The following is a 54,165-nucleotide window of genomic DNA, read 5'->3' on the forward strand; positions in this document are numbered from 1 at the left end:
CGGGCGGCAGCGGCGCCAGCCGGATCAGGCGGGAATCCTCCACCGCCGCCTGGCGATGCTTGACCGCCTCGCGATAGACGGGATCGCGGATCATTTCGACGAAGGCGGCCACCGAGGGATATTCGGCGATGAAGCATTTGTCCCAGCGCTCGGCCTGCGGCCCGATCAGCATCAGTTCGAACCGGCCCTGCCAGACGATGCGTCCACCCAGGCGGGCGAAGACCGGGCCGCTTTCGCGTCCATAGGCGGCATAGGCCTCGGCGCCGCTGGCCTTGCGGCCATCCGGATAGGCGGCCTCGGCGCGCAGCCGCACCAGGTTGAGCATGTGGATCGGCCCGGGCCGGTCATCGGCGCGGAACTGGGCGAAGATCTCCTTGGTCGGGTCGATATGGCCGGTCATGGCACCGCCACCTCCTGGTCTTGTGCGAAGGCGCCATGATGGAAAGCCGCGGCGGCGCTGGCAAGTTGCCGCAACGCCAGCCGCCGCCGGAGCGCGGCTCAAATCACGTACTGGTCAAATCATGTCCCGGTCAAATCATGTACTGACCGCCATTGATGCTGAAGGTCGCGCCGGTGATGAAACCGGACTCGTCGGCGGCGAGGAACTGCACCAGGCGCGCAATCTCCCCGGCCTGGCCGAGCCGGCCGACCGGAATCTGCGCCTCGATCCGGGCCAGCGCCTCCCTGGGCACGGCGGCCACCATGTCGGTGGCGACATAGCCGGGCGCGACCGCATTGACCGTGATGCCTTTCGCCGCCGATTCCAGTGCCAGCGCCTTGGTGAAGCCGAGGACTCCGGCCTTGGCGGCGGAATAGTTGGTCTGGCCGAACTGGCCTTTCTGGCCGTTGATGGAGGCGATGTTGATGATGCGGCCGAAACCCCGCTCGCGCATCGCGCCGATGCTCAGCCGGCACATGTTGAAGCAGGAGGTCAGATCGGTGGCGATCACCTCGCTCCATTGCTGGGGCGTCATCTTGTGCAGCAGCGCGTCGCGGGTGATGCCGGCGTTGTTGACCAGTATCTCGACCGGGCCGCCGAGATACTGCTCGGCGCTTTTCAATCCCGCCGCGCAGGCGGCGAAATCGGCGACATCCCACTGGAAGACGGGAATGCCGGTTTCGCGCCGGAAGGCTTCGGCCTTCTCCGCGTTGCCGTGGTAGACCGCGGCGGCATTGCAGCCGCTCGCCTTGAGGCTTCGTGCGATCGCCGCGCCGATGCCGCGCGTGCCGCCGGTGATGAGTGCTATACGTGCCACGGGCGTCCTCCTTTCGGGTGCCTCGAACCCCGGCCGATCTTCCGGAAAAACCAGGGCAGGCTGCATTAATCTGGATCAAAAGATGGTCCGGATTGCGGCGCGTTCCGCGCGGCCGCAGGCGGAAAACGGCGGCTGGAACATTCCGTCCCGCCATCCGTTGCAGCACAATCGCCCGGCACGGCAGGGCCGGATGCCTGGCACGGCGCCCCTCCCCGCCGCGCCGCCTGGTTCGCGTGCCGGGCGACCTTCCCTCTCATCATGCCGGTGACGCATGGAGGTCCGCATGGCACGAGACATCGCCGATATCTCGCCCGCCGAGATCACGCGGCATCTGAAGGGCATCGATTTTCCTGTGACAAAGGACGGCCTGGTCGAGCAGGCGCGCGAGAACGGCGCCGACGAAATGGTGGCCGAGCTGCTCGATGCCCTGCCCGATCGCGAATACGACGACATGGCGGACGTGATGGAGGCTTACGACAGGCTGAACAGCGAAGAGGAAAGCTACAATGGCGAACAGATCGACGCCGACGATCTGTTCGGGGATGAGGAAGATTTCCTCTATGACGAGGACGAGGAATGATCCGCAGCCGGTGCCGGACGCCGCGCGCCGAAGCCGGGTGACCGCGCGAGGGCGGGGTCACGGGAATATCACTCTCGTCCAATTATCCACTTTTGTCTTACGTGCGGCAGCGGAACTTTCGCCGATGCCATCCGTTGCTCTCACCCGTCGGCCTCGGCTGACCACATCCAGGGACAAGCAAAGGGGAGAATGTCATGCCATTGGGCTTAAGTGGCAGCGAGCCGATCATCGTTCAGCATATCAAGAATGTTCATTATCCGGTGTCGCGCGACGAGCTGGTGGCGCATGTACGCCGCTCCGCCGCCGATGGCGTGATCGCCAGCCTGATGGAGATGCTGCCCCGGCGCTCCTATGACAGCCCCGGCGAGGTGATGCAGGCGCTGGTCACGCGCGCCGAGCAGAGTTATCGCGCCACCCACGACCTCGATCCCGAGCAGTTCCTGCTGGCCGACGACGAAGAAGACGACGACGATGGGGACGAGGACGAGGACAGGGACGACGACGACGAAGACGATGACGAGGAGGAAGACGACGACGAGGACGATGAAGACGACGAGGACGGCGACGAAGACGATTACGGAAGCGAGGACGCCGGGGCGGATGAGGAAGACTAGCCGGATACCCGGTGCGCTTTCGCGCGCGCTTGGCGCTGCGCTTAGCGGCTTTCCGTCGCGATCCGCAATCCCAACGCGATCAGCACCGCCCCGGTGAGAGCTTCGACCATCTGGCGCAGGCGGCTGCCGCGGTAGGCATCGCCGGCGCGGGCGATCAGTGTGGCGTAGGCCGTCAGCCATACGAAGGTCATCAGGCTGAAAATCACGCCGAGCAGCAGCAAGGCGGCGAAAAGGCTGCAGCCCAGGGATGTGAATGCCGAACTGAACTGCGGCAGGATCGAGGCGAAGAAGATGGCGATCTTCGGATTGCCCAGATCGCTGATCAGCCCCTGCAGAAAGGCGCGGCGCGGCCGCAGGCGCGGGCCCTTCGGCGCCGGAATGGCGGCGGCCGCAGCCTTGCGCATCCGCCAGGCGCCCCACAGTGCCTGCAACCCGAGCCAGATCAGATAGGCCGCGCCGGCATATTTCACCGCGAGGAACAGCGGCTCGGAGGCGAGCAGCAGCGCCACCAGCCCGACCGAGGTGAATACCGCCCAGGTGCTCAGGCCGCAGGCGACGCCCAGGCCGGTGGCGATGCCGGCGCGCCGTCCGCCCAGCAGCGTGGCGCGGGTGGTGACCGCCGTGTCCGGCCCTGGCGTGACGATGACGATGGCGGCAATGCTCAGATAGGCGATCAGGCCGGTCGGCATGGCGCGCCCCCTCTTCCTTCCTTTCCGTCCGCTAGCGGTTATCCGCCAGCAGCATCTCGGCGCCCTTCTCAGCGATCATCAGCGTCGGCGAGGCGGTATTGCCCGAGGTGATCAGCGGCATGGCCGAGGCGTCGATCACGCGCAGGCGCTCGATGCCGCGCACGCGCAGCCGCTCGTCCAGCACCGCCATCGGATCGCTGTCGATGCCCATCTTCGCGGTGCTGACCGGATGGAAGATGGTGGCGCCGATATCGCCGGCGGCACGCAGTATCTCGGTCTCGGACTGAATCGCCGCGCCGGGCAGGTATTCCTCCGGCTGGTATCGGGCGAGGGCCTTCGCCGCCGCCAGCCGGCGCGTCAGCTTCAGGCTGTCGATGGCGACGCGCTTGTCTTCCTCGGTGTCGAGGTAGTTCGGCTGGATCGCCGGCGCCTGGCGCGGATCGGCCGACTTGATCCGCACATGCCCGCGCGAGGTCGGGCGCAGGTTGCAGATGGATGCCGTGAAAGCCGGAAAACGGTGCAAAGGATCGCCGAACTTGTCCAGCGAAAGCGGCTGGATATGGAATTCGACATTCGGCGTTTCATGCTCCGGGCTGGAGCGGGTGAACATGCCGAATTGCGAGGGCGGCATGGTGAGCGCGCCGCGGCGGAACAGCGCGTAGTTGAAGGCGATCTGCGCCTTGGCGAACCAGGAGCGGTCGATCTCGTTGATCGTGCGCACGCCCTTGACCTTGTAGATCAGGCGCAGCTGCAGGTGATCCTGCAGGTTCTCGCCCACGCCGGGCAGGTCGTGTCGGACCTCTATCCCATGCTCCCTGAGCAGAGCCGCGGGCCCGATGCCGCTCAACTGCAGAAGCTGCGGCGAGTTGATCGCGCCGGCGGCGAGGATGACCTCGGCATTGGCGCGGACGAAGCAGCGCTCGCCATTCCGGGTGTAGACGATCCCGGCGGCCCGCCGGCCTTCCAGCTGCACGCGCTCGACCTGCACGTTGATGCGCAATTCCAGATTGGGCCGGTTCAGCACCGGCTTGAGGAAGGCGGTGGCGGCCGACCAGCGCACGCCGCGCCGCTGGTTGACCTGGAAATAGGCCGAGCCTTCGTTGTTGCCGGTGTTGAAATCCTTCACGCGCGGGATGCCGATCTCCTCGCCGGCCTCGGCCACGCGGTCGATGATGTCCCAGCGCACACGCGGCTCCTCGACGCGCCATTCGCCACCCGAGGCATGGATGCGCTTGCCGCTGGCATCGACATCGTCGCCGCCGAAATGATCCTCGTGCTTGAGGAAATAGGGCAGCACGTCGTCCCAGCCCCAGCCGGTCAGGCCCTGCTGGCGCCACATGTCGTAGTCGCGCGCCTGGCCGCGCATGTAGACCATGGCGTTGATCGCGGTGCAGCCGCCGATCACCTTGCCGCGCGCATAGCCGATGGAGCGGCCATTCAGGCCCGGCACCGACTCGGTCTTGTAGCACCAGTCGGAGCGCGGATTGCCGATGGCGAACAGATAGCCGATCGGAATGTGGAACCAGATCCAGTTATCCTTGCCGCCGGCCTCCAGGACCAGCACGCGCGTCTTGGGGTCGCGGCTCAAGCGGTTGGCCAGCAGCGAGCCCGCCGTTCCCCCGCCGACGATGATGTAATCGAATGTGCCGGTGTCTTTGAGATTCTCCGGCTGCCCCGTACCCGACATGCGCTTCCCCTGCATTCTATTGAGAAAATTTAGACGGGAACGGGATGCCTGGGTCAAGCCTGTCCACCGATAGATCGTCACTCCGGGGCTCGACCCGAGGGTCCAAGCGGACGCGCCGCACGATAAATGGCGACGGCTTGATGCGGCATCGGCGTTCATGGACCCTCGGGTCAGGCCCGAGGGCGGCGAGTTTTGGAATGGTTCAGAGTTTCCGTGCGGCCACGATCAGCGCGTCGATGCTGGCCTCACCCAGGCTGCGCATCGCTTCCAGCCGGTGCAGGCCGGCGATCAGCACATAACGCCTGCTCTTCTCGTCGCGGCGCAACTGGATCGGCGTCTTGAGCCCGTTCTGCAGGATGTCCTCGGCCAGAGCCGCGACCTTGGTCGCGTCCAGCGTGCCCCTGAACTTCATCGGCACCTGGATTTCGGCGAGCTTGACCGGCACCGGCTTGAGCATGGGGCTGCATCCTTTTGGGCGGACAGGCCTTGAGCTTCGCGGCGGGAGATGCCCGGGTCAAGCCCCGGCATGACGACTAAAAAGCAAAACCGCGGGCAAAGGCGCCGTTAGGCGTCCGGGTATTCGATCCTGACGACCTCGATCTGCTCGATGCCGTGCGGCGTGCGCAGGTCCACCACGTCGCCGACGCGCGCCTTCATCAGCGCGCGGGCGACGGGCGAAATCCAGCTCACCTCGCCCTGCTCCAGCCGCGCCTCGTCGATGCCGACGATGCGCACGGTGCGCTCGCGGTCGTTTTCGTCGGCGTAGGTCACGCGGGCGCCGAAGAAGACCTGCTCGCGGTTCTTCTGCAGTTGGGGATCGACCGGCTCGGCGATTTCCAGCCGTTTCAGCAGGAAGCGGATGCGGCGGTCGATCTCGCGCAGGCGCTTCTTGCCGTAGAGATAATCGCCGTTTTCGCTGCGGTCGCCATTGCCGGCGGCCCAGGAGACGATCTCGACCACCTTGGGGCGTTCGACGCTTTTCAGGTGGCGCAGTTCGTCCTGCAGCCGGCGCAGGCCGGCCGGGGTGATGTAGTTCTTCGCCCCTTTCGGGATCGACGGCTCGTCCTGGAGGTCATCCGGCAGGTCGCCGTCCGGTTCGGCGTCGGTTTCCTTGGTGAAGGCCTTGCTCATGGGGCTAATAAAGGAAATCGTAGCTGCCCGGGTCAAGCCCGGCATGACGATCCCTGCAAACGATGCCGGTCACGGGGCGATGCCCGGATTTCCCACTCTCTATATCGACGCCGATGCCTGCCCGGTGAAGGACGAGGCCTTCCGCGTTGCCGAGCGCCACGGCCTGCCCGTGGTGGTGGTCGCCAATGCCTGGCTGGCCGGCGTGCCGCGCGTTCCCTGGATCCGGCAGGTGACGGTGGGGAATGCGCCGGATGCCGCCGACGACTGGATCGCGGCCGAGGCCAAGTCCGGCGATATCGTGGTCACGGCGGATATTCCCCTGGCGGCGCGCTGCGTCAAAGCCGGGGCCGTGGCGCTGGCGCCGAACGGGCGGGCCTTCACGGCCGAGAGCATCGGCATGGACCTGGCCCTGCGCAACCTGATGACGGAGCTTCGTTCGGCCGATCCGCTGGCGCAGGCAACCGGCGGCGGGCCGAAGCCGTTTTCCGCGAAGGACCGCTCGGCCTTCCTGCAGGCGCTGCACGAGGCCGTGTTGCGGCTGAAGCGGCAGGCGTAACGCCGCTGCCGCGCGGATCGCTGCCGCTGCGCGGATCGATCCTGCGGAGGGGGAAGCCTAAAGCTGCTTTTCCGAGCGGGCGATGGTCTTGATCGGGCCGCGCGGGCGACCGGATTTCTCGGCGATTTCGCGGTCCTGCGCCTCGATATAGGCCTTCACGGCATCCTCGCCGCCATCCAGCCCGGACATCAGCTCGGCCGGCACGCGGCGGTTGGAGGTCTGCGCGCCGTCCTGGTAGACCACGTCGAACATGATCACCGTGGCGTTGGGGTTGACGCGTTTCGTCTTCGTCTTGGCCATGACATCATTCCATTCAGTGCTGCCGCGTCACGAGGGCTTGGTCGGGTCCGGCTCGGACGCGCCGGCTTCGCGCTCGGCCTTGCGGCGTTCGGATTCCTCCTGCCGGCGCTGCAGCTTTTCCTGCTTTTTCTGTTCCTTGGCCCGGTTGCGCGCGGCGCGTTCCTGGCCATAGTTCGGCTTGAAGGCCATGGCACCCTCCTGCTGTCCAGCTAGGGGATTCGGAAAAACCGAAAGGGGCGCCGGTTGCCCGACGCCCCCTCGATGAAACTGGTATGCAGGCCTTAGAGGGCCTTCAGGTTCACCGCCGAGGTCTTGCCGCGCTTCGGATCGCGCTGCTCCTCGAAGGACACCTTCTGGCCTTCGTTCAGGCCAGCCATGCCGGCGCGCTCAACGGCCGAGATGTGGACGAACACGTCCGAGCCGCCGCTTTCCGGCTGAATGAAACCATAACCCTTGGTGGCGTTGAACCATTTCACAGTACCGACAGCCATTGCTGTATCTCCGTCTAGTCTTAGTGCAGCGCCATACTCATGCATGACGCATCAGATCTTGGTAGGGAAGTGGCAGATCCGTGCACCTTGGGTCGGGACCCGACGGTGTGGCAGGCTGGCAGTCCATAGAAGATCGATGAGACGAACATAGGTGATGGCGTTGGCTTTGCAAGCCATGCCCTCAACAAAAAACGGCCCGGGAGGTTCCCGGGCCGTGACATTTTCAGGGCCGAACCGCTTCCTAGAGCGATTTGACGATATCCTCGACCATCTTCTTGGCGTCGGCCAGCAGCATCATCGTGTTGTCCTTGTAGAACAGTTCGTTATCGATGCCGGCATAGCCGGAGGCCATCGAGCGCTTGACGAACAGCACCGTCTTGGCCTTGTCGACCTCCAGGATCGGCATGCCGTAGATCGGGCTTTTCGGGTCGTCCCGGGCGGCCGGATTGGTCACGTCGTTGGCGCCGATGACGAAGGCGACGTCCGCGGTCTGGAATTCGGAGTTGATCTCCTCCAGCTCGAACACCTCGTCGTAGGGCACGTTGGCCTCGGCCAGCAGAACGTTCATATGGCCCGGCATGCGGCCCGCCACCGGGTGGATGGCGTATTTGACCTCGACGCCCTCCTCCTTCAGCTTGTCGGCCATCTCGCGCAAGGCATGCTGGGCCTGGCTGACCGCCATGCCGTAGCCCGGCACGATGATCACCTTGCCGGCGTTCTTCATGATGAAGGCCGCGTCGTCGGCCGAGCCCTTCTTGTAGGACCGGTCGACCTTCTGGCCGCCGCCGGCGGCGGCCGTCTCGCCGCCGAAGCCGCCGAGGATGACGTTGAACAGCGAGCGGTTCATGCCCTTGCACATGATGTAGGACAGGATCGCGCCCGAGGAGCCGACCAGGGCGCCGGTGACGATCAGCGCCGGGTTCTGCAGCGTGAAGCCGATGCCGGCCGCCGCCCAGCCCGAGTAGCTGTTCAGCATCGAGACGACCACGGGCATGTCGGCGCCGCCGATCGGGATGATGATGGTGAAGCCGACGATCAGGCCGAGCAGCGTGATCGCCCAGAAGATCTCGCGCGCCGGGTTGAAGCAGAAGGCGACGATCAGCGCGACGATGACGAGGCCGATTAGGGCGTTCAGCGCATGCTGGCCCCTGAAGACCACCGGCGCGCCGGACACCAGGCCCTGCAGCTTGGAGAAGGCGACCAGCGAGCCGGAGAAGGTGATGATGCCGATCACCACGCCGAGCGACATCTCGACGCGGCTGCCGACCTTGATCACGCCGTCATGCAGGATGCCGTAGGGCTCCGGGTTGTAGAAGGCGGCGGCGGCGACCAGGACGGCGGCCAGGCCGACCAGCGAGTGCATGGCGGCGACGAGCTGCGGCATCGCCGTCATCTGGATGCGACGCGCCAGCACCGAACCGATGCCGCCGCCGATCGCCAGGGCGATCACCACATAGACGATGGTGCCGGACAGGTCGCCGAGGTTGAAGAAGGTGGTCAGCACGGCGATCGCCATGCCTATCATGCCATAGGCGTTGCCCTTGCGGCTGGTCTCCGGCGACGACAGGCCGCGCAAGGCCAGGATGAAGAGAACGGAGCTGACCAGATAGAGCAGCGCGGTCAGTTGGATCGGCATGGTTCGGGTCCCCTCACTTCTTCTCTTTTTTCTTGTACATGGCGAGCATGCGCTGGGTGACCAGGAAACCGCCGAAGATGTTGACCGAGACCAGCACGATGGCGATCAGGCCGAAGACCTTGGACGCGTCGAAGACTTCCGAGGCGCCGGCGGCGATCAGCGCGCCGACCACGATCACCGAGGAAATCGCGTTGGTCACCGACATCAGCGGGGTATGCAGCGCCGGCGTGACGCTCCAGACGACGTAATAGCCGACGAAGCAGGCCAGCACGAAGATCGAGAGCAGCGAAAAGAAGGAATAAACCTCGGCCATGATCACGCACCCTCTTTCAGCATGGGATGGACGACGGCCCCGTCCCTGGCGACGCAGGTGCCGGTCACGGTCTCGTCCTCGAAGTTGAACTTGAAGCCCTTGCCGTCCTTGTCCCAATGCGGCGAGAGGAAGTTCCACAGGTTCTTGGCGAACAGGTTGGACGCATCCACCGGCACGCGGCTCGGATAGTTGGTGTAGGCGACGATCTTCACGCCATCGACATCGACCACCTGGTCGGGCCTGGACAGCGGGCAGTTGCCGCCGGCCTCGACGGCCAGATCGACGATCACCGAGCCCGGCCGCATCGAGCGCGCCATCTCCTCGGTGACCAGCACCGGAGCCGGACGGCCGGGGATCAGCGCCGTGGTGATCACGACATCCTGCTTCTTGATCGTCTCGGCGACCAGGGCGGCCTGCTTGGCCTTGTATTCCGCCGACATCTCCTTGGCATAGCCGCCGGCGGTCTGCGAGGCGCGCGCCTCCTCGTCGTCGACCCAGATGAACTTGCCGCCTAGGCTCTCCACCTGCTCCTTGGTGGCGGGACGCACATCGGTGGCCGAAACCACGGCGCCGAGGCGCTTGGCGGTGGCGATCGCCTGCAGGCCGGCGACGCCGACGCCCATCACGAAGACGCGCGCCGGCGCGATGGTGCCGGCCGAGGTCATCATCATCGGGAAGGCGCGGCCGAACACGCTCGCCGCGTCCAGCACCGACTTGTAGCCGGCGAGATTGGATTGCGAGGAGAGGATGTCCATCGACTGCGCGCGGGTGATGCGCGGCATCAATTCCATGGCGAAGGCGGTCACGCCGGCGGCGGCATAGGCCTTGACCTGCTCGCGCTGCTGCAGGGCCTGCAGATGGGCGACCAGCACGGCGCCCTTCTTCATCAGCGCCAGTTCGTCATTGCCCTCGGCGGCGGTCATCGGCCGCTGGATCTTCAGCACCAGATCGGCATCGCCGAGGGCGGCTTTGGCATCCGGCGCGATCGTCGCACCCATCGCGACGTATTGATCGTCCGGAATGTCGGATGCCAAGCCGGCGCCGGTTTCGATCACCACGCTGCAGCCAAGGCCGACGAATTTCTTGACCGTCTCCGGCGACGCGGCAACACGCTTTTCGCCCGCGCGCCGTTCCTTCGGAATTCCGATTTTCATGACAGAGGCTCCCCCCGAGGCAGATGACATGCAGTCGTCCCGCGCTTGGCGGGACGGCCGGTCGGCTCAGAGCAGGAAGAGCGCCATGAGGATGAGAATGACGGCGGTCGCGCCGGTTCCCCATTTCACGAGCGCCATGAAACCCTTCCAGGTTTCCCGATGCTCGCGGATATCCATCGTACCCATCTGATGCTCGCCGATATTCTGGCTGGCCATGTTACCCCCTCTATCACTGGAAACGGTTGCTAAGCGACTGAATTGCGGGGGGATATTACGCTGGCGGCCAAAGGGCGCACAACCCTCGCTGGGCGCCGTTTACGGCCGGACCGTCCGGCCCTCGACCATCAGGCCGACAGCCCGCTCGTACGCCCGGCGGGCCACAGGGCGGGATTATCGTTGGCATACGACTGATTCGCGTGGGCCTGCTCCGCATAAGCGCGGGCGGCCCTTGCGGCAGGACCCGCCAGGCGGGCTTCCGGCGGCGATTCGGCACGGTCGGCTCCCCGGTCCGCTCCCGGGCCCGTTCCCTGGACCCTTCCTTGGACCGTTCCCTGGACCGCTCCCTCGCCGCCCGCGGCGGCTTCCGCCTGGGCCCGCGCTTCCTCCCGGATCTGCGCCAATGCCTGCAGCCGGAGCTGGGCCGCAGCCGCGGCCACCGCCCGGTCCTGGCCGGAGGGATCGGCCGGCGCCAGGGCAGCCGCGGCCACCTGGGCGGCCTTCTGCAGGGTCGCATGCGGATCCTTCTCCGGGCCGATATCGATCGGCACCTCGCCGCTGGTGGCGTAACGCTGGCCGTCGGGGCCGAGGGTGTAGCCGTAGGAAGGCGCACCGGCATATTGGCCGCCCACGGCGGCATGGGCGCGTTCATGCGCGCGCACCTTGGCGTCGATCTGCTTCAGCTTTGCGACCTGCTGCTTCTCCTCTTCGCTCAGTTCGCCGGGAGCCTTCGGCTTGCCATTCGCTGTATCGGCGTCGCTACCTTGCTGCTGCGCGGCCAGCAGCGTATTGCCATCGGCCAGCGGCGCAGACGGCAACGCCCGCTGCTCGGCCTTCTTCTGCTGCTTGTCGAGCGGTGAAACAGGCTGGCCGGACCCGCCGAAGACCTTGAGGCCGGGAAAGCCGCTCTCCGGTGCCGCCCTGCGCGTGAAGGCAGCGTTGCCAAGGCCGGCGGACTGCCCGGCGGAGGAAAGCGTTAACCCATCGCTCATATGCATATTGTCCAAGGGAATTGTATGCTGCTCAAGCGGTTTTATAGGCACAGGAGTCTTTCTCGTTGAAATCGTCCTGGGATGATTTAGGCTGGTACAAAATAACAACCGGCAAGAAATGCTCGATCTCCTGCGCAATCTGATTGGCAAGGCCGGCGGCAAGGACCGACGCGAACTGAACTCAATCAGCGCCATCAATCAACGCATCTTCGACACCTCGCTCGACCTCATCCTGGTGGTCGACCGCAAGGGCACGTTCATCCGGGTCAGCCCCAGCTCTTTGGCCATTGTCGGCTATGCGCCGGAGGAGATGATCGGCCGCAGCGCAGCGGACTTCATTCACGCCGACGATCTCGATAAGACGCGCACCGAGATGCGCCTGGCGCGCCGCGGCCGGGTGATGCGCCATTTCGACTGCCGCTACATGCACCGCGATGGCCACGCTGTGCCGCTGGCCTGGACCGGCGTGTGGTCGGAGCCCGAGCAGCAGCATTTCTTCATCGGCCGCGACATGACCGAGCGCATCGCCCAGGAAGAGCGGCTGCACCGTTCGCAGCGGCTGGAAGCAATCGGCCAGTTGACCGGCGGCATCGCCCATGACTTCAACAACCTTCTGGCGGTGGTGATCGGCAATCTGGACATGATGGAAGGCCGCCTGGAGCACGATCCGGAATTGGCGGAATACGCAAACAGCGCTTTGCAGGCGGCGCTGCGCGGAGCGGAACTGACCCGGCAATTACTGGCCTTTGCCCGTCGCCAGTCGCTCAACGCCATGGTCTTCGACGTCAACGCCAGGGTGACCGGCACGATAGACCTGTTGCGCCGGACCTTGGGCGAGCGGATCACTGTCGCCACGGCGCTGGCGCCCGATCTCTGGCCGGCCCTGGCCGATCCCGGTCAATTCGAGGCTGCCCTGGTCAACCTTGCGATCAATGCGCGCGATGCCATGCGCGATGGCGGCCGGCTGACCATCGAGACCGAGAACAAGGTACTGGACGGAGACTATGCCAGGCTCAATGACGTCGCTCCCGGCTACTATGTCATGCTTGCCGTCTCCGATACCGGCACCGGCATGGCGCCCGAGACGCTGGCGCATGTGTTCGAGCCGTTTTTCACCACCAAGCCGACCGGTGAAGGCACCGGACTGGGCCTGAGCATGGTCTACGGCTTCATCCGGCAATCCAACGGCCACATCAAGATCTATAGCGAGCTTGCCCGCGGCACCACCGTGCGGCTTTATCTGCCGCGCGCCGAAAATGCCAACGCAACGGCGGAAGCCGCACCGTCCGCGCTGCCTGCCGCAAAAGGCGGCGAACGGATTCTGGTGGTGGAGGATAATCCGGAGGTGCGCAAGGTGGTCGTCTCGCAGCTCGACGAACTCGGCTACGACGTCGTCGAGATGGAGAATGGCGATACCGCGCTCGACTACCTGCGCCTGGGCGATGCCGTCGACCTCCTGTTCACCGACGTGGTGATGCCGGGCGCCTTGAACGGCGACGAACTCGCCCGCGCCGCGCGCAGCCTGCGGCCGGGGCTGAAGGTGCTGCTGACATCGGGCTTTGCCAAGGCTTCGATCCAGGAAGGCGCGCGCTCGGACGTCTTCGAGCATTTCCTCGCCAAGCCCTACCGCAAGGCCGACCTCGCGGCGGCTTTGCGTGCCGCGCTGGACGCGGAGTGACAAGGACTTCTCATCGCTTCCCGTCACTCCCGCTTTCGCCGGAGTGACGGGGGAGAGATTCGCTACCGCCCGGCGACGCGGAGCCGGTTGTCAATATCCTTCACACCGTAACAGTCGTCGACGATATCCTCGATCCGACGCTTCACGCGCCGGCTTTCGACCGTGCCCTCCAGCGTGACGATGCCTTCGTTGCATTGGATCTCGACATCGCTGGGATCGATGTCCGGCGCGTCGGTCAGGCGCTCGCAGATTTCCTCGCGCAGCCGCTCGTCGGAGCGCTGATAGCCTTTCGGCGCCCGGCCACGATAGCGCCCCGGATAGCGTTCCTGCGCGCCGTGAAGATCGCCGCCATGCTGGCCGCCCATGCTGTACTGGTGACCGCCCATGCCATAATGCCCGCCGCCGCCAAAGCGGCTGCGCGGTTCACCGCCATAGGGCGAGGACGGCCGCTCCCGATCGCGATCGACGAGCGCGCGGTTGACATCGTCGTGGTAGTAATTTTCGCCGCTGCCCTGCCAGCCGCTGCCGCCCATCTGGCGATAGGCCCGTCCGGTGCCCGCCTCACCCGATTGCGGCCAATCGCCGGCGGCATATTCGCGGCCATAGCCCAGGCCGGCGCCACTTTCACCACGGCCGTAGGAGCGGCCGAAACGGCCGGATTCCTCGGTTCCCGTGTCGCCCCGCTCGCCGTATCGCCGCGTAAGCTGATCCGGCGCACCGCTTTGCTCTTCGCGCGCCGTGGCCGGGCTGGTGCGAGCCTCGCGCGCCTGAGCCCCACGCGCCTGAGCCTCCCGCGCCTGGGCCTCGCGGGCCTGGGCCTCGCGGGCCTGGGCTTCGCGGGCCTGGGCTTCGCGGGCCTGGGCTTCGCGGGCTTCTTCCTCGGAAAGCCGCAACCGGCGGAACTCGGGCTCGCGCTCACCGCGCGGCCACGCGCCCTGCGGCTCTGGGGCGCCGCTTTGCTTGCGTTGATCCTTGGACAAAAACCTTGGCGCCATATCGCCCTCTCCTTGCTGACACTGCCGGATAAAACTCCCGGTGAGCGATATGGAACGTTGCGCGGCAGCGATGGTTCCCGCTGGAAATGTCAGCCTGCGTCAATGCACCGCAGCGACGGAGAAGGCGCGTCAATCCGGGCCGGCGATGCCGGCTGTTTTGAGCGCTGCCTTCTGTCGGCGCATCAGCGCCCTGATGTCGAAGCCCTCGATCAGATCGTGGAACAGGCGATGCCAGTTGATCTCCGCCTTCAGGTGCAAGAACACGCCGCCCAGTCCAATCGCAGCGCGATCCATGAAGACGAATTCGCGCGGCGGCGTCACCCCGCCATGCTGACGCAATTGCCGATGCACCTGTTCGGCGACCTCGCGGCCGTACAGCCCGGTCGCCTCCATCTCCTGGATACGGCGCGGGCGGTCTTCCAGAAGCGGCGCATAGACGAATTCGGCCCAGAGGTTGAGCGTGTCGATCACCTCGTTGCTCAGGCCCTTGAAGCCCCAGGTTTCATAGGCGTGCACGGCAAGATCGCGGTCCTGCGTCGAGATCGCGCGATAGAGATCGATCACGCCTCCGACGAATTTCGGCGCAAAGATGCGGATGCAGCCGAAATCCAGCAGGTTGATGTCGAAATCCTCGCGTACCGTGTAATTGCCGAGATGCGGGTCGCCGTGAATCACGCCGCATTGGTAGAACGGCACGTACCAGGCGCGGAACAGGTTGTAGGCTATCTTATTGCGCGTCTCCTGCGGCGCATCCCTGAATTCCAGAAGCGGCCGCCCCTCCAGCCAGGTCATAGTGAGCAGCCGCTTGGTCGTCAGCTCCGGCAGCACGTCCGGCACATGGACATGCTTCTCGTCCTTCAGCATCGCCGAATAGAGCCGCATATGGCGGCTCTCGCGTTCGTAATCGAGTTCCTCGCGCAGCCTTGCGGCAATCTCCGCATGGATGTGCCTGGTGTCGATCGCCGGATCGTAACGGCCGTAGATGGCGAAGATCAGCCTGAGCTGCTGCAGGTCCGCTTCCACGGCGGAGGACATGTTCGGATATTGCAGCTTCACGGCCAAGGCACGGCCGTCCTTCGCCACGGCGCGATGCACCTGGCCGAGGCTTGCCGCTGCGGCGGCGGCAAGCTCGAAGGACTTGTACTTGCCCTGCCAGCCCGCGCCGAGCTCGGCAGTCATGCGGCGCTTCACGAAGGCCTGCCCCATTGCCGGCGCGTTGGCCTGCAACTGCGCCAGTTCCTGCACATATTCCTTCGGCAGCGCATCCGGGATGGTGGTCATGATCTGCGCCACCTTCATCAGCGGGCCTTTCAGTCCGCCGAGGGCAGTGCGCAGTTCCGCCGCGTGCTGCGCGCGGTTTACCTTGACGCCGAAGACGCGTTCGGCGCCGAGCCGCGCCGCCAGGCCGCCGACGGAGGCGCCGACCTTGGCATAGCGCCGGGCACGGCCGATGACGCTGTCCTCTTCAGGCATGATCAGCCAAGCCGTTCCAGCTCATCGATGAACCCTTCGATCACGCCCAGACCCTTCGACCAGAAGGCCGGATCGGAGGCGTCGAGACCGAAGGGCGCCAGCAGTTCCTTATGCCGCAAGGTGCCGCCGGCCTTGAGCATGGCAAAATACTTCTCCTGAAATCCCTGCTCTGCATCCTGATAGCGCGCATAGAGCGCATTCACCAGGCAATCGCCGAAGGCATAGGCGTAGACGTAGAACGGCGAATGGATGAAATGCGGAATGTAGCACCAGAAGGTGCTGTAATCCTCGTCGAACTTCAGTGCCGGGCCGAGGCTTTCCTTCTGCACGCCGAGCCAGATCTCGCCCAGACGGTCCGGCGTCAGCTCGCCCTCGCGCCGCGCGGCATGCACCTGGCGCTCGAACTTGAAAAAGGCGATCTGGCGCACGACGGTGTTCAGCATGTCCTCGACCTTGGAGGCCAGCATGATCTTGCGGCGCTCCGGACCTGCCTGATCGAGCAGGGCGCGGAAGGTCAGCTGCTCGCCGAAGACCGAGGCGGTTTCCGCCAGGGTGAGCGGCGTATCCGCCATCAGCGGGCCCTGCTCGGCCGCCAGCAATTGATGCACGCCATGTCCCAGTTCATGCGCGAGCGTCATCACGTCGCGCGTGCGGCCCTGGTAGTTCAGCAAGAGATACGGATGCGCGCTCGGCACCGTCGGATGGGCGAAAGCGCCCGAGGCCTTGCCCGGCCGCGCCGGCGCGTCGATCCAGGCATTATCGAAGAACCGGCGACCGAGATCGGCCAATTGCGGCGAAAACCGGCCATAGGCTTGCAGCACGATGTCGCGCGCCTCGTCCCAGCCGATCAGGCGGTCATGGTCTTCCGGCAGCGGCGCATTGCGGTCCCACCAGGCCAGCTTCCCGGCGCCCATCCACTTTGCCTTCAGCTTGTAATAGCGGTGCGACAGTTGCGGGTAGGCGGCGGTGACCGCGTCGGTCAGCGCGTTGACCACTTCAGGCTCGACGCAATTGGACAGATGGCGATAGGCCTCCGGCGTCGGGTACTTGCGCCAGCGGTCTTCAACCTCCTTGTCCTTGGCCAGCGTATTCGTGATCAGCGCAAACAGGCGGATATTCTGGCGGAATACCTTGGCCAGCGACCTGGCCGCCATCTTGCGCGTTTTCGGATCCTTGTCGGACAGCTTGTGCAGCGCCTGCTCGGCGGTGAGCTGCTCCTTGCCGAAGGGGAAGCGCAGGCTCGCCATGGTCTCGTCGAACAGGCGGTTCCAGGCGGCGCGGCCGGCGACGGCCTTCTCGTGCAGCAGCCGCTCGATCTCGTCGCTGAGCTGATGCTCGCGGAACAGCCGCAGATCGCGCAGCCAGGGCCGGTAATGAGACAGCTTGGCCGACTCGGTGTATTTCCTTTCGAGGGCGGCCTCGTCGAGACGATTGAGTTCGAGCGTCAGGAACAGAAGCTTGGTGGTGACGTCGTTCAGCTTCTCCTGCATATCCTGGTAGAAGCCGGCAATTTCGGCATCGGCCATGTTGCCGGCGTAGGCCAGCGACGCATAGGACATCATCCGGCCGATCAGGTCGCTGATCTCTTCATATTCAACGATCGCCGCGCCGAGTTCGTCGCCCGAAAGATCGGCGATGCGGCCCTTGTATTGCAGCTCGAGCTTGCCGGCCCGCTCGTTCACGGCGGCGAGATCGCGCTTCAATTCGGCCGAGTCGAGGCCGGGATAAAGATCGTTCAGGTCCCAGACGGGCAGTCGGCCGAGATCGTTGGCGGCAGTCTCGGCGGCGGCGGGGGAAGCCATTCGTCACCTCTTCTTTGTAACGGCACCAATATATGGGAATTCGCCAGGCGTTTGACTACCCCGGGGCCCTGGTGGCCGGCAGGACGGCCGCGCAGTCAGCTGCACAGTCAGTCGAGCAGGAAATGGGCATGCGCCGCGGCGACCGGGCGCTCGGGATCGTCCTGCCAGGCTTCGGCACGCACGTTGGCGATGCGGCGGCCATGCTTGGTGACCACCGCACGGGCATAAGTCTCGACCGGCCGCGCCGAGCGCAGATAATCCACCGAGAGGTCGATGATCTTCGGGATGCTGTCGGTATCCGCCGCCCAGATCAGATGCACGATGGCAGCCGATTCCAGCAACGCGCCGACCACGCCGCCGTGCAAGGCAGGCAATTGCGCATTGCCGACCAGTTTGGGATCGGCAGGCAGCACGCAGACCGGGCCGCCTTCACCCTCGCGCACCGTCAGGCCCAGAAAGCGGAAATACGGCACCACCTGCATGAAGGCGCCGTAATCCCTGGCGGCACGCGCCTCGGCGATCAGCTTCTGCAGATCGATGCTCATGCGATATTGTCCGAAACCTTGCGGGGCAGCGGCGGCTTGGCGGAAGAGCCGATCATGAAGGCGCCGACGCAAGTGGCGACCAGATCGTCAGGCGCCTCCGGATGAAAGGCGCGCGCCCGGGCGAAGGCGATATGGCGGGTCAGCTTGTAGCATTCGGCGGTCGCATATAGCTCCTTCTGCGCCGATGCCGGCTTCAGGTAATCGATGCGCAAATCCAGCGTGGCGACCGCCTGCAGCCGCTGCAAGGCGGCAAACACCGCCATCCCGCAGACCGTATCGATCAGGCTGGTGACCGCGCCGCCGTGCAGAATGCCGGTCGTCGGGTCGCCGACAAGATCCGGGTTATACGGCAAGGCCAGCGTCGTCGCCTCGCGGCTGATCTTGACCACCTTGATGCCCAGCGCGCCGCAATGGGGGATGCCCTTCCGGACGATCGTCTCGACGAGTTTCGGGTCCACTCCTTCCGGATCGATGCGCGGCGACTCACTCACGGTTCAGACCTTGTGGTACTGACGATACCATTCCACGAAGCGCGGCACGCCGATATCGATCGGCGTCTTCGGTTCGAACCCGAGATCGTTCTTGATCGCATCGATATCGGCATAGGTGGCCCGCACGTCGCCCGGCTGCATCGGCAACATCTCCTTTTCGGCCTTCCTGCCGATGGCGTTCTCCAGCACCTCGATGAGACGCAGCAGCGGCTCGGGCTTGTTGTTGCCGATATTGTATAGGCGATAGGGCCGGCCCTGGGCATCCGGCCCCGGCGGATTGTCGAGCGTCTTGATCACGCCATCGACGATGTCGTCGATATAGGTGAAGTCGCGCTGCATATCGCCGTGATTGAAGACCTGGATCGGGCGGCCCTCGAAGATCGCCTTGGTGAAGATGTAGAGCGCCATGTCCGGCCGGCCCCAGGGGCCATAGACGGTGAAAAAGCGCAGGCCCGTCTGCGGGAAACGGAAAAGATGCGCATAGGCATGGCTGAGCAGCTCGTCCGACTTCTTGGTCGCGGCATAAAGCGACACCGGCGAATCGACGCGGTCCTCCACCGAAAACGGCAGCTTGGTGTTGCCGCCATAGACCGAGGAAGACGAGGCATAGACCAGATGCTCGCATTTCGGCAGATGCCGGGCGAGTTCCAGCATCACGGTATGGCCCAGCACATTGGCGCGGATATAGGCAAAAGGATTCACCAGCGAATAGCGCACGCCGGCCTGGGCGGCGAGATGGACGATGCGGCGGACATCCGCCCCGGCGGCGGCTTCCTTTACGGCATCCACATCGGCGATGTCGGCCTGGTACAATTTGAATCCCTTTCGACCCTGCAATTGTTCAAGTCGTGCGCGTTTGAGGGCAGGATCGTAATAATCGTTCAGATTATCGAGGCCGATCACCTCGTCGCCGCGCGCCAGCAGCACTTGCGCGACATGAAAGCCGATGAAGCCGGCAGCGCCGGTAAGTAAAATTGCCATCTGTTCCGGAGAATGTGCCGTTGACGTGGTCGGGTGACTAGCCTTTGCTATCTACCAGAACCAACTGAAACAGCAACCGGCGGCGAGGCCAGTGACCGTTCGGGAATTTCACTCGACTCTCGCATCCGGCGCTCTATAATTAGGTCAGTATTGCTTACCTATTTTCGGTAAGCGGGAGGAGAACCGGGATGCTGGCGAATGTAACGCTGGACGACAAATACACCCTAGAACGCGGCCGTGTTTTTCTGACCGGCACCCAGGCTCTGGTCCGGTTGCCGATGCTGCAGCGGAAACGCGATCTTGCCGCCGGCCTGAATACCGCCTGCTTCATATCCGGCTATCGCGGATCGCCGCTGGGCATGTTCGACCAGCAACTCTGGCGCGCCCGCAAATTTCTCAAAGAGAACCACATCCATTTTCAGCCTGGCGTGAATGAGGACCTCGCCGCCACCGCGGTCTGGGGCAGCCAGCAGCTCAATCTCTTCCCGCAGGCGAAATACGACGGCGTCTTTGCCATTTGGTATGGCAAGGGCCCGGGCGTCGACCGTTCCATGGACGTCTTCAAGCACGGCAATTCCGCCGGCAGTTCGAAGCATGGCGGCGTGCTGGTGCTGTGCGGCGACGATCACGGCGCCGCCTCCTCCACCGTGGCGCATCAGTCCGAGCACATGATGATGGCCGCGATGATGCCGATGCTCAATCCGGCCTCGGTCCAGGAATTTCTCGATTACGGCCTGCTCGGCTGGGCGATGTCGCGCTATGCCGGCGTCTGGGTCGGCTTCAAATGCCAGACCGAGACGGTGGAAAGCTCGGCCAGCGTCTCGATCGACCCGGACCGGCTGCAAATCGTGCTGCCGCAGGATTACCAGCTGCCCGAAGGCGGGCTCAATATCCGCTGGCCCGACGCCATCCTCGAGCAGGAGCTGCGCGTGCAGCGCGACAAGGGCTATGCCGCCTTGGCCTTTGCCCGCGCCAACAAGATCGACCGCGTCGTCATCGACAGCCCGAAGCCGAGGCTTGGCATCATCACCACGGGCAAGTCCTATCTGGATGTCCGCCAGGCGATGGACGATCTCGGCATCACCGAAGCGATGGCCGCCGATCTCGGCATCCGGCTCTACAAGGTCGGCATGGTCTGGCCGCTGGAGCGCGAGGGAGCGCGGCACTTTGCCGAAGGCCTCGAAGAGGTCCTGGTCGTAGAAGAGAAGCGCGCCGTCATCGAGAACCAGCTCAAGGAACAGCTTTACAACTGGCGCGAAGACGTGCGCCCGCGTGTCGTCGGCAAGTTCGACGAGAATGGCGAATGGCTGCTGCCGTCGGCCGGAGAACTCTCGCCGGGCATGGTCGCCAAGGCGATCTACAAACGCATCAGGAAGTTCCACACCAACCCGCGCATCGAAGAGCGCATCGCCTTCCTGGAACAGCAGGAGCGCGAACGCAACGCTGGCGCCGGCGGCACCAAGACCGCCCGCATCCCATATTTCTGCTCGGGCTGCCCGCACAACACGTCCACCCGGGTGCCGGAAGGCAGCCGCGCCGTGGCCGGCATCGGCTGCCATTTCATGGCCGTGTGGATGGACCGCTCGACCGCGACCTTCACCCAGATGGGCGGCGAGGGCGTGCCCTGGATCGGCCAGGCGCCGTTCACCGACGAGAAGCACATCTTCGCCAACCTCGGCGACGGCACCTATTTCCATTCCGGTCTGCTGGCGATCCGTGCCGCGGTCGCCGCCAAGGCCAACATCACCTACAAGATCCTTTACAACGACGCGGTCGCCATGACAGGCGGCCAGCCGCATGACGGCCAGTTGGCGCCGCCGCAGATCAGCCGTCAGGTTTACGGCGAGGGCGTGCAGAAGATCGTCGTCGTCACCGACGAGCCGGAGAAATACCCCTCCGACACCGAATGGGCGCCGGGGGTGACCATCCGCCACCGCGACGAACTCGATGCCGTGCAGAAGGAACTGCGCGAGATCGAGGGCGTCACGGTGCTGATCTACGATCAGACCTGTGCCGCCGAGAAGCGCCGCCGCCGCAAGCGCGGCACCTTCCCGGACCCGCAGAAGCGCGTCTTCATCAATGACGAGGTCTGCGAGGGCTGCGGCGATTGCTCGGTACAGTCGAACTGCGTCTCGGTCGAGCCGCTGGAGACCGAACTCGGCCGCAAGCGCAAGATCAACCAATCCTCGTGCAACAAGGACTTCTCCTGCGTCAAAGGCTTCTGCCCCAGCTTCGTGTCCGTCCATGGCGGCAAGGTCAGGCGCGCCAAGGTCAAGCTGCATCAGGGACCGAACGAGGACGACATCGCCGAGCTGTTCGCCGGCCTGAAGGCGCCGGAGACTCCGGCGCTGGATCAGCCCTACAACATTCTGATCACCGGCATCGGCGGCACCGGCGTCGTCACCATCGGGCAGATTCTCGGCATGGCCGCGCATGTGCAGGGCTACGGCACCAGCGTGCTGGACTTCACCGGCCTGGCGCAGAAGAACGGCGCGGTGCTGAGCCACGTGCGCATCGCCAGGAACCCCGACGATATCCACGCCGTGCGCATCGCCGCCGGCGGCGCTGATCTGGTGCTGGGCTGCGACATGGTGGTGGCGGCCGGCGATCAGGCGCTGGAGAAGATGCATCGCGGCGCAACCCGCGCCATCATCAACACGCATCTGACGCCCACCGCGGCCTTCACACTGAACCCGAACATCAAGTTCGACGACAACGAGATGGTACAGGCGATCCGCAAGGCGGCCGGCGAGAATCTCGCTGAATTCCTCGAGGGCACCAAGATCGCCACTGCGCTGATGGGCGACGCCATCGCCACCAACATGTTCATGCTCGGCTATGCGGTGCAGCGCGGTCTGATCCCGGTCTCGCTCGAGGCCCTGCTCAAGGCCATCGAGCTGAACGGAACCGCGATCGATGCCAATATCCGCGCGCTGAACTGGGGCCGGCTCTACGCTCAGGACGCGAAGGCCGTGGAAGAGATCGTGCGGCCGACCGTGGTGGCGATGGAGCCGAAGAGCTTCGCGCAGGGCGTCGATGAACTGCTCGCCGACCGCGCGGCGCGCCTGGTTGCCTACCAGAACCGCGCTTATGCCGAGCGCTACAAGACCCTGGTCGAAACAGCGCGCCAGGCCGAGGCCGCCAAGGCCAAGGGCATGACCGGCTTTGCCGAGGCCGTCGCGCGTTATGCCTACAAGCTGATGGCCTATAAGGACGAGTATGAAGTTGCGCGGCTGTATACCGACGGCAATTTCCTGAAGAAGCTGAATGCGCAGTTCGAGGGCGACTTCTCGCTGACCTTCCATCTGGCGCCGCCGATCATCGCCCATCCCGACCCGGAAACCGGCGTGGCCGAGAAGCGGGAATTCGGCCCCTGGGTCTTCCGCGCCTTCAAGCTGCTGGCGAAGATGAAAGGCCTGCGCGGCACGGTATTCGACATCTTCGGCCGCACCGAGGAGCGCCGGCTGGAGCGCAAGCTGATCGAGGAATATTTCTCTCTCATCGAGGAGCTCTCGGCCAAGCTCACGTCCGAGAACCATGCGCTGGCGGTGCAACTCGCCCGCATCCCGGACGAGATCCGCGGCTTCGGCCATATCAAGATGCGCAACATCAAGGCGGCGCAGGCCAAGCGCGACAAGCTGCTGGCCGCCTTTCGCGCCCCCTCGTCGCCGCTGGCGACGGCGGCGGAGTAGATACGGCTCGCGAACCGGCCACGCGCGGCCCTGGAAAACGGTTCTCGGCCGCGGATCAGATGACGAAAAGATGCCCCGGCCCAGCCCGGGCATCTTTTTTTTGAAGGGGACATGCGCCTCACCTCGCGGCATGCCGTTGCGGCATTACCAAGAAGGTCATTGCCAGATCGCCGCTCTCATGCCGAGATAGGCGCATGAATGCCGAAGCCCCTCCCGACCACATCGCGCCTGAGCGCATCCGCCTGCATCGCGCGGATGGCACCAGCTTCGCGCTGCTGCTGTTTCCGGCAGGCGATCCGCACGCGCCGGCGATCCTGGTCGAGCCGGCGATGGGCGTGAAAGCCGGCTATTACCGGCCGCTGGCGCAGGCCCTGCTCGAGGCCGGCTGCAACGTCGCCGTCGCCGAGTTGCGCGGCCATGAGGAAGGCGGCGGGCGCAAGCCGGGCTGGAGCTACGATTTCGGCTATCATCATATGCTCACCGAGGATTGGCCTTTGGCGGTGCAAGCCGTGCAGGCGCGCTTTCCAGAAGCGCCCTTCTATCTGCTCGGCCATAGCCTCGGCGGCCAGATCAGCAGCCTCTATGCCGCGCATCATCCGGAGCAGCTAGCCGGGCTGATGCTGATCGCGGTCAGCTCGGTGCATTGGCGGCTCTGGTCCTGGCCGTTTCTGCTCTACAGCCAGCTCACCGTGCCGGTCAGCCATCTGGTCGGCCATTTTCCGGGCCGCTACTTCCGTTTCGCCGGCCGCGAGGCGCGCAGCGTGATCCGCGACTGGGCGCGGCAGGCGCGCACCGGCCGTTTCTACTTCGGCAAGCCGCGCATCGATCACGATGCAAAGCTCAGGACACTGGCCATTCCGGTGCTGGCGATCTCGCTGGAAGGCGATTTCTTTGCGCCGCGCAAGGCGATGGATGGAATCCTGAATAAATTTCCCAAGGCGCAGCTGACGCGTCATCATCTCGGCCCCAAGGCGATGGGTTTCGAGGGCATCGACCATTTCCGCTGGGTCCGCAGGCCGCAGGTCGTATTGCCGGCAATAACGGAATGGCTGGCTCTACGGCGCCGCCATGCCCGCGCCTGACGCGGGCGATCCATGTTCATGTCAGCCTTTATTGTCGTCCCCGCGGGAGCGGGAGCCGAGGGCCTCACCCGCCCTCGTAGCATTTGACGATGGTGCGCTCGCCGCTGTCGCTGTTCTTGTCGGGCACGCGGCGGATTTCCATCGTGCCGCCGCTTTTCAGCCGGCATTCGCCCAGCGGCACCCAGGTGGAGCGCAAGGTGACGATGATACGGTCATTCGGCGCCAGCGGCGTCGGCGCGCAATAGCGCATCACCTCGCGCGGCTTCACGCCGACCGTGCTGCGCGTGCCATTGTCGTTGCGCTGGATCGTCACCGGCCAGTTGAAGGTAGTCAGGTTCGCCACCGAAATGCAGGCCGGCCGGTCGGCGGCGAAAATGCGGCTGCTCGCCTGCGCCGATGCTCCGCCCGACAGGGCGCAGAGCAGCGCGGCCACGATCGGGATGTGGCCGCGCATGGCTGGTTACTCGGCAGCCTCGGCGTCGGCGGCGCCGTGGCCGACGGTCATGCCGAGCGCTTCCATATAGACCTCGAGCAGGCTTTCCTGTTCGGCCAGTTCGGCGCGATCCAGTTTGCGCAGCTTGATCACCTGACGGAGAATCTTGGTATCGAAGCCATGCGCCTTGGCTTCGGCATAGACCTCGCGGATGTCGTCGGCGAGCGCCTTCTTCTCCTCTTCCAGCCGCTCGATGCGGGCGACGATCTGATTCAACTGGTCGGCGGAGAAATTGCCGGAGATCAACTTGGTGGCCATAGACGGGACCTCGAGGAAGTGAGAACTGACTGGCGCGGATTATACCGGGCCGGGCCGCCCCTCCAACCGCCAAGACCGCTCAGGAGCCAGTTATCCACAGGAATGCGCCGCCCTGTGGGTAATCAATGCTGATGGGCTTTATGCGCCTCGGCAAAGGCCTTCTGCTGCTCCGGGGTGGCTTCTTTCTGGTATTTCTTCTGCCATTCCGGATACGGCATGCCATAGATGATCTCGCGCGCCGCCATCTTGTCGAGCGCGATGCCCTTCTCCTTCGCCGCGTCCTGATACCAGTTGCTCAGGCAGTTGCGGCAGAACCCGGCCAGGTTCATCAGATCGATATTCTGCACGTCGGTGCGGCCGCGCAGATGCTCGACCAGCCGGCGGAAGGCAGCGGCTTCCAATTCAGTGCGGGTCTTGTCGTCGATTGTCGGCGTGTCGCTCATGCCATCCTCCATCGTCGCATTCTGCTATTGCGGTATTGCGAAATTGACCGTCTCGGCGATCAACCAATCCACCACGGCCTTCAGCGCCGCGGGCTTGTCCATGCCAGCATGTAGCGCGTCGCGGTAGACTTGCAACTGGCGCTGCGCCGAGGTGCCGCGCTTCAGAATCCCTCGCGCGCGCTCGACCTCGGCCTGGCAGCCGAGCGCCTTGGCCTCGTCATGCGTCAGTTCGAGCAGTTCCTCCAGCAGATCGGCATAGGGCACCGCCTTGCCCTTGCCGAAATCGACCAGCCGGCCGGCGGCGCCATAGCGCTGCGCCAGCCAGCGGTTCTCGTCGATCAGGGTGTTGGCATAGACCCGCCAGCGCTGGTTCTTCTGCTTCAGCCGCAGCAGCGCCGCCAAAAGGCAGAGATAAAGCGCGGCCACGCTGATGCCGTCGTCCAGCCGCGTGCAGACATCGGTGATGCGCATCTCCAAGGTCGGATAGCGCGCCGAGGGGCGGATATCCCACCACAGCTTGGTGGCGTCTTCGATCAGCCCGGCCTGCATCAGCCGGTTCACCATGCGCTGATACTCGCCCCAGGATTCGAAGCGTTCCGGCAGCCCGGTGCGCGGCAGACTGTCGAAGACGGAAAGCCGATACGATTGCAGCCCGCTTTCCTCGCCCTGCCAGAAGGGCGACGACGTCGACAGCGCCAGCAGATGCGGCAGGAAGTAGCTCACCTGATTCATCAGGTCGATGCGCAGGTCTTCGTCGGGGATGCCGACATGCACATGCATGCCGCAGATGATCAGCCGCCGCGCCACGCCGGCTAGGTCCTTGGCCAGCCTGTCGTAGCGCTCCTTTTCGGTATGCCGCTGCTCGCTCCAGCGCGCGAAGGGATGCGTGCTCGCCGCGATCGGCGCCAGGCCGTGGCGGCCGGCAACGTCGGCAACCGCCTGCCGCAGCCGCACCAGGTCGGCGCGGGCCTCGGTGAGGTTGCCGCAGACCTTGGTCGAAACCTCGATCTGGCATTTGAGGAATTCGGGATTGATCTGTCCGCCGGCGAGGGCCTCGCATTCACCGAGCATCGCGTCCGGCGGCTCGACCGCCAGCGCGCCGCTGCCGGCTTCGACCAGCAGATGCTCTTCCTCGATCCCGATGGTGAAATCGCTTGCGCCGATCATGCCTCTACCCGAGCGCACTCTACCACGCGGCCTGAACCCTTGCAGCCGGCTGCCACAGGCCGGCCTCGGCTAGCATGCGGCGGAAACAGCGCTCCAGCCGCACGGCCCATTGCGCCGCGCCGGCCGCGTCGCTCACCAGATCCTGACGCACTTCGATCATGGCATGCGGCAGGCCGCGATCCTGGCCATGCGCGAAGATCGAAAAGCCCGAATGGGTGCGGCCGCTATAGGGCTCGTTGTCGCCGACCACCAGATCGCCCTCGTCGCGCAAAGCGCGCAGCAGCGGCGCCGCCAGACGGTCGTCACGGTCCCAGACCACGCCGATATGCCAGGGGCGGTCTGCCGGATTGATCCGCAGGCGCGGCGTGAAGCTGTGGATCGACAGCAGGGCCGGCACGCAGCCGCGCTGGCGCACCGTCTCCAGCATATTGTCGATGGCCGCGTGATAGGGCCAGAAATAGGTTTGCCGGCGGCGTTCCCGTTCGGCCTCATCGAGATTGCGGTTGCCCGGCACCGCAGTACCGTCACTGACCTCGCAGATCGAGGTCAGGTCATCCGGCCGGCGGTTGCAGTCGATCACCAGCCGCGAGACGCCCGACAGCACGGCCGGAGCATCGAGCGCTTCCGACAATCGCTCGCAGATCGCCGCCGTGCCGGGATCCCAGCCGATATGGCGGGAAAGTTCGTCCTCGCTCAGGCCGAGTTGCTTCAGCCTCGGCGGCACGCGGCAACTCGCGTGATCGCAGATCAGCACGATCGGCGCATGGCCCTGGGGATTGAGGACGCGAAAACTCGGAGGGTCGTCTTCCGTGGTCATGTCTGGGAATTGGCTCTGATATCGCGCGGCTCCGGAAACGGCCTCTCGAAAACAGCAGTATCGGGGCGTTCGGTCAGCGGCCGGGGCAGGTTTGCATCCAAGGGGCAGGCTGCATTAAAGTTGCAACGTCCTGGCCATCATAACCGAAATCGTCCCGTGCTGCACCATATCGCCATCATCGGCAGCGGTCCTTCCGGATTGTTCTGCGCCGATGCCCTGCTCCGCCAGCGTCCCGATCTCAAGATCGACGTCTTCGACCGGCTGCCGACGCCCTACGGCCTGATCCGCTTCGGCGTCGCCCCCGATCACCAGGGCACCAAGGCGGTGACCCGCCAGTTCGACCGTTTGTTCGGCGGCGGTTCCTTGCGGTTCATCGGCAATGTGGCGGTTGGCGCGGACCTGCCGCTGGGGCGGCTGAGCGAACATTACGATGCCGTCGTGCTGGCCCTGGGCGCCCATGCCGACCGCGCGCTCGGCATCCCCGGCGAGGACCTGCCCGGCCGCTACGGCTCGATGGCCTTCGTCGGCTGGTATAACGGCCATCCCGATTTCCGCCATCTCGACCCGCTGCTGGATGCGCCGGGCATCGCCGTGATCGGCATGGGCAATGTCGCGGTCGACATCGTGCGCGTGCTGGGCAAGACACCGGCTGAGATGACCGCCAGCGATCTATGCGTCCATGCCGCCGAAGTCATCGCCGCCGCGCCGGTCACCGATCTGTACATCATCGGCCGGCGCGGCCCGGCGGAGGCGAGTTTCACCAGCGCCGAACTGGCCGAACTCGGCCGGCTGGAGCGGGTGCGCCCCATCGTCGAGAAGGCCGATCTGCCGGACGGGCTGCCTTCAGGGATCGATCCGGCCGAGGCGAAGATCAAAGAGAAGAACCTGCAAATCCTGCACGACTTTGCCGCGCGCACGGATGACAGGCCGGTAAAACTGCATTTCCTCTTTCACAGCATCCCCGAAGCCGTGCTGGGCCAGAGCCGCGTCGAAGGCCTGAAGCTGAAGGGCCGCGCCGCGCCGCTTTCCGCCGGTACCGTGATCAGCGCCATCGGCTACCGCACGGCGGCAACCGGCGACCTGCCGCAGCCGAACCAGAACGGCATCATTCCGAATGACAACGGTCGGGTGGCGCCTGGATTATACGTCGTCGGCTGGGCCAAGCGCGGTCCGTCGGGCACCATCCCGACCAACCGTTTGGAAGCCAAATCCGTCGCCGACCGCATGCTGGCCGATTTCGCCGATGATACGGCGCCGGCCAAGTCCGGCAGCGCCGCGCTCGACACCTGGCTGCGCCAGCAGGGCCTCACGGTGATCGACTGGCCGGGCTGGAAGCGGATCGAGGCGGCGGAAATCGCTGCCGCCCGGCAGGGCAGCCCGCGCGAGAAGCTGGCCGACTGGGCCGGGCTGCGTCAGGCGGCCCTCCCGTCCGAAACCCAGCCGGCAGCACCCCGGGCCGGACAGCAGTGAGCCAGCCTGCATCACCATCGGCGCAGTTGCCGGTCTGGACAGTGCTGGCGGCGACGCTCGGCACGCAATCGCTGACCACGCTCTGCGCGCTGGCCCTTTCCGCCGTGGCCCCCGAGGCCGCCGCCGATCTCGGCATCGGCCCGGCCCTGATCGGGTATCAGGTCAGCCTGGTCTATACCGGCGCCGTGGTCTCCTCGCTGGCCGGCGGCGGTTTCATGCACCGGCTCGGCGCCACGCGGACCAGCCAGATCGCGCTCTGGCTCGCCGCGGCCGGCTGCCTGCTGTCCAGCACCGGCAGTCTGCCCGGGCTCGCCGGCGGCGCCTTCATCCTGGGCCTGGGATATGGTGGCACCAATCCTTCCGCCTCGCATCTGCTGGCGCGGGTGCGAAGTGGCGGTCATATGAATCTCATTTTCTCGATCAAGCAATGCGGCGTGCCGGTCGGCGGCATTCTCGCCGGCCTGCTGATCCCGCCGATCACGCTCGCCTTCAACTGGCGGGCCGGCATGCTGGTCTGCGCCGCTCTGGCCATCCTGGTCAGCATTACCCTGATGCCGGTCCGCGCCGCCTGGGACGCCGATCGCAGCGCGGACGCAAAACTGTTCATCTCGCCCTTTGCCGGCCTGCGGCTGATCTGGCGCCACCACATCCTGCGCTGGCTGGCGCTGTGTTCGTTCGCCTTTTCGGCCGTGCAACTCAGCCTGGTCAGCCTGCTGGTGACCTATCTGGTCACCGAGGTGAAGCTCGACCTGGTCGCCGCGGGCGGCCTGCTGGCGATCGCGCAGGTTGCGGGTGCAGCCGGCCGCCTTGGCTGGGGCTGGCTGGCGGACCGGCTGCGCTCAGGCTCGAAGGCGCTGATCTTCAACGGCCTGCTGGCGGCGGTGGCGGCCTTGGTCACCGCCTTGATCACGACCGACTGGCCCTGGCTGTGGATCGCTGCCGTCGTCGCCGTCTTCGGCTTCTGCGCCATCGGCTGGAACGGGGTGTTCATCGCCGTCATCGCCCGCCAGGCGCCGCATCACAGCATCGGTCTTGCGACCGGCGCGACGCTCAGCATCACCTTCGCCGGCGTCATCGTCGGCCCGTCGGGCTTCGCCTTCCTGCATGACAAGCTGGGCCTGTCCTATGCGGATGGCTATCTGCTGATGGCGGCGACCACCGTGATCGGCGTGCTCTGCATGGTGCGGGCGCGCAAGGGTATTCCACCGCGCTGACACGCAAGGGCATTCCGCCGCGCTGACGCGCAAGGGTATTCCACCGCGCTGACGCGCAGGGGCATTCCGCCGCGCTGACGCGCAGGGGATGCCCGCCGCACGGGCTACAGGTCACTCGGGCTACAGGTCACCCAGGCGGAAATTCAGGCTCAGCACCTTGGGATAGCCATCGGCGTTGGGCGGCATCTTGAAGGGCTGCGCCAGCCGCATGGCGCGCAGGAAGGTTTCGATCGCGGTGCGGAATGCCGCGGCATTCGGCGTGTTCTCCACCTCGTCCCAATTGGTGACCATGGCATTCATGTCCCAGGGATCGTTCTTGCCGAAGGGCGGCGCCAGCATGCCGTTGGGCAGCACCTTGTAATTGCCGTAGATCTGGATGTTGCGGAATTGCGGCGCGCGAAAATCGATCACCCAGGCCTCGACGATCTGGCTGAGGAAGAAGTCGCTTTCCGACTGCGTCATCTCCGTGCCGGTCTTGCCGGCGCCGCCATTCGCCGTTCCCGCCGTGCGGTTGCCGGCCTGCGAAGGTGCCTTCGGTTGCGCCTTGCGGCCCTGCGGCGCGGCCTCGGCCTTGGCCTGCGGCTTCGCTGCCGGCGCGACCGGCGGCTTGGGTTCCGACGTCGCCTGCGATTGCGTCTGCGCCTTGTCACCCGCGCCGGGCGCGGAGCGCGATTCCTGATCAACCTTGGCGCCGCGCTGCAGTTGCGGAGTCTCCGGCGGCTTCGGCGCCGGCGGAAGGATCGGCTGCTCGGCTTGCGAGGGCGGCGGCTTTTGCGGCTGGGCCGCCGGCGTTGCGGTCGGCTTGGGCGCTTCGGGAACGACGAATTCGGCCAGGATCGGCGGCTGCGGCCGCGGCATATGCCAGGCCCAGGGTTCGCTGATCAGCACCACCACAATCAGGATATGCAACAGCAGCGAGAGCAGGATCGCCGTCCAGGATCTGCGATCCGGCCGCTCCCAGGGATCGTGGTCGAAAATGCTGGTCATGCTAGTCACTTAGGCTGCCGTTACGGCAGGCCAAGATTTTGCTCCTGCTGCCCCAGTCCGCTATAACCAGAACTGTCCGAGAAGATGCCAAAAGTTCCGGGAGAAAAGACGTGACCGACCCAGTCGTTTACGCCGTCCAAGACGGCGTCGCCATCCTTACCGTGGAAAACCCGCCGGTCAATGCGCTGAGCCAGGGCGTGCGCGCAGGGCTGATCGGCGGCCTGGACAAGGCCGATGCCGATGCGCGCGTGAACGCCGTCGTGATCATCGGCGGCGGGCGCACCTTCATTGCCGGCGCCGATATCCGCGAGTTCGGCAAGCCGCCGAGCCAGCCGTATCTGCCGCAGGTGCTTGAGCGCATCGAGGCGATGAAGAAGCCGGTCGTCGCCGCCCTGCACGGCACCGCCCTGGGCGGCGGTTTCGAGGTGGCGCTGACCTGCCATTGGCGGGTGGCGGTCGAGAGCGCCCAGGTCGGCCTGCCGGAGGTCAAGCTCGGCGTCATTCCCGGCTCCGGCGGCACCCAACGCCTGCCGCGCCTGATCGGCCCGAAACTGGCCCTCGACATGATCGTCCCCGGCAATCCGATCCCGGCCAGGAAAGCGCTCGAACTGGGCGTGCTGGACGAGATCGTCTCAGGCGACCTGCGCGCCGGCGCCGTCGGCTTCGCCAGGCGCGTCGTTGCCGAGAAACGCCCGCTGCGGCTGGTGCGCGACATGAACGAGAAGGTGTCGAACGTCGATCCGGCGCTGTTCGAGGAATACCGCAAGAGCATCGCGCGCAAGGCCAAGGGCTTCCTGGCGCCGTGGCACTGCATCGACGCGGTGGAGGCCGCCACCAAGCTGCCGATCGACGAAGGACTGAAGAAGGAGCGCGAGTATTTCTTCGAATGCATGGACAGCCCGCAGCGCAAGGCGCAGATCCATGCCTTCTTCGCCGAACGCGAGGCGCAGAAGATTCCCGATCTGCCGGCCGACGTGAAGCCGAAGCCGATCAAGTCGGCGGCCGTCGTCGGCGCCGGCACGATGGGCGGCGGCATCGCCATGAATTTCGCCAATGCCGGCATCCCGGTGAAGATCCTGGAGGTTTCGCAGGAAGCCCTGTCGCGCGGCCTTGGCGTGATCGAGAAGAACTACGCCACCTCGGTGCAGCGCGGTTCGATGAAACAGGAAGCGATGGACCGGGCGATGAAGCTGATCTCCGGCACCCAGCGCTACGAGGATATCGGCGAGGCCGATATCGTGGTGGAGGCCGTGTTTGAGGAGATGGCCGTCAAGAAGGAGGTCTTTGCCAAGCTCGACAAGACCATGAAGCCAGGCGCGGTGCTGGCCACCAACACCTCGACGCTCGATATCGACGAAATCGCCGCCAGCACGAAACGGCCGCAGGACGTGATCGGCACGCATTTCTTCAGCCCGGCGAACGTGATGAAGCTGCTGGAAAACGTGCGCGGCGCCAAATCCTCGCCCGAGACGATCGCCACCGTCATGGCTTTGGGCAAAACCCTCAAGAAGGTGCCCGTGCTGGCCGGCAACTGCGATGGATTCATCGGCAACCGCATGCTGCATGGCTATCTGCGGGAGGCGAATTTCCTGCTCGAGGAAGGCGCCACGCCGCAGCAGGTCGATCAGGCATTGGAGGAATTCGGCCTCGCCATGGGTCCGTTCCGGATGAGCGACCTGGCCGGACTGGATGTCGGCTGGCGCATCCGCAAGGGCAAGGCGCATCTGCGGCCCAAGGACGAGCGCTATTCCCCGGTGGCCGACCGGCTCTGCGAAATGGGCCGTTTCGGGCAGAAAACCGGCGCCGGCTTCTACAGGTACGAGGGCCGCACCCCCCATCCCGATCCGGCGGTGGAGGATGTCATCCGCCAGTCGGCCAAGGAGCAAGGCATTGAACGGCGGCAGATTTCCGCCGAAGAGATCGTCCAGCGCTGCATGTATCCGCTGGTCAACGAGGGTGCCAAGATTCTCGAGGAGGGCATCGCCATCCGGGCCAGCGATATCGACATCGTCTACCTTTTCGGCTATGGCTTCCCCGTTTATCGGGGCGGACCGATGTTCTGGGCCGAGCAGATCGGGCTCGACAAGGTGCTCGCCACGATCCGCGGCTTCCACAAGATCCACGGCAAGTTCTGGGAACCGGCCAAACTGCTGGTCGAACGCGCAGAGGCCGGCAAGGGGTGGAACGACCGCTGACAACGCCCATATGAGGGCCGAGCTTCAGAGGTAGTCCAAGAGTACGATGTCCGAACCCGCCCTCGCCGCCCAAGCCACGCCAGGCTCGGGCGCCTCAGGTCAAGCCGACCCCATTGGCGCCCGGCGCACTTTTGCGATCATCGCCCATCCCGACGCCGGCAAGACCACGCTGACCGAGAAGCTGCTGCTGTTCGGCGGCGCGATCCATCTTGCCGGCGCGGTGAAGGCGCGCGGCGAGAACCGCCGGGCGCGCTCGGACTGGCTGAAGATCGAGCAGCAGCGCGGCATCTCGGTCTCCACCTCGGTGATGAATTTCGAGTACGACGGCTGGACCTTCAACCTGCTGGACACGCCGGGCCACGAGGATTTCAGCGAGGATACCTATCGCACGCTGACCGCCGTGGACTCCGCCGTCATGGTGCTCGACGCCGCCAAGGGCATCGAGACGCAGACCCGAAAGCTGTTCGAGGTCTGCCGCCTGCGCGACATGCCGATCATCACCTTCATCAACAAGATGGACCGCGAAAGCCGCGATCCCTTCTCGCTGATGGACGAGATCGCCTCGACGCTGGCGCTCGATTGCGTGCCGGCCAACTGGCCGATCGGCATGGGCATGGATTTCAAGGGCTGCTACGACCTGTTCAACAAGCGGCTTTTGCTCACCGGCAAGGAAAACAGGAATCTCGAACCGGAAGTGATCATCCTGGAGAAGGGCCTGGACGATCCGCGCGCCGCAGAACTGCTGAGCGCCGAACAGCGCGCCAAGCTGCGGGAGGATATCGAGCTGATCGAGGCCGCCTGCCCGCCCTTCGATCTGGAGGCCTATCGCCAGGGCCATCTGACGCCGGTCTATTTCGGTACGGCTCTGAAGAATTTCGGCGTCGATGAACTGCTGAAGGGCCTCGGCCTGTTCGCGCCGCCGCCGCGCCCGCAGCCGAGCGAGAAGCGCATGGTCGAGCCGACCGAGAAGGCGGTCGCCGGCTTCGTGTTCAAGGTCCAGGCCAACATGGACAAGAACCACCGCGACCGCGTGGCGTTTCTCCGGCTCTGCTCGGGCCATTTCAAGCGCGGCATGAAGCTGAAGCAGGTGCGCAGCGGCAAGCCGATCACGGTGAGCAATCCGACGCTGTTCTTCGCCCGCGACCGTTCGCTGGCCGACGAGGCCTGGCCGGGCGACATCATCGGCATTCCCAATCACGGCACGCTGCGGGTCGGCGATACGCTGACCGAAGCCGAGGACCTGCGCTTCACCGGCATCCCCAATTTCGCGCCGGAAATCCTGCGCCGCGTGCGCCTGTCCGATCCGATGAAAGCCAAGCATCTGCAGCGCGCTCTGGAGGACCTGGCGGAAGAAGGCGTGACGCAGGTATTCCGGCCGCGCATCGGCGCCGACTGGATCGTCGGCCTGGTCGGGCCGCTGCAGCTCGACGTGCTGGCCGCGCGGCTGGGCGAGGAATACAACCTGCAGGTCGGTTTCGAAGCCGCCCCCTACGAGACGGCCCGGTGGATCGACGCCGAGGACAGGCACGACCTGGAGCAGTTCATCGAGCAGAACCGGGGCGCCATGGCCGATGACCGCGACGGCGCCCCCGTTTATCTTGCGCGCAATGCCTGGGAACTCTCCTATACCGAGAAGAAGTGGGATAAGATCCGCTTCCATGCGACGCGCGAACGCTCCTGACAGCCGCATCAGCCGGCGCCACCTGATCCTCGGCATTGCCGGCCTGGCGATGGCGGCCCGGCCGGCCTTGGCCGCCGAGGAACAGAAGAAAAAGAAAAAGAAATCGTCTTCCGAGGAGATGCCGGAGAAGCCTCCGGTCAACAGCCCCATCCTGATGGTCGAGGCCGTCACCGCGCCGGTCGCCGGCAATCCGCCCGGCACGGTGATCATGACGCTCAACATCGATTGCGGGACGGTGGAGAATGCCCGCGCCATCGATGCCCTGATGCCGCGCGTCTACAATGCCGTGATCTTCGAGCTCAACCGCGAACCCTGGGGCCGTGACGGGCGCATCTACGACCGCGATCTCGAACTGATCAAGCAGCGGCTGCTGTTCCAGATCAACCGCGCCCTGCAGGGCCCGAAGATCGAAGGCGTCTATATCCGCAGCCTGCAGGAAGTGCCCAGGCACTGATCGAGGCGCCCGGCTTTTCAAATGCCGGGCCGGGCGGCGGCCATGTTTAACTGATCGGACGCAGCACGATCCCGGCATAGATCCGGATCAGCGCCCGCACGATGGCCGGCGCGGCATTGACCAGGGCCTTGAACTGGGCGGCGCCGATCTGCTCGCAGGCCGTGGCTTCGCGGGCGATCGCCGTGGCGAGGCGCACGCCGTCGGTCAGCAGCGACAACTCGCCGAGCACCTCGCCGGCGCCGACGCTGCGCAGCTTCTCCTCCGAGCCGTCGTCCCGCTGCCGCACCAGATCGACCCGGCCGCTCTGGATCAGATAGGCGCTGTAGCTCGGCTGGCCGGCGCGGAAGATCACCTCGCCGGCGGCAAAGACCTTGCGGTCGAGCACCCGCATCGCGCTGCGTTCCGACTGCACCAGCGCCATCATCTCGCCGCTGCTCAGGACCGGTGACGGCATCGTCGTGGCGCTCCCGGAGGCGAAACGGATATGGCGGATCAGGGTCTGCAGCATGTAGCGCACCAGCGGCGGCGAGGCGGCCAGCGCCCGCTCCAAGGCCGCGCCATTGATGCGGCGGCATTGCGTCGGCTCGAGCGCGGCCACGCTGGCCGAACGCGGCGCCGGATCGATCAGCGCCATTTCGCCGACCACGCCGCCTTCGCCGAGCTCGGCGAGCCTGGCCCTGCCTTTCGCCGTGTTGCGGAAGACCTCGACCCTGCCGGACAGGATCAGATAGCAGAAATCGCCCTGATCGCCTTCGCGCAGCAGCAGGGCGCCGCGATCGAAGCTGAAGTCCTGGGCGGCGTCCTCGGTCATTCGTCGCGTTCGTCGTCGCGGCTGAACAGGATCGCCTTGGCGCGGATGTCGTCGATGCTGCCCATCAGATCGTCGATCTTGGCTTCGAGCTGCTGCGCCGCCTGACGGGCAAGCGACAATTCTTCCTCGACGGCCTGCAGCATGGCCTGGCGCGCAGCGCCGATGATCGCGCCGTTGGGCTGGGCCGGGAAACCCGCGCTCTTGGCAACGAAGCGGCGCACGGCGGATACGCTCGGCAACTGGCCCAGCACCAGCCTGGCCGGCACGGCCAGCACCACCCAGGCGTCGCCCCGGCGGAAGGCGCCGAAATCGCCCTTGCGGAATCCGGCTGCGGCATGCTGCCCCTCCTCGGCTCCGGGCAGGGTGAAGCTCGCCGCTTCCCAGCCGAAGGAGAGGAATTCCTGCTCGGCTGCGTCGGCTTCGCGTCCTGGAGTTTCATCCATGCCCTTCACCCCTTCCGTCTGCGCCGGCCACCGCCTCGGCATTGCGGCGCAGATTGTCGGCCGACAGCGTGCCGACGACAATACTGGAAACGCCGGGCAAGGCCGCCGCCTCGGCCAAGGCCCTGGCCGGATCGGCGACATGGCCGCTGGCCAGCGCCTTTTTCACCAGGATGCCCTTGCCGGCCTGTGCCGCCGCCGCGACGACGGCAGCCTCGTCACGCTGACCGGGATTATACGTCACCATCAGCACATCGACGCAACTCAACAGCTTGAGAGCGCCGGCGACCGTCTTGCCGGAAAAGCCGGTGGCGCGCAGCTTGCCCTGGCCTTTAAGCCCGGCCAGGGCCTCGGCTGCCGGCAGGAAACGGTCGCCATCCTCGCCGATGCCGTCGGAATGCAGCAGCACGGCATCAAGATAATCGGTACGCAGCCGGCGCAGGCTGCGCTCGACCGAAGCCCTGATCGCCGCCGGCGAGAAATCGAAGGACGACCGGCCGGCCTGGAAATCCTCGCCGGCCTTGGTGACGATCACCCAGTCTTCGCGGCGGCCCGGCAATAGCGCGCCGATGCGTTCTTCGCTGCTGCCATAGGCGGGCGCGGTATCCAGCAGATTGATGCCCAGGACCCGCGCCTGTTCCAGCAAGGCGACCACGGCTTTGTCGTCCGGCAGATCGAAACCGCGCGGATATTTCACGCCTTCATTGCGGCCGAATTTCACCGTGCCCAGCCCGAGCAGGCTGACCGCGATGCCCGTGCTGCCCAGCGGCCTCATTTCCATGACGCGCTCTCCCAGGGCGGAAGCGCGAAGCCGGGCGCTGCCCATTCGGCGGGAACAGCCGCAGCCCTCCCCGACGGGGGCGGCAGATCGGCCAGCGCCATGTCGGCCAGTTGCGGCGCCAGCGCCAGCTTGGTCGGCCAGGCAACGCGCAGATGGCCGATCCGTTTCAGCACCGGTCCTTCCGGCTTGCGGCCATCTTCCGTGGCGCCCTCGGCGCGATCCACGCGATGGCCCGCGAAGCGGCAGCGGCTGAGATCGAGCTTCGGCAGCAGCGTGGCGAATTCCTGCCGCGCCGCGGCGATCAGCTCGGCTTCGCCTTGCCGCACGCCATTTTCCGCGATCAGGCCGCCGACATACCAGACCAGCACGCCGTCTTGGCGCCGATGCGTGGTGATGGTCACGCGCGGCTTGTCGCCGGCGTCGAAGCAATGCGCCCAGAGCGGCGCTGGCGCATGCTCGACCAGCAGCATATGCAGCGGCCTTCGCTGCGCCGATGCCGGCGGCTGCTTCAGTTGCGCGAGGACGGTTTCGTTGCCGGCGCCGGCGGTGGCGATCATTGCCTGCGCCTGGATGCCATACACGCGGCCGTCGTCGCCCTGCACCGTCAGGCCATCCTCGGCGATCCGGAAATCCGGCGCGATTTTCTTGATGCGCTGCCAGCGCGGCTGGGCCAGCGTCCTGAGCAGGCTCGGCACGTCGAGCACCATCTCGTCCAACGCGTAAACTGCGCCGACACGATCGGGATCGCGCAAGGCGTCCGGCCATTGCCCGGCAGGCAGGGCATCGACGCGGCCATGCAGCAGCTTGCTGCCGAAAAAGCTGCCGATGCGGCTGGCCAGCGTGCGCCGCGCCCAGAAAAGATGCCGTTCCGCCGCGATCTTAGCGGCGCGCAGATCGATCTCGCCTCCGCCGTTCAGGCAGGCGCGCCAACGTTGCGGCATGTCGGCCAGGGCCTGGCTGTCCTGGCCCAGCTTCAGATCGAGCGCGTATTTCAGCCCGCCATGGATGATGCCCTGCGAGGCGAGCGTCTGCCCGGCGCCGAGCGAGCGGCTCTCCAGCAGCAGCGCGCTGTAGCCGGCCTTTTCCAGCCGCGCCAGCAGCCACAGGCCGGCGATGCCGCCGCCCAGGATGGCGACATCGACGCGGACCGGAACGGCATCCGCCATCCCTAGCTCCGCAGCCTCTCGATCGTCGCCGTCGTGCTTTGGCCGGCGACATGGCGCGAGACGCGGACTTCGCCGCCATAGGCGCGCACGATATCGGCGCCGACCACCTGATCGATGCTGTAATCGCCGCCCTTGACCAGCAAGTCCGGCTTCAGCAGTTCCAGCAGCGGGATCGGCGTGTCCTCCGCGAAGATGACCACCAGATCGACCAGCGACAGCGCCGCCAGCACCAGCGCGCGATGGCGCTCGTCCTGGACCGGGCGGGCCGGTCCTTTCAGTTTCTTGACCGAGGCGTCGGCGTTGATCGCGACGATCAGCCGGTCGCATTGCGCGCGCACCTCGCTCAGCAAGGCCAGATGCCCCGGATGCAGCAGGTCGAAGACGCCATTGGTGAAGCCGATCCGCTCGCCGCGGCTGCGCCAGAGATCGACACGCTCCTTGGCCTGCTTGCGGTTGACCAGCTTGGCGTCGATGCCATGCGGATCGGGCATGTGCAACGCGGCGCGCAGCTCGTCGGGATGCACCACGGCCGTGCCGACCTTGCCGACCACGATGCCCGCCGCGGCATTGGCGAGCCTTGCGGCCTGCGGCAGGCTGCGGCCCATGGCGATTGCCGCCGCCATGGTGGCGACCACGGTATCGCCGGCGCCGGAGACGTCGAAAACCTCGCGCGCTTCCGCCGCCAGATGCAGCGGTGCCGCCGCGCCGCCCTGCAAGAGGCTCATGCCGGCAGCGCCGCGCGTGATCAGCACATTGCCGATCCCGCATTCCTTCAACAGCTTCTCGCCGGCCTGCACCACGCTGTCATCGGCGTCGCAGGGCAGGCCCGTGGCCAGCGCCGCCTCCTGGCGGTTCGGCGTGACCAGCGTGACACCGCGATAGCGGCGGTAGTCGGCGCCCTTGGGATCGACCAGCACCGGCTTGCCGCGCTGCGCGGCCGCCGCGAGGATCGCCTTGATCACCGTGTCGGACACCACGCCCTTGGCGTAGTCCGACAGCACTACCGCGCCGCAATCGTCCATCGCCTCGATGGCGGCTTCGGCCAGCGCCGACAGGCTTTCCGGCCGCGGGGTCTTGCGGCTTTCGCGATCGACGCGCAGCAATTGCTGACGGCTGCCGATGAAGCGGCTCTTTTCGGTGGTGCGCAGGCTCTCGTCCACGACAAGCTGCGCCGAAACGCCCGGCTCCAGCGCCAGCACCTCGTTCAGTTCGTCGGCGGCGGCATCGTCGCCGACCAGTCCGATCAGCACGGCGGCGGCGCCCAGCGCGGCGACGTTGCGCGCCACGTTGCCGGCGCCGCCCGGCATGACGATGTCGCGTTCGGCCTGCATCACCGGAATCGGCGCTTCCGGCGAAATGCGGGCCACATCGCCATAGACGAAACGGTCCAGCATCACGTCGCCGACGATCAGAACGCGGGCGCCGGTGAAATCGGCCAGATCGGGGGTCAGATCGGACATGGCTTTCGATACACCGCCGGGGGATTGAATGCTAGGCCTGAATGCCCGGGCGGAACGCTACGTCTGCAGCAGACGCCGGCTGTCGCCCTCCAGCACCAGGGCGGTGAGCCGGCCCGTGGTATAGGCGCCGGTATCGATGCCGATCCGGTTCGGGCGCCATTCCACCTCATGCACCACGGTATGGCCATGCACCACCACCATGCCGTGATCAATCTCGGAATCGAGGAAGGAATCGCGGATCCAGATCATATGCTCGCGCGCCTGACGGTCGAGCGGCAGGCCGGGCTTGATGCCGGCATGGACGAACAGGTAATCGCCGAAGCGGCGCCCGGCAGGCAGGCCCTCCAGGAATTTCCAGTGATGCCGCGGCAGGGCGCCGCGCAGCGCCCGCTGGGTGATCAGCAGCTCGTCATAGGATTGCGGCACGCGGACATGATAGCTGCGCAGGGTCGCGTCGCCGCCATTCGCCAGCCAGAGCGAGCCGCTATAGGGCGCATCGAGGAATTCCAGCATCATCGCTTCGTGATTGCCGAGCAGCGGCACGGTCTCGATGCCCGAGGGCCGCGAGCGGCTGAGCCGGTCGATCACCTGGGCGGAGTCCGGCCCGCGGTCGATATAGTCGCCCAGATAGACGATGACGGTTTCGCTCGGCGCGCCGCTCGCCATGTCAGCTTCGATCAGGCCGTGCAGCCGTTCGAGCAGATCGAGGCGGCCATGGATATCGCCGATCGCGTAAATGCGGAGCCCGGGCGGTAGCCTGGCCTCCTGCAGCAGCATGGCTGATCCTATTGCGGCGAGCGCTTGGCGAGGATGCGCTGCAGCGTGCGGCGGTGCATCTTCAGGCGGCGCGCGGTTTCGGACACGTTGCGGTCGCAGAGTTCGAAGACCCGCTGGATATGCTCCCAGCGGACGCGCTCGGCCGACATCGGCTCGTCCGGCGGCGGCGGATGTGCGGCATTGCCGACCTTGAGCGCGCGATCGACATCGTCGGCATCGGCCGGCTTGGGCAGATAATCGACGGCGCCGGCCTTCACCGCGGCGACCGCCGTGGCGATATTGCCGTAGCCGGTCAGCATGACGATGCGGGCATCCTGCCGCGCCTGCCGGATGGCGCTGACCACATCCAGCCCGTTGCCGTCGGCGAGCCGCAAATCGACCACGGCATAGGCCGGCGGCCGGGCCCGGGCCATCTGGATGCCGACAGCGACGCTCTCGGCGGTCTGCACCTGATACCCCCGCTTTTCCATGGCGCGCGCCAGCCGCAGGCGCAGCGGCTCGTCATCGTCCACGATCAGCAACGTATTATTAGATGCGGTCTCGTTCATCGAACCCAAGAATGTACTCCACCGCCACGGGCGTGCAACCCTCGCCGCCGGCCGGTCGAACTACTTGCCCAAAGCCGAACGCGGCCAGGTGACGGTGACCCGCGTGCCGCCCTCGACCCGGTTGGCAAATGCCACCGTCGCGCCGCTGCGATGCAGCAGGTTCTTGGCGATGAAGACGCCCAGGCCCATGCCGCCGCTGTCGGGCCGGCTGGTCACATAGGGCTCGCCCAGGGCCGAGAGGATGTCGACATTCAGGCCGGGGCCGTCATCGAGGATGTCCAGGCTGACCGTCCGCTCGTTCCAGTTGATATGGACGGCAACGCGGCTGCGGGCGAATTCCATCGCGTTCTGCAGCAGATTGCTGAGACCATGGATGATCTCCGGCCGGCGCGGCAGGATCGGCGGCTCGCCCGCCCCCTTCGGCTCGATGTCGAAGGCGATGGCGGCGCGCCGCCAGGGCTGCGCCGCCATCTCGACCAGGTTGGCGATGCCGAGATCGGTGAAGGTCTGCGCATCGGCCTCGTCAGAGGGACGCCGCGCCAGCCGCGCCAGGATTTCGCGGCAGCGCTCGACCTGGCTCTGCAGCAGGGCGACATCCTCGGCGAGCGGACTGCCCGGCTCGACATCGCTGCGCATCTCGCGCACGACGACGGCGATGGTCCCCAGCGGCGAGCCGAGTTCATGCGCGGCGGCGGCGGCGAGGCTGCCCAGGGCCGAAACCTGCTGCTCGCGGGCGAGCGCCATCTGGGTCGCCGCCAGGGCGTCCGACATGCGCCGCGCTTCCTCGGCCACCTGCCAGGCATAGGCCGCGATGAACAGCGTGCCCAAGGTGAGCGCCAGGAAGGTGCCCCATTGATAGGTGGCCGGCAACTGGATCGCCGAGCCTTCGCCCCAGGGCAGCGGATAGTGATAGAGCGTCAGCAGCGCCGCCAGAACGAAGGCCAGGCCGCCGAGCATCACGGTGGAGCGCAGCGAGAGGATCGTCGCCGAAACCGTGACCGGCACCAGGATCAGCACGGAAAACGGATTGTCGACGCCGCCGGTCAGGAACAGCAAGACGCAAAGCTGCAGCAGGTCGAAGGCGAGATAGCCGGCCGCGCCCATCTCGGTGAGACGCTTGGCGGTCGGATAGACCACGAACAGCATGATGTTGAGCAGCGCCGAAATCCCCACCACCGCCAGGGCGGGCAGCAGCGGCAGGTGGAAATCGAGGCCGAAATGCACGAACAGGATCGCCAGCAACTGCCCGGCGATGGCGATCCAGCGCAGCAGCACCAGCGTCTGCAGGCGGACCCGCCCGCCCGCATCCTCGGCGGCGACCAGATGCGGGCCGAGGCGGTCGCGCAACGTCTCGAGGAGGGCTGCCATCAGAAAAGTTTCCCCGTCAGGATGAAGGCACCACTCTATCGCATGTCTTCGTGCCAGGTGCGGCCGTCGCGCTCGATCAGGCCGATGGCGGCCGAGGGCCCCCAGCTGCCGGCGGTATAGGGCTTCGGCGCATCGCCCTGCGCCTGCCAGCCGGCCAGGATCGGCTCGACCCAGCGCCAGGCGGACTCGACCTCGTCATTGCGCATGAACAGCATCGGGTTGCCGCGCACCACATCCATCAGCAGCCGCTCGTAGGCATCGGCCTGGCGGCCGCGGAAGGTATCGGCGAAGCTCAGGTTCAGCGGCGCCTGGCGCAGCCGCATGCCGCCGGGCCCCGGCACCTTGGTCATCATGTGCAGCGAGATGCCTTCGTCGGGCTGTAGGCGGATGACCAGCCGGTTCGGCACCATCTCGCTCGCCACGCCAGGAAAGATCAGATGCGGCACCGGGCGGAACTGCACGACGATCTCCGAGCGGCGCTGCGGCAGCCGCTTGCCGGTGCGCAGGTAGAACGGCACGCCGGCCCAGCGCCAGGTTTCGACATCGGCCTTGACCACGACGAAAGTCTCGGTGGTGGTGGCGTGATCCTCGACCTCCTCGGCATAGCCGGGCACGGCGACGCCATCGACGGCGCCGGCGCGATACTGGCCGCGCACGGTATGGGTCGCGACCGACCGCTCGGTCAGCGGCCGCAGCGCCTGCAGCACCTTCAGCTTCTCGTCGCGTACCGCATCGGCGCTGAAGGCATTCGGCGGCTCCATCGCCACCAGGCAGAGCAGTTGCAGCAGATGGTTCTGGATCATGTCGCGCAGCGCGCCGGCCTGGTCGTAATAGCCGGCGCGGCCTTCGACGCCGATCTTCTCGGCCACCGTGACCTGCACATGGTCGACCACGCCGCGATGCCAGATCGGCTCGAACAGCGCATTGGCGAAACGCAGCGCCATCAGGTTCTGCACCGTCTCCTTGCCGAGGTAATGGTCGATGCGGAAGATGCGCTCTTCCGGGAAGGCATGGCCGACCGCGCGGTTGATCGCCTGCGCCGAGGCGAGATCCTGGCCGATCGGTTTTTCCAGCACGACGCGGGCTTCCGGCCGGTTCAGCCCGGCGGCGGCGAGATTCTGGCAGACCGCGCCGAAGAAGCGCGGCGCCATGGCGAGATAGAAGACGACGATGCGCTCCGGCCCGCCATCGAGCGCGGCGGCCAGACGCTGGTAATCGCCGGCATGGGAGGCGTCCAGGCTGAGATAGTGGATGCGGGCGGCGAAGCGCTCGACCTGCTCGGCGTTCAGTTCCGCCGCCGGCACATGCTCCTGCAGGGCGCCGCGGGCGATGGCGCGGAACTCGTCGTCGGAATGGCTGGCGCGGGCGACCGCGAAGATGCGCGCATCGCTTTCCAGTTGCCCGGCGGCATCGCGCTGGTAGAGTGCCGGGATCAGCTTGCGCAGCGACAGATCGCCGGTGGCGCCGAAGATGACGAGGTCGAAGGAGAAACTGCCGCTCGGATGTCTCATGCCTCTAGGGTTACATGCTCCGGGCGATGCTTCAATCCTCGAGGAAATGCGGCTCAGGCCGTTCGTGCAGCGCCTCGTAATGCACCAGCGCGGGCCTGGGCCCGAGCGGCTGCGGCAGGCCGGCACGGAAAGCCCATTCCCCGCGTCGCAATCGGCGGCGGCGGCATAGCCGTTGATGTAGAGGCGGCGATCGGCCCGGGTCGCATTCGCGCCCGAGCCATGCACCAGATAGGGCGACCACAGCGCCACGTCGCCGGGCGCCAGCACCAGATCGGCCGCATCGGCGGGATCGAGCCCGGCCCGCCGCAGCGCCTCGTCCTGCATCGTCTGGTCCAGGATCGGCCCGTCGCCGCCGAGGCCGAGATCGCCGCCCGTATGGCTGCCCGGCAGGATGCGCATCACGCCGCTGGCCGGGCGGCGGAAACGGCAATCCTGGTGATAGGCGAAATCGACCCTGGCGGCGCCCGGCGGCTTCCAGTGCAGCTGATTGATGATCTGCTTGAGGTCGCCGCCCAGCAGCGGCCGCAGCAGCGCCAGCAGCCGCGCATCCAGCCGCACCGCGTTCAGCAGCCCGTCGCGCCAGGAGGGCCATTGCACCATGCGGACGATGCGGCCCAGCGCCGGATCCGCGCCGAGCCGGAACAGCAGGTTGCCATGGCGGAAGCTGCGGCCAAGACTCAAACTCTCGGCATAGAGCCGATCGAAGGCTGCCGCGATCGCCGCCACCTCGGACGGAGCGAACAGGCCGCGCACGACGGCGTAGCCATCCCGGTCGTAGTCCCGCTGCAGCCTGGCCGGGTCCGGCAGGCGGGCCTGCCAGTCCTAAGTCGGGTCTGGGTAGGCCATCATTGGGGATAATTCCGAGTCGTCCCCGTTCTGGCAGGCCTTACGCGCGGCGCCGAGCCAGATTCTTGTGGATAAGGCCAGAGTCCGGTTGACCGGGCGGCAAAATAAGGCATTACTCCATCTAGCGTCTCAGTCCAGATACGGGGGCTAGATATGGTGTGGACGGACGAGAAGGTAAAGCTTCTGGTTCAACTCTGGGAAAGCGGCCAGTCGATCACCCAGATCGGCAAGGCGCTCGGCATGACCCGGAATGCGGTGGTCGGCAAGGCCCACCGGATCGGCCTGGCCAAGCGGGCCTCGCCGATCATGCGCAGCGAAAAGCCTGCCCAGCCGCGGCCGGCGGTTAGTCATCACGCGGCGGCACCCGCCGCGCCGAGGGCGCCGGTACAGGTGAAGCAGGAGCCGGCGGCGATGCGCCAGGATAGCACGGCCGGCACCGCCGCGCCCCAGCCGCAGCTGACGGCAGCCATGCTGGCGGCGCTGCAGCCGTCCAGCGGGCCGCGCTGCAAATGGCCGATCGGCGATCCGAAAAGCGCAGAATTCGACTTCTGCGAGCACGTGGCCCTGCCGGGCAAGCCCTATTGCGCCCAGCATTGCGCAATGGCCTATACCAATTGGAATCCGGAGAGCGCCGTCGAGGCGGTCAAGGCGGTCAACGCCGCCTGACGCCGCGACGTTCCGGATTGCAAACGGCCCGGCGGTCTCCTCCGCCGGGCCTTTTCTTTGCCCCTGCCTTGCAGGCTGACGAATCTTTTTCCTGCCCGCCGCGGCGGCCTTCTATAATCCCGCCAGCCGGGCCGGGGCCCGGAACAGGGACTGGGCAGAGACTGGGCAGACACTGGGGAGGAAGCAATGGCCAGACGGGTCTTCAAGTCCGCGCTGCTGAAGCTGGGGCTGATCGCGTTGGGAGCGTTCGTTCTCGGCGCCGCCGCGCCGATGGCGGCGGCGCAGAAGGCGAAAAACGCCTTCAAGGTGACGAGCCCGAGTTTTCAGGCCGGCAAGTCGCTGCCGGTGGAGCATGTCTTCAAGGGCTTCGGCTGCGATGGCGGCAATGTCTCGCCGGCGCTCTCCTGGAGCGGCGCGCCGGCCGGCACCAAGAGCTTTGCGGTCACCATCTACGATCCCGATGCGCCGACCGGCAGCGGCTGGTGGCATTGGACGGTGTTCAACATTCCGCCGACGGTGAACAAGCTCGATGCCGGCGCCGGCAACGCCGATGGCAAGGGCCTGCCGCCCGGCGCCCAGCAGGGCCGCACCGATTTCGGCATGGCCGCTTTCGGCGGCGCCTGCCCGCCCCCGGGTGACAAGCCGCATCGCTACATCCTCACCGTCTTCGCATTGAAGATCGACAAGATCCCGCTGGATGCCAACGCCTCCGGCGCCCTGGTCGGCTTCTATCTCAATGCCAATACCCTGGCGAAGGCACAGATCACGGCGAAATACGGCCGCTGAGGCAGCGCCGTGGCGCCCTATTCCGCCGCCTGCGCGGCATGGGGCTCTCTGGCGCAGTTGACCATCCAGGGCGTCCCGAAGCGGTCGGTGAACATGCCGAAGCGCCGCGCCCAGAAGGTTTCTCCGAGCGGCATCGTGACGCTGCCGCCTTGCGACAGCGTGTTATAGACGCGCTCAGCCTCGGCCGGATCGTCGATGTTCAGCGCGACAGTGGCGCCGGCCGGCTTCTGATACATGCCCGGCGGCGCGTCGCCGCCCATCAGCAGCACGCCGTCGATCTCCATGCAGGCATGCATGATCTTGTCGGCCGGCATCTGCGTCGGGCCGCAGCCCTCGGCCGGCTGCTGCTGTTTCGCATCGGCCGGCATGTCGGCCCAGGTCAGCATCGCCATCATGCGCCCGCCAAGCACGGCGGCATAGAATGCGAAGGCCTCGCGGCAATTGCCGTCGAAGGACAGATAGGGGTTGAGACGCATGGCGATCCTCCTCTGGAGATCTGGCTGTTGTTGCGTTCGGCGCGAGGCAAGACGCGGCAGGGCCGCGATTGACGCCGCACCATTATGTTGATATCAACGTAACTGTCAATCACCAAAACATGAGGCTTGCTGCGATGAGCTATGTCGACGGGTTCCTGCTGGCGGTGCCGAGACGCAAGCTGGCGGCCTACCGCAAAATGGCGGCGCTGGCCGGCAAGGTCTGGCGCGAGCATGGCGCGCTCGACTTCCGCGAATGCGTCGGCGAGGATCTTTCGCCGGGCATGGGCCTGCCATTCCCCAAGCTGATGAAGCTGAAGCGCGGCGAGGTTCCGGTCTTCTCCTTCATCGTCTTCAAGTCGCGCGCCCATCGCGACCGCGTCAACAAGAAGGTGCTCGGCGATCCGCGCCTCAAGGATGCCTGCGACCCGAACGACATGCCGTTCGATCCGAAGCGCATGTGCTATGGCGGGTTCCAGACCATCGTGGAGTGACAACCTGGCGTGATAGCACGGCGTCAGCCCAGCTTCGCGCGCCATACCGCTCGACCGGACGCACGCCATGCCCGAGCATGGGCTTGCCCGGATCGGAGAGGCGGCGGTAACCGAGGATCCGCTGCGGATTCTCCAGCGCCCAGCGGATCGCCTCATGGCCCAGCCAGAGATTCGTGCTGACGACCGGATCGGAGATGGTGTAGTCCGGCGTCCAGACTTAGACCTGATGGCGGTTCGAGCAATATTTGCCAAGCAGTGAAAAGAAGGCCCGCATGAAGGGCTTGTGGCCTTCATTCTTCGGGTCGATGGCGAAATCGATGCTCCCGTCGACAACGCGTTCCGGCTCGTCACGTCGGGCCGGGTAGATTGCGCCTTTCGACTCTATTCTCATATAGGGTATCGGAACGACGGTCTTCGTCCGCCAGCGCGGAAAACCGTCATAGGGGACGAATTCCAGTATCCAGTCCGGATCGAAGCCGACCACGACCTCTTCGGGTAATTCATCCGGGACATGGCGGGCTCCGGGGCTGTCGATGAGAACTAAGAAGAAAATCATTGACAATATTCCCAATTATATACTTGACTGAACGGGCCGGAAAATTGTTGGGCGGGAGAGCGGGTGTGTTAATCTCCCGCTATGCGGGTGAAGGAGATTCTCCGGGCGGCGAAGACCGCCGTGACGGTTGGCCCATGGTCAACTGGGCGCATTCCGTATTCCAGCTTTCCGATGGCCAAAGCCAAGTCCAAGGCGTTCAAGTATGGCCCGGCCTACAGATGGCGACTCGTCGAGTTCGACGCCTTGGGTGTTCATTGTCGGGTAATGATTTTATTCAATTACTCGAAGCAGATATTCCGGGCTACGCTCGGGGTGGAATTGCCCGGTGGTATGGTTATCGCAGCCGATCACGAGTGGCACCAAAATGAACCAGGATGGCACTGTCATGTTTTCACCGGAAACGTGTCAGAGGCTACAAGCGACGCCCGGCGGCGCCATATGAATCGATGGCCGGCTGGCGTAAGCGGTGAAGGGAAATGCGTCGGTTCTGAATCTGAGGCATTCCAGAGGGCAATGTCCTTTTTCAGAATCACCGCCGGAAGCGGAGACTTGGTGTGAAGGAGCAGCTTTGCAAAGCCTTCTGTGATGAACTTCGAATAACCGAGGTTCCGCTGGGCTATGCGGTAGGCACAGCTTTCCGCCGTCCAGACGGCGACGCCGTAGGATTCTACATCAACTACGACCGCAAGACCCCGGGCATGGCTCGCCTAGAGGACGACGGAGAGACCATGCCCGCCTTGGAAGCGGCGGGCGTTGACTTCTCGGATGGAGGGCCTCGCAGCGAAGCCTTCTCACAGCTTTGCGCTGAGCACAGCGTTTTTCATGATGTGGATGAAAACGTCTTGCACACGCAATTCATGGCGGAAGAACTGCTGCCGGCCGCCGCGGTAAAATTCGTTGCGTTCCTTCTTCGCGTACAAGACTTCCTGCTCGTAACGCGAGAGCGAGTAGAAGACACGTTTAAGCGCGATGTTGTGAACGCGGTTAAGGAGAGCTTCGCTGGTCGTGCTCGAATCGAGACGGACTATGTCTTCGGGGAAGGGTACAAAGATGATCCCGTAGACATCGCAATCATCGCAGAGGGCCGCGAACCGCTCGCCGTATTCATTGGGACCTCGGAAACGAGAGCGCTTGAGGCATTGCTGTTTTACGACCGCGTTACGTACAAGACTGCGATGCCATGCCGAGTCATTCTAATCGTTGACTCTACACATACCCAAAAGGTCAGGGCGCGCACCCTAAATAGAGTCGTTAACGAGATGCCTATTGCGGCATTTAGGGACGAAAAGTTGGCTGTCATGACCCGTTTGGAGCGCGAAGTTTTTGGCCGTCAGGGAACGGTGCATTGATCAAGCAATCTGACGATGCAAAGCGAGACGAGGTATTGAAGCGGATGCTTCAGACCCCGCCGAAGCCGCATCACAAAAAAGAGGCTTTACACGAATCAGGAAAGCGTGATTCAGTCCCACGTAAGAAGAAGGGCGGCGGCCCTAAGACCGCCGCCCCCAGCCGAGATAAGTAAGTCCGGGAAGACTAATTACTTATCCTTCTTGTCGGTCTTGATGGTCTCAACAACAGCAGTTTCCTTCTGTTGTTGGGCCTTCTCGACCGGCATAAAGCGCCCGTCTATAGCGCTACGACCAATCTTGAATTTCGCCATGATAATCACCTCCTTTCCCTGGGATGGCCCCGCCCGTTTCAGGGCATGACCTCAGGAACGGCGATGATCGACGAATCGAGCGTGTCGCAGGATTAAGCGTTACCCTACGTCACCCGCAAAGCAACCTATTTTTTCAAACGACTCGACAGGAGTTGAAAATAAAGTGCGCGGTACACCGCTCGGCGCACCGCAGCTTGACTAACCGGCGCTGGCGCGGTTAGTCCGCCGATAGGTCAGGCGCTTGCCTTCCGCGCCCTTGTGCGACAGGACGGCGCGGGTGTCATCATCAACCGAGCGGCCGTTGTAGCGGAAATCAAACTCCGCCAGATAACGGTGCAGGTGCTTCTCGCCGCAATGCTGGTAAACGCCACGCATGCCGCGCTTGAAGATCGAAAAGAAGCCTTCAACCGTGTTGGTGTGGACTTCGCCGCGAGCGTATTCACGGGCGGAATGCACCACAGTGGAATGCTCTGCGAAGTCTTTGCCGGGCTTCATGTAGAGGCGGCTTTCGTCGGTAAACAGCTTGCTTTCACGCGAGATGTTTTCGTTGACGATGGCGGTCACATACTGCGCGGTTGCCTGCGGCACATGGAACGAGCGCACGTTGCCACCGCGCTCCACGAGCGAGACGATTGCGCGCTTGTTTGACGGGCCGGACTTGCCGCCCTTGGTATATGGGCCTTTGCGCGGATCGCGGGGCTTCGGCTCAGCAACGGGGCCAAAGTAGGTCTCGTCTGCTTCCACAATCTTGCCTTCACCGCCGAGCGGGCCGGGCGTGGTATCGCGCATGCTCTCGCGGATGCGATGGGCCATAAACCAAGCGGTCTTATAGGTGACGCCCAGCATGCGGTGAAGCTGGTGGGCAGACATGCCTTTCTTGCTGGCGCAAAGCAGATGGGTAGCCAGTACCCACTTATGCAGGGGAACGTGGCTGCGCTCGTAAACGGTGCCGACGCGGACGGTGTACTTCTTGCGGCAGGCGGAGCAATGGAACCAGCCGTCGCCCATGCTTTGACCGCCCAGCGCCTTGCTCTCATCGGTGACGCCGCAATAGGGGCAGACCGGACCTTCCGGCCAGCGGATCTGCTCCAGATGCAGGCGGGCGGCGGTTTCGTCGGTGTAGATGGGATTGGTCAGGTCGGTCATGGCTTTAGCTCCTGAGAGCCTTTGTAGCCCGTCCGGTCTGTTCAGTCAAGTATATAATCGGGACAATATTCCTGTCTCATATACCATCTATGTTCTCTCCGTCAAGAGGCAATTTTCCTCAAGGACGGAGCCGCTGTCGGACATCGTGCAGGATGGTTACTCGCGTATTCAGCCGTCGTGCGAAAAATGGGATTCCGCGTCTCGCGGCGGAACGGCGCCGCTCGCCCGAAATGACGAGGGAGGGAGCGGCGAAGGCGGCGCTCGCTTACATAACCTACATAAATCGCCACCCTCGGGCCTGCCCGAGGGTCCCATGCTCCCGAGAGCCCACGGACGGTGCGGCCTAGAAGCCGCGCTCCTTGCGGTTCTTCTCGAGCTGGTCGCGGCTCAGGATAAGACCGACCAGCACCTCGACATCGCCGGTCGAGCGCCCGGCCAGCGGAATGCGCTGTTCCAGCTCCTCGCCGACCACGACGCGGCGGCGGCCTTCCTTGAAGGGCACGCGGGCGACGAATTCCTGCCGGGCGAGGACATGCTGCTGCTTGTCGACCACGGCGACGAAATAGGGCACCTGGGCTTCCGGCTGGGTGGCGGCCGGACCGCGCGTCGCCGCCACCTGCAGGACGAAATCCACCACCACGGTCGCCTGCTTGTCCTCGTAGCGGCATTCGCCGTTATAATCGAGCAGCTCGGTATCGAAGGTCACGTCCGTCAGGTCGCGCCCGCCGCCGGGGCGATACTGGGTCGCCTTCTGCGCATCGCCTAGGATGCCGACCCGCGGACAGGGCGGCAGCTTCACCGTCTTCGACGCGCAGGCGGTCAGGCCGAAGCCGAGGAGCAGCGCCGCCGCGACGCCAGCGGAGCGCAATGCGAAGAATGGTTTCACGGAAAGGCTCACAGGCTGTTATGGCTGCCGTCGCAGAGTGGGGCTTTCTTGCTGCGCTTGCAGCCGCAGAAGAAGACCGTCCGGTCGGCCGTCGCCTTGTATTCCACCGGGGCGAATGCGCTGCCCTTGTGCGAGCCGTCGCAGAACGGCTGCTTGGCGCTTTTGCCGCAGGCGCACCACCAGTAGCTCCTTCCCGCCTTGACTTCCACCGCATACGGCGATTTCTGGGCGATTACAGGCTCGGTCATGGACGGCCTTTCCTTCCCGCGTCGAGTATATTAGCTTGCCCGCTGTTCGCGGGGGCCCATCCTGTATAGAAGAGGGCCGTGCCGCAGACAAGCGGCAGACCTGCAACCGATTTGGCCCGCAACCCTTTGATCCGGCAAGATTGATTCGCCCAGGCAGATGACGTCGTCCACCGCCCCGAAGATAGAACTGGTGCTGGCCGCGCCGCGCGGCTTCTGCGCCGGCGTCGACCGCGCCATCCAGATCGTCGAACGGGCGCTGGAGCGCTTCGGCGCGCCGGTCTATGTGCGCCATGAGATCGTCCATAACCGTTTCGTGGTCGACAGCCTCGCGGCCAAGGGCGCGATCTTCGTCGACGAGCTGGACGAAGTGCCGCAGGGCGCGCCGGTCGTCTTCTCGGCGCATGGCGTGCCGAAGTCGGTCCCCGAGGCGGCCCGGGCCCGCAATCTCTTCTATCTCGACGCCACCTGCCCGCTGGTCAGCAAGGTCCATCGCGGCGCCGAGCGCCATTATCGCGAGGGCCGGAAGATCATCCTGATCGGCCATGCCGGCCATCCGGAAGTGATCGGCACGATGGGGCAGCTGCCGGAGGGCGCCGTCATCCTGATCGAGACGGTCGCCGATGTCGCCAGACTCGATCTGTCGCAGACGACGCCGCTCGCCTATATCACGCAGACGACGCTGTCGGTCGACGACACCGCCGAGATCATCGCCGCGCTGAAGCAGCGTTTCCCGCAGATCGAGAATCCGAAAAAGGAGGACATCTGCTACGCCACCACCAACCGGCAGGCCGCCGTGAAGGCGATCACCGCCGATTGCGATGCCGTGCTGGTGATCGGCGCGCCGAATTCGTCCAATTCGCTGCGGCTCGTCGAGGTGGCGAAACGGGCCGGCTGCAAGCATGCGCAACTGGTGCAGCGCGCCATGGATATCGACTGGAGCGCCCTGCAGGGCCTGAGCGTCGTCGGCATCACCGCCGGCGCCAGCGCGCCCGAACGCCTGGTGGAGGAAGTGATCGAGGCCTTCCGCCAGCGCTATGCGGTCACCGTCCGCGAAATCGCCACCGCCTCGGAGGCCGTGCAGTTCAAGCTGCCGGCCGCGCTCGACGCCCCCGCCGCCTGAACGCTACGCATGGCCGTCTATACCGAAATCGACGACGACCAGCTCGCGGAGCTGTTGCAGCATTACGAGCTTGGCGGCCTGCTGTCGTACAAGGGCATCGCCGAGGGCGTCGAGAATTCGAACTATCTTCTCGTTACCGAGAAAGGCAGCTTCTTCCTGACGCTCTACGAACGCCGCGTGAACCGCGCCGACCTACCCTATTTCCTCGGCCTGATGGATCATCTGGCCGCCAAGGGCCTGGCCTGCCCGACGCCGATCCACGACCGCGCGGGCAACGCCTTGCGCGAAATCGCCGGCCGCCCCTGCGCGATCGTCAGCTTTCTCAACGGCGTGTGGCCGAAACGTCCCAATGCGCGCCATTGCCAGCAGCTCGGCGCCGCCATGGCGCAGCTGCATCTCGCCGGCCGGGATTTCCCGCTGCACCGGCCGAACGCCCTGAGCGTGGAAGGCTGGCGGCATCTGCTGTCGGCCTGCGGCGAGCGCAGCGATACTGTGCGGCCCGGAATGCAAGCGGACCTGACCCGGGAATTCGACTGGCTGGCGCGGACGTGGCCGGCGGTTCCCGACCGCGCCGGCGACAAGCCGCTGCCGCATGGCGTGATCCATGCCGACCTGTTTCCCGACAACGCGCTGTTCGTCGGCGACCGCCTGAGCGGGCTGATCGATTTCTATTTCGCCTGCAACGACTATTTCGCCTATGACCTGGCGATCGCCCTGAATGCCTGGTGCTTCGAGGTCGACGGCGCATTCAACGTCACCAAGGCCAAGGCCCTGCTGGCGGGATACCAGGCGGTCCGCAAGCTCGGCGGCGAAGAGATCGCGGCCCTGCCGCTCTTCGCGCGCGGCGCGGCGTTGCGTTTCCTGCTGACGCGGCTCTATGACTGGCTGA

General features: G+C 65.5%; 57 protein-coding genes and 2 pseudogenes (2 of these 59 running past the window's edge). 17 read left to right on the top strand and 42 right to left on the bottom strand.

Going from position 1 to position 54,165, the window contains the following annotated elements; all coding sequences use genetic code 11:
- Together VF194_RS14325 and phbB are read right to left on the bottom strand one after the other, a co-directional pair.
- Positions 1-400: the 5' portion of a DUF1330 domain-containing protein gene (locus VF194_RS14325; RefSeq protein WP_330891858.1), read on the bottom strand. Its footprint begins 26 nt before the window's first position; 400 of the gene's 426 nt are visible here — the first part of the coding sequence; its start codon is at positions 398-400; its stop codon lies off the left edge, out of view.
- Positions 401-530: 130 nt separating this feature from the next.
- Positions 531-1,256, bottom strand: coding sequence for an acetoacetyl-CoA reductase (gene phbB / locus VF194_RS14330; protein WP_330891859.1), 726 nt, complete (start codon positions 1,254-1,256; stop codon positions 531-533).
- 283 nt (positions 1,257-1,539) lie between these two features.
- Between phbB and VF194_RS14335 the strand changes: the two genes are divergently transcribed.
- Positions 1,540-1,836, top strand: coding sequence for a DUF2795 domain-containing protein (locus tag VF194_RS14335; RefSeq protein WP_330891860.1), 297 nt, complete (start codon positions 1,540-1,542; stop codon positions 1,834-1,836).
- Between the two features lie 194 nt (positions 1,837-2,030).
- A complete protein-coding gene (locus VF194_RS14340; RefSeq protein ID WP_330891861.1) occupies positions 2,031-2,450 on the top strand; it encodes a DUF2795 domain-containing protein in 420 nt (139 codons plus the stop codon).
- Between the two features lie 41 nt (positions 2,451-2,491).
- Here VF194_RS14340 and VF194_RS14345 read toward each other — a convergent pair whose 3' ends face one another.
- The 4 genes from VF194_RS14345 to greB all read right to left on the bottom strand — a co-directional run bounded on the left by VF194_RS14345 (position 2,492) and on the right by greB (position 5,957).
- Entirely contained in the window at positions 2,492-3,139 is a 648-nt protein-coding gene (locus VF194_RS14345) for a LysE family translocator (protein WP_330891862.1), read from the bottom strand.
- Between the two features lie 31 nt (positions 3,140-3,170).
- The gene (locus VF194_RS14350; RefSeq protein WP_330891863.1) at positions 3,171-4,826 is read right to left on the bottom strand and encodes a GMC family oxidoreductase; all 1,656 of its coding nucleotides are present in this window, start codon (positions 4,824-4,826) and stop codon (positions 3,171-3,173) included.
- A gap of 202 nt (positions 4,827-5,028) precedes the next feature.
- Positions 5,029-5,283 carry a ParB N-terminal domain-containing protein gene (locus VF194_RS14355; protein ID WP_330891864.1) on the bottom strand — a complete coding sequence of 85 codons (255 nt, stop codon included), beginning with the start codon at positions 5,281-5,283 and terminating at the stop codon, positions 5,029-5,031.
- Between the two features lie 107 nt (positions 5,284-5,390).
- Positions 5,391-5,957: a transcription elongation factor GreB gene (gene greB / locus VF194_RS14360; protein WP_330891865.1), complete on the bottom strand. Its 567-nt coding sequence runs from the start codon at positions 5,955-5,957 to the stop codon at positions 5,391-5,393.
- Positions 5,958-6,000: 43 nt separating this feature from the next.
- On the opposite strand from greB, the gene VF194_RS14365 reads away from it, so the two are divergent.
- Entirely contained in the window at positions 6,001-6,513 is a 513-nt protein-coding gene (locus VF194_RS14365; RefSeq protein ID WP_414656110.1) for a YaiI/YqxD family protein, read from the top strand.
- Between the two features lie 57 nt (positions 6,514-6,570).
- Here VF194_RS14365 and VF194_RS14370 read toward each other — a convergent pair whose 3' ends face one another.
- The 8 genes and pseudogenes from VF194_RS14370 to VF194_RS14405 form a co-directional block, all read right to left on the bottom strand.
- A complete protein-coding gene (locus VF194_RS14370) occupies positions 6,571-6,813 on the bottom strand; it encodes a hypothetical protein (protein WP_330891866.1) in 243 nt (80 codons plus the stop codon).
- A gap of 27 nt (positions 6,814-6,840) precedes the next feature.
- Entirely contained in the window at positions 6,841-7,002 is a 162-nt protein-coding gene (locus tag VF194_RS14375; protein ID WP_330891867.1) for a hypothetical protein, read from the bottom strand.
- A 92-nt stretch (positions 7,003-7,094) separates the two neighbouring features.
- The gene (locus VF194_RS14380) at positions 7,095-7,304 is read right to left on the bottom strand and encodes a cold-shock protein (RefSeq protein WP_330891868.1); all 210 of its coding nucleotides are present in this window, start codon (positions 7,302-7,304) and stop codon (positions 7,095-7,097) included.
- Positions 7,305-7,545: 241 nt separating this feature from the next.
- A complete protein-coding gene (locus VF194_RS14385) occupies positions 7,546-8,940 on the bottom strand; it encodes an NAD(P)(+) transhydrogenase (Re/Si-specific) subunit beta (protein ID WP_330891869.1) in 1,395 nt (464 codons plus the stop codon).
- Between the two features lie 13 nt (positions 8,941-8,953).
- A pseudogene (locus VF194_RS14390) lies at positions 8,954-9,220 on the bottom strand (NAD(P) transhydrogenase subunit alpha); the annotation flags it as partial.
- A gap of 35 nt (positions 9,221-9,255) precedes the next feature.
- On the bottom strand, positions 9,256-10,407 hold the full coding sequence (locus VF194_RS14395) for a Re/Si-specific NAD(P)(+) transhydrogenase subunit alpha (RefSeq protein WP_330891870.1): 1,152 nt from the start codon (positions 10,405-10,407) through the stop codon (positions 9,256-9,258).
- A 66-nt stretch (positions 10,408-10,473) separates the two neighbouring features.
- Entirely contained in the window at positions 10,474-10,623 is a 150-nt protein-coding gene (locus VF194_RS14400) for an aa3-type cytochrome c oxidase subunit IV (protein ID WP_330891871.1), read from the bottom strand.
- A gap of 128 nt (positions 10,624-10,751) precedes the next feature.
- Positions 10,752-11,615, bottom strand: a complete 864-nt coding sequence (locus VF194_RS14405; RefSeq protein ID WP_330891872.1) for a putative metalloprotease CJM1_0395 family protein — start codon at positions 11,613-11,615, stop codon at positions 10,752-10,754.
- A gap of 118 nt (positions 11,616-11,733) precedes the next feature.
- On the opposite strand from VF194_RS14405, the gene VF194_RS14410 reads away from it, so the two are divergent.
- Complete coding sequence (locus tag VF194_RS14410; protein ID WP_330891873.1) at positions 11,734-13,293, top strand: ATP-binding protein; 1,560 nt, start codon at positions 11,734-11,736, stop codon at positions 13,291-13,293.
- 62 nt (positions 13,294-13,355) lie between these two features.
- Here VF194_RS14410 and VF194_RS14415 read toward each other — a convergent pair whose 3' ends face one another.
- From VF194_RS14415 to VF194_RS14440, 6 genes are all read right to left on the bottom strand, one after another.
- Positions 13,356-14,288, bottom strand: a complete 933-nt coding sequence (locus tag VF194_RS14415; protein WP_330891874.1) for a BON domain-containing protein — start codon at positions 14,286-14,288, stop codon at positions 13,356-13,358.
- A 129-nt stretch (positions 14,289-14,417) separates the two neighbouring features.
- A complete protein-coding gene (locus VF194_RS14420; protein WP_330891875.1) occupies positions 14,418-15,761 on the bottom strand; it encodes an AarF/ABC1/UbiB kinase family protein in 1,344 nt (447 codons plus the stop codon).
- A 2-nt stretch (positions 15,762-15,763) separates the two neighbouring features.
- Entirely contained in the window at positions 15,764-17,563 is a 1,800-nt protein-coding gene (locus VF194_RS14425) for a M3 family oligoendopeptidase (RefSeq protein WP_330891876.1), read from the bottom strand.
- A 107-nt stretch (positions 17,564-17,670) separates the two neighbouring features.
- Entirely contained in the window at positions 17,671-18,108 is a 438-nt protein-coding gene (locus tag VF194_RS14430) for a PaaI family thioesterase (protein WP_330891877.1), read from the bottom strand.
- Positions 18,105-18,599 carry a PaaI family thioesterase gene (locus VF194_RS14435; RefSeq protein ID WP_330891878.1) on the bottom strand — a complete coding sequence of 165 codons (495 nt, stop codon included), beginning with the start codon at positions 18,597-18,599 and terminating at the stop codon, positions 18,105-18,107. The genes VF194_RS14430 and VF194_RS14435 overlap by 4 nt, the downstream gene beginning before the upstream one ends.
- 3 nt (positions 18,600-18,602) lie before the next feature.
- Entirely contained in the window at positions 18,603-19,580 is a 978-nt protein-coding gene (locus VF194_RS14440) for an NAD-dependent epimerase/dehydratase family protein (protein ID WP_330891879.1), read from the bottom strand.
- A gap of 188 nt (positions 19,581-19,768) precedes the next feature.
- Here VF194_RS14440 and VF194_RS14445 point away from each other — a divergent pair, with 188 nt between their 5' ends.
- A complete protein-coding gene (locus VF194_RS14445; RefSeq protein ID WP_330891880.1) occupies positions 19,769-23,272 on the top strand; it encodes an indolepyruvate ferredoxin oxidoreductase family protein in 3,504 nt (1,167 codons plus the stop codon).
- Positions 23,273-23,466: 194 nt separating this feature from the next.
- The gene (locus VF194_RS14450) at positions 23,467-24,354 is read left to right on the top strand and encodes an alpha/beta fold hydrolase (RefSeq protein ID WP_330891881.1); all 888 of its coding nucleotides are present in this window, start codon (positions 23,467-23,469) and stop codon (positions 24,352-24,354) included.
- Between the two features lie 64 nt (positions 24,355-24,418).
- Here VF194_RS14450 and VF194_RS14455 read toward each other — a convergent pair whose 3' ends face one another.
- The 5 genes from VF194_RS14455 to VF194_RS14475 form a co-directional block, all read right to left on the bottom strand.
- Positions 24,419-24,808: a hypothetical protein gene (locus tag VF194_RS14455; protein WP_330891882.1), complete on the bottom strand. Its 390-nt coding sequence runs from the start codon at positions 24,806-24,808 to the stop codon at positions 24,419-24,421.
- Between the two features lie 6 nt (positions 24,809-24,814).
- Complete coding sequence (locus VF194_RS14460) at positions 24,815-25,105, bottom strand: DUF2312 domain-containing protein (RefSeq protein WP_330891883.1); 291 nt, start codon at positions 25,103-25,105, stop codon at positions 24,815-24,817.
- A gap of 122 nt (positions 25,106-25,227) precedes the next feature.
- Positions 25,228-25,530 carry a DUF1244 domain-containing protein gene (locus VF194_RS14465; RefSeq protein ID WP_414656111.1) on the bottom strand — a complete coding sequence of 101 codons (303 nt, stop codon included), beginning with the start codon at positions 25,528-25,530 and terminating at the stop codon, positions 25,228-25,230.
- 42 nt (positions 25,531-25,572) lie between these two features.
- Entirely contained in the window at positions 25,573-26,715 is a 1,143-nt protein-coding gene (locus VF194_RS14470; protein ID WP_330891885.1) for a carboxylate-amine ligase, read from the bottom strand.
- 19 nt (positions 26,716-26,734) lie between these two features.
- Entirely contained in the window at positions 26,735-27,532 is a 798-nt protein-coding gene (locus VF194_RS14475) for an N-formylglutamate amidohydrolase (RefSeq protein WP_330891886.1), read from the bottom strand.
- A gap of 156 nt (positions 27,533-27,688) precedes the next feature.
- On the opposite strand from VF194_RS14475, the gene VF194_RS14480 reads away from it, so the two are divergent.
- Together VF194_RS14480 and VF194_RS14485 are read left to right on the top strand one after the other, a co-directional pair.
- Positions 27,689-29,002, top strand: a complete 1,314-nt coding sequence (locus VF194_RS14480; RefSeq protein ID WP_330891887.1) for an NAD(P)-binding protein — start codon at positions 27,689-27,691, stop codon at positions 29,000-29,002.
- A complete protein-coding gene (locus VF194_RS14485) occupies positions 28,999-30,216 on the top strand; it encodes an MFS transporter (protein WP_330891888.1) in 1,218 nt (405 codons plus the stop codon). The genes VF194_RS14480 and VF194_RS14485 overlap by 4 nt, the downstream gene beginning before the upstream one ends.
- A gap of 120 nt (positions 30,217-30,336) precedes the next feature.
- On the opposite strand, the gene VF194_RS14490 is transcribed toward VF194_RS14485, so the two are convergent.
- Positions 30,337-31,203 (bottom strand): hypothetical protein, encoded by an 867-nt coding sequence (locus tag VF194_RS14490; RefSeq protein ID WP_330891889.1) that lies wholly within the window; start codon positions 31,201-31,203, stop codon positions 30,337-30,339.
- 110 nt (positions 31,204-31,313) lie between these two features.
- On the opposite strand from VF194_RS14490, the gene VF194_RS14495 reads away from it, so the two are divergent.
- From VF194_RS14495 to VF194_RS14505, 3 genes are read left to right on the top strand one after another with little or no spacing between them, the layout of a single operon-like run.
- The gene (locus VF194_RS14495; RefSeq protein ID WP_330891890.1) at positions 31,314-33,398 is read left to right on the top strand and encodes a 3-hydroxyacyl-CoA dehydrogenase NAD-binding domain-containing protein; all 2,085 of its coding nucleotides are present in this window, start codon (positions 31,314-31,316) and stop codon (positions 33,396-33,398) included.
- A gap of 46 nt (positions 33,399-33,444) precedes the next feature.
- The gene (locus VF194_RS14500; RefSeq protein WP_330891891.1) at positions 33,445-35,079 is read left to right on the top strand and encodes a peptide chain release factor 3; all 1,635 of its coding nucleotides are present in this window, start codon (positions 33,445-33,447) and stop codon (positions 35,077-35,079) included.
- Entirely contained in the window at positions 35,057-35,533 is a 477-nt protein-coding gene (locus VF194_RS14505; RefSeq protein ID WP_330891892.1) for a hypothetical protein, read from the top strand. The genes VF194_RS14500 and VF194_RS14505 overlap by 23 nt, the downstream gene beginning before the upstream one ends.
- A gap of 46 nt (positions 35,534-35,579) precedes the next feature.
- Here VF194_RS14505 and VF194_RS14510 read toward each other — a convergent pair whose 3' ends face one another.
- The 10 genes and pseudogenes from VF194_RS14510 to VF194_RS19865 all read right to left on the bottom strand — a co-directional run.
- Positions 35,580-36,344, bottom strand: coding sequence for a cyclic nucleotide-binding domain-containing protein (locus VF194_RS14510; RefSeq protein ID WP_330891893.1), 765 nt, complete (start codon positions 36,342-36,344; stop codon positions 35,580-35,582).
- On the bottom strand, positions 36,341-36,787 hold the full coding sequence (locus VF194_RS14515) for a hypothetical protein (protein ID WP_330891894.1): 447 nt from the start codon (positions 36,785-36,787) through the stop codon (positions 36,341-36,343). Before VF194_RS14515 ends, VF194_RS14510 begins: the two co-directional genes overlap by 4 nt.
- On the bottom strand, positions 36,780-37,565 hold the full coding sequence (locus tag VF194_RS14520; RefSeq protein ID WP_330891895.1) for an aldo/keto reductase: 786 nt from the start codon (positions 37,563-37,565) through the stop codon (positions 36,780-36,782). The genes VF194_RS14515 and VF194_RS14520 overlap by 8 nt, the downstream gene beginning before the upstream one ends.
- Positions 37,556-38,731, bottom strand: a complete 1,176-nt coding sequence (locus tag VF194_RS14525) for an FAD-dependent oxidoreductase (protein WP_330891896.1) — start codon at positions 38,729-38,731, stop codon at positions 37,556-37,558. Before VF194_RS14525 ends, VF194_RS14520 begins: the two co-directional genes overlap by 10 nt.
- Before the next feature lie 2 nt (positions 38,732-38,733).
- A complete protein-coding gene (gene hldE / locus VF194_RS14530) occupies positions 38,734-40,191 on the bottom strand; it encodes a bifunctional D-glycero-beta-D-manno-heptose-7-phosphate kinase/D-glycero-beta-D-manno-heptose 1-phosphate adenylyltransferase HldE (RefSeq protein ID WP_330891897.1) in 1,458 nt (485 codons plus the stop codon).
- 57 nt (positions 40,192-40,248) lie between these two features.
- Positions 40,249-40,968, bottom strand: a complete 720-nt coding sequence (locus VF194_RS14535) for a metallophosphoesterase (RefSeq protein WP_330891898.1) — start codon at positions 40,966-40,968, stop codon at positions 40,249-40,251.
- 8 nt (positions 40,969-40,976) lie between these two features.
- Positions 40,977-41,516, bottom strand: a complete 540-nt coding sequence (locus tag VF194_RS14540) for an ActR/PrrA/RegA family redox response regulator transcription factor (RefSeq protein ID WP_330891986.1) — start codon at positions 41,514-41,516, stop codon at positions 40,977-40,979.
- A 60-nt stretch (positions 41,517-41,576) separates the two neighbouring features.
- Positions 41,577-42,884, bottom strand: a complete 1,308-nt coding sequence (locus tag VF194_RS14545) for an ActS/PrrB/RegB family redox-sensitive histidine kinase (protein WP_330891899.1) — start codon at positions 42,882-42,884, stop codon at positions 41,577-41,579.
- A 35-nt stretch (positions 42,885-42,919) separates the two neighbouring features.
- On the bottom strand, positions 42,920-44,395 hold the full coding sequence (gene zwf, locus VF194_RS19860) for a glucose-6-phosphate dehydrogenase (protein ID WP_414656112.1): 1,476 nt from the start codon (positions 44,393-44,395) through the stop codon (positions 42,920-42,922).
- Positions 44,396-44,590: 195 nt separating this feature from the next.
- Positions 44,591-45,202, bottom strand: a pseudogene (locus VF194_RS19865) (phytanoyl-CoA dioxygenase family protein); the annotation flags it as partial.
- 192 nt (positions 45,203-45,394) lie between these two features.
- On the opposite strand from VF194_RS19865, the gene VF194_RS14555 reads away from it, so the two are divergent.
- Both VF194_RS14555 and VF194_RS14560 read left to right on the top strand, forming a co-directional pair.
- Positions 45,395-45,907, top strand: a complete 513-nt coding sequence (locus tag VF194_RS14555; RefSeq protein ID WP_330891900.1) for a GcrA family cell cycle regulator — start codon at positions 45,395-45,397, stop codon at positions 45,905-45,907.
- A 186-nt stretch (positions 45,908-46,093) separates the two neighbouring features.
- Entirely contained in the window at positions 46,094-46,693 is a 600-nt protein-coding gene (locus VF194_RS14560; RefSeq protein WP_330891901.1) for a kinase inhibitor, read from the top strand.
- A 17-nt stretch (positions 46,694-46,710) separates the two neighbouring features.
- Here the strand turns inward: VF194_RS14560 and VF194_RS14565 are convergent, their stop codons facing one another.
- Positions 46,711-47,169: a VOC family protein gene (locus VF194_RS14565; protein WP_330891902.1), complete on the bottom strand. Its 459-nt coding sequence runs from the start codon at positions 47,167-47,169 to the stop codon at positions 46,711-46,713.
- Positions 47,170-47,303: 134 nt separating this feature from the next.
- Here VF194_RS14565 and VF194_RS14570 point away from each other — a divergent pair, with 134 nt between their 5' ends.
- Positions 47,304-47,660: a DUF1428 domain-containing protein gene (locus VF194_RS14570; RefSeq protein ID WP_330891903.1), complete on the top strand. Its 357-nt coding sequence runs from the start codon at positions 47,304-47,306 to the stop codon at positions 47,658-47,660.
- Between the two features lie 217 nt (positions 47,661-47,877).
- Here the strand turns inward: VF194_RS14570 and VF194_RS14575 are convergent, their stop codons facing one another.
- Positions 47,878-48,216 (bottom strand): hypothetical protein, encoded by a 339-nt coding sequence (locus VF194_RS14575; protein ID WP_330891904.1) that lies wholly within the window; start codon positions 48,214-48,216, stop codon positions 47,878-47,880.
- A gap of 554 nt (positions 48,217-48,770) precedes the next feature.
- Here VF194_RS14575 and VF194_RS14580 point away from each other — a divergent pair.
- Positions 48,771-49,565 carry a DUF1828 domain-containing protein gene (locus VF194_RS14580; protein ID WP_330891905.1) on the top strand — a complete coding sequence of 265 codons (795 nt, stop codon included), beginning with the start codon at positions 48,771-48,773 and terminating at the stop codon, positions 49,563-49,565.
- A gap of 188 nt (positions 49,566-49,753) precedes the next feature.
- On the opposite strand, the gene VF194_RS14585 is transcribed toward VF194_RS14580, so the two are convergent.
- The 4 genes from VF194_RS14585 to VF194_RS14600 all read right to left on the bottom strand — a co-directional run bounded on the left by VF194_RS14585 (position 49,754) and on the right by VF194_RS14600 (position 52,156).
- Positions 49,754-49,876 carry a hypothetical protein gene (locus tag VF194_RS14585; RefSeq protein WP_330891906.1) on the bottom strand — a complete coding sequence of 41 codons (123 nt, stop codon included), beginning with the start codon at positions 49,874-49,876 and terminating at the stop codon, positions 49,754-49,756.
- A gap of 198 nt (positions 49,877-50,074) precedes the next feature.
- Entirely contained in the window at positions 50,075-51,022 is a 948-nt protein-coding gene (locus VF194_RS14590; protein ID WP_330891907.1) for an IS1595 family transposase, read from the bottom strand.
- 343 nt (positions 51,023-51,365) lie between these two features.
- The gene (locus VF194_RS14595) at positions 51,366-51,908 is read right to left on the bottom strand and encodes a hypothetical protein (protein ID WP_330891908.1); all 543 of its coding nucleotides are present in this window, start codon (positions 51,906-51,908) and stop codon (positions 51,366-51,368) included.
- An 8-nt stretch (positions 51,909-51,916) separates the two neighbouring features.
- Positions 51,917-52,156, bottom strand: coding sequence for a CDGSH iron-sulfur domain-containing protein (locus tag VF194_RS14600; protein ID WP_330891909.1), 240 nt, complete (start codon positions 52,154-52,156; stop codon positions 51,917-51,919).
- A 157-nt stretch (positions 52,157-52,313) separates the two neighbouring features.
- Here VF194_RS14600 and ispH point away from each other — a divergent pair, with 157 nt between their 5' ends.
- Positions 52,314-53,276, top strand: a complete 963-nt coding sequence (gene ispH / locus VF194_RS14605) for a 4-hydroxy-3-methylbut-2-enyl diphosphate reductase (protein ID WP_330891910.1) — start codon at positions 52,314-52,316, stop codon at positions 53,274-53,276.
- A 9-nt stretch (positions 53,277-53,285) separates the two neighbouring features.
- Positions 53,286-54,165, top strand: the 5' portion of a protein-coding gene (locus VF194_RS14610; protein ID WP_330891911.1) for a homoserine kinase. 110 nt of this gene lie beyond the right edge of the window; the window shows 880 of its 990 coding nt (coding positions 1-880); it begins with the start codon at positions 53,286-53,288; its stop codon lies beyond the right edge, outside the window.

Origin of the sequence: Ferrovibrio sp. (genome assembly GCF_036381655.1) — a bacterium.
In the GTDB taxonomy this organism is placed as follows: domain Bacteria; phylum Pseudomonadota; class Alphaproteobacteria; order Ferrovibrionales; family Ferrovibrionaceae; genus Ferrovibrio.

Coding starts and splice junctions, on each gene's coding strand:
- VF194_RS14385 (WP_330891869.1), bottom strand. CDS start 8,940: ATGCCGATCCAACTGACCGCGCTGCTCTATCTGGTCAGCTCCGTTCTC.
- VF194_RS14375 (WP_330891867.1), bottom strand. CDS start 7,002: ATGGCCTTCAAGCCGAACTATGGCCAGGAACGCGCCGCGCGCAACCGG.
- VF194_RS14520 (WP_330891895.1), bottom strand. CDS start 37,565: ATGGAAATGAGGCCGCTGGGCAGCACGGGCATCGCGGTCAGCCTGCTC.
- VF194_RS14565 (WP_330891902.1), bottom strand. CDS start 47,169: ATGCGTCTCAACCCCTATCTGTCCTTCGACGGCAATTGCCGCGAGGCC.
- VF194_RS14370 (WP_330891866.1), bottom strand. CDS start 6,813: ATGGCCAAGACGAAGACGAAACGCGTCAACCCCAACGCCACGGTGATC.
- VF194_RS14380 (WP_330891868.1), bottom strand. CDS start 7,304: ATGGCTGTCGGTACTGTGAAATGGTTCAACGCCACCAAGGGTTATGGT.
- VF194_RS14440 (WP_330891879.1), bottom strand. CDS start 19,580: ATGGCAATTTTACTTACCGGCGCTGCCGGCTTCATCGGCTTTCATGTC.
- VF194_RS14490 (WP_330891889.1), bottom strand. CDS start 31,203: ATGACCAGCATTTTCGACCACGATCCCTGGGAGCGGCCGGATCGCAGA.
- VF194_RS14570 (WP_330891903.1), top strand. CDS start 47,304: ATGAGCTATGTCGACGGGTTCCTGCTGGCGGTGCCGAGACGCAAGCTG.
- VF194_RS14400 (WP_330891871.1), bottom strand. CDS start 10,623: ATGGCCAGCCAGAATATCGGCGAGCATCAGATGGGTACGATGGATATC.
- VF194_RS14525 (WP_330891896.1), bottom strand. CDS start 38,731: ATGGCGGATGCCGTTCCGGTCCGCGTCGATGTCGCCATCCTGGGCGGC.
- VF194_RS14590 (WP_330891907.1), bottom strand. CDS start 51,022: ATGACCGACCTGACCAATCCCATCTACACCGACGAAACCGCCGCCCGC.
- VF194_RS14395 (WP_330891870.1), bottom strand. CDS start 10,407: ATGAAAATCGGAATTCCGAAGGAACGGCGCGCGGGCGAAAAGCGTGTT.
- VF194_RS14420 (WP_330891875.1), bottom strand. CDS start 15,761: ATGCCTGAAGAGGACAGCGTCATCGGCCGTGCCCGGCGCTATGCCAAG.
- hldE (WP_330891897.1), bottom strand. CDS start 40,191: ATGTCCGATCTGACCCCCGATCTGGCCGATTTCACCGGCGCCCGCGTT.
- VF194_RS14535 (WP_330891898.1), bottom strand. CDS start 40,968: ATGCTGCTGCAGGAGGCCAGGCTACCGCCCGGGCTCCGCATTTACGCG.
- ispH (WP_330891910.1), top strand. CDS start 52,314: ATGACGTCGTCCACCGCCCCGAAGATAGAACTGGTGCTGGCCGCGCCG.
- VF194_RS14410 (WP_330891873.1), top strand. CDS start 11,734: ATGCTCGATCTCCTGCGCAATCTGATTGGCAAGGCCGGCGGCAAGGAC.
- greB (WP_330891865.1), bottom strand. CDS start 5,957: ATGAGCAAGGCCTTCACCAAGGAAACCGACGCCGAACCGGACGGCGAC.
- VF194_RS14340 (WP_330891861.1), top strand. CDS start 2,031: ATGCCATTGGGCTTAAGTGGCAGCGAGCCGATCATCGTTCAGCATATC.
- VF194_RS14600 (WP_330891909.1), bottom strand. CDS start 52,156: ATGACCGAGCCTGTAATCGCCCAGAAATCGCCGTATGCGGTGGAAGTC.
- VF194_RS14515 (WP_330891894.1), bottom strand. CDS start 36,787: ATGGATGAAACTCCAGGACGCGAAGCCGACGCAGCCGAGCAGGAATTC.
- zwf (WP_414656112.1), bottom strand. CDS start 44,395: ATGAGACATCCGAGCGGCAGTTTCTCCTTCGACCTCGTCATCTTCGGC.
- VF194_RS14560 (WP_330891901.1), top strand. CDS start 46,094: ATGGCCAGACGGGTCTTCAAGTCCGCGCTGCTGAAGCTGGGGCTGATC.
- VF194_RS14455 (WP_330891882.1), bottom strand. CDS start 24,808: ATGCGCGGCCACATCCCGATCGTGGCCGCGCTGCTCTGCGCCCTGTCG.
- VF194_RS14510 (WP_330891893.1), bottom strand. CDS start 36,344: ATGACCGAGGACGCCGCCCAGGACTTCAGCTTCGATCGCGGCGCCCTG.
- VF194_RS14545 (WP_330891899.1), bottom strand. CDS start 42,884: ATGGCAGCCCTCCTCGAGACGTTGCGCGACCGCCTCGGCCCGCATCTG.
- VF194_RS14450 (WP_330891881.1), top strand. CDS start 23,467: ATGAATGCCGAAGCCCCTCCCGACCACATCGCGCCTGAGCGCATCCGC.
- VF194_RS14425 (WP_330891876.1), bottom strand. CDS start 17,563: ATGGCTTCCCCCGCCGCCGCCGAGACTGCCGCCAACGATCTCGGCCGA.
- VF194_RS14500 (WP_330891891.1), top strand. CDS start 33,445: ATGTCCGAACCCGCCCTCGCCGCCCAAGCCACGCCAGGCTCGGGCGCC.
- VF194_RS14445 (WP_330891880.1), top strand. CDS start 19,769: ATGCTGGCGAATGTAACGCTGGACGACAAATACACCCTAGAACGCGGC.
- VF194_RS14365 (WP_414656110.1), top strand. CDS start 6,001: ATGACGATCCCTGCAAACGATGCCGGTCACGGGGCGATGCCCGGATTT.
- VF194_RS14355 (WP_330891864.1), bottom strand. CDS start 5,283: ATGCTCAAGCCGGTGCCGGTCAAGCTCGCCGAAATCCAGGTGCCGATG.
- VF194_RS14415 (WP_330891874.1), bottom strand. CDS start 14,288: ATGGCGCCAAGGTTTTTGTCCAAGGATCAACGCAAGCAAAGCGGCGCC.
- VF194_RS14575 (WP_330891904.1), bottom strand. CDS start 48,216: ATGATTTTCTTCTTAGTTCTCATCGACAGCCCCGGAGCCCGCCATGTC.
- VF194_RS14335 (WP_330891860.1), top strand. CDS start 1,540: ATGGCACGAGACATCGCCGATATCTCGCCCGCCGAGATCACGCGGCAT.
- VF194_RS14345 (WP_330891862.1), bottom strand. CDS start 3,139: ATGCCGACCGGCCTGATCGCCTATCTGAGCATTGCCGCCATCGTCATC.
- VF194_RS14505 (WP_330891892.1), top strand. CDS start 35,057: ATGCGACGCGCGAACGCTCCTGACAGCCGCATCAGCCGGCGCCACCTG.
- VF194_RS14350 (WP_330891863.1), bottom strand. CDS start 4,826: ATGTCGGGTACGGGGCAGCCGGAGAATCTCAAAGACACCGGCACATTC.
- VF194_RS14430 (WP_330891877.1), bottom strand. CDS start 18,108: ATGAGCATCGATCTGCAGAAGCTGATCGCCGAGGCGCGTGCCGCCAGG.
- VF194_RS14475 (WP_330891886.1), bottom strand. CDS start 27,532: ATGACCACGGAAGACGACCCTCCGAGTTTTCGCGTCCTCAATCCCCAG.
- VF194_RS14460 (WP_330891883.1), bottom strand. CDS start 25,105: ATGGCCACCAAGTTGATCTCCGGCAATTTCTCCGCCGACCAGTTGAAT.
- VF194_RS14585 (WP_330891906.1), bottom strand. CDS start 49,876: ATGGCGAAATTCAAGATTGGTCGTAGCGCTATAGACGGGCGCTTTATG.
- VF194_RS14540 (WP_330891986.1), bottom strand. CDS start 41,516: ATGAACGAGACCGCATCTAATAATACGTTGCTGATCGTGGACGATGAC.
- VF194_RS14405 (WP_330891872.1), bottom strand. CDS start 11,615: ATGAGCGATGGGTTAACGCTTTCCTCCGCCGGGCAGTCCGCCGGCCTT.
- VF194_RS14470 (WP_330891885.1), bottom strand. CDS start 26,715: ATGATCGGCGCAAGCGATTTCACCATCGGGATCGAGGAAGAGCATCTG.
- VF194_RS14555 (WP_330891900.1), top strand. CDS start 45,395: ATGGTGTGGACGGACGAGAAGGTAAAGCTTCTGGTTCAACTCTGGGAA.